This is a genomic window from Caulobacter sp. SRI_008 (genome assembly GCF_057586355.1).
This window is the reverse complement of the sequence record NZ_JBYCZS010000037.1, coordinates 1-43,221: the sequence shown is the minus strand read 5'-3', so window position 1 is coordinate 43,221 and position 43,221 is coordinate 1. Positions and strand designations below refer to the sequence as shown.

Genomic DNA, 43,221 nt, shown 5'->3' with positions numbered 1-43,221 from the left:
GGGGGGGGGTGGGGGGGGGGGGGGGGGGGGGCCCCCAGCGCCGCGCTTACCCCCTCCGGCCCTCCGGGCCACCTCCCCCTTCAGGGGGAGGGCCTGAAACATCACCCCCCAACGGCCCCCGAGCCGAAGTCGAACTGCTCGGGCTTGGGCTTGCCGCCGCCGAAGGCCCAGGTGAAGCCGAAGAACGCCGCCCGCACATTGGCGGTGCGCACGGTCACGTCCTTCAGGGTCGGGGTGTCGGTGACGACCTTGTCCTCGAAGCTGTCCAGCGCGTCCTGCACCGTCACGACCAGCGACAGCCGGTCGTTGACCTTCCGGCGGTAGCCCAGATTGACCATCTGGAACGGCTCGCGGTGGCCCTGCGGGGTCAAGCGCTTGCCCGAGCTGAAGGCGTTGATCTGGAAGAAGTCCTTGGGTGTGGCCTGCCAGTTGACGTTGGCGCGGCCCGACAGGGTGGTGGCCGAGCGCGTGCCGGTGAAGCCCAGGTTGGTCGCGTCGATCTCGTTCCAGAAGGCGTTGGCGCTGACGTTGTAGCTGATCTTCGGCGTCAGGCGGCCGTTGGCCACCAGTTCCAGCCCGCCGTTGCGGCTCTGGCTGAGGTTCTCGCGGGTGGTCAGCAGCACGCCATTGCCCAGGTCGCGGACGACGTCGGTCACGACGCCGTCGCTGGTGCGGTAATAGGCCGTGGCCAGGTAGTAGGCCGGACCCTTGCGGTACTGCCAGCCCAGCTCGAACGAGTCGGTGACCTGCGGCTTCAGGAAGGGATTGCCGGCCCGGTAGTTCTGCGGGTCCTGATAGACCGGATAGGGGTTGAGGTCCTGGACCTGCGGGCGCTGGACGCGGCGGCTGTAGCTGGCCTTGAAGCTGTTGTTCTCGTTGACCGTGTAGCCCAGGTGCAGGCTGGGATAGACCTTGAAGTAGTCGTTCGAGACCTTCTGGCCGCTGGTCACCTGGTTGGCGTCGAACTGCACCTGCTCGGCCCGCAGCCCGCCCTGGGCGGTGAAGTCTCCGAAGGCGTGCTCGTAGGTGACGTAGCCCGCATAGACGTCTTGGTCGTAGAGGAAGCGGTTGGTGCGCGCGGCGCTGACCGTCAGGGCGTTCCAGGACGGGCCGGTCTCGCCGTGATTGTCGTAGTCGTTCTTGGTCCACTCGAAATCGACGCCGGTCTTCAGCGTGCCGCCGCCGACGCCGGGCTGGGCGTAGTCGGTCTTGAAGTTGGTGCGCTTCTGCTTGGCCCCGAAGCCGAACCGCTCATAGAGGTCGCTGGCGGCGGCGTAGTCATTGACGGCGCTGGAGTCGCGCGAGAATTCGGTCTCCTCGTACTCCAGGTGGGCGGTCAGCAGGTGCTCGGCGCCCTTGAACTGGCGACGCCAGTCGGCGCTGACGCCGGCGTTGTCGCGGGTCATGGACGCGTCGGTCGAGCGCGCATAGTCGGAGGCCGCGCCGACATAGTCGTAGGTCTCCTCGCCCGTGGTGTCGAACTTCATGCGGCGATAGCGGACCTCGCCGCTCAGGCGGTCCTTGGGCGTGACGTCGTAGTCAACGCCGCCGCGCAGATTGACCATGTCGCCCTTGTTCTCGAAGGCGCCGTCCTGGCTGCTGGCGCCGGCGGCGGTCTGGCGCTGGATCGACTGCCAGGCCTCCTGCTTCTCGTGGCGCAGGCCGACATCGCCCGACAGGGTCAGCTTGTCCTTCACGTAGTTGCCGCTGACGCCGCCGTTGTAGCGGCCGTCGGTGCTAGCGTTCAGGCGCACCGTGCCCGTGCCGCCGGGCTTGCGGGTCTTCTTGGTGACCAGGTTGATGATCCCGGCCGTGCCGTCGGGACGGAAGGCGGCCGAGGGGTTGGTCATCACCTCGACGCGGTCGATCTGGTCGGCCGGCATAGCCTGCAGGGCGTCGCCGCGGCCGTCGCCGTTGAACATGCCCGAGGGCTTGCCGTCGATCAGGATGGTGACGCTGCTGTCGCCGCGCAGGCTGACATTGCCCTGCACGTCGACCTCGACCGAGGGGATGTTGCGCAGGGCGTCGGCGATCGAGCCGGTGCGGGCGGAAAGGTCGTTGGAGACGCTGTAGCTGCGGCGGTCGATCGAGCTGCGCATGGCGGTGCTGTCGCCGGTGACCGTCACGCCCTCGACGGCGGCCGGGGCCGCGCCCTTCGGGGCGGCGGGCGCGGCCGCCGGGGCTGCGGTCTGGGCCAGGGCCAGGCACGGCGCCGCGATCATGGCGGCGGCGGAAAGCAGGATGGTCTTCAGGCGCAAGGCGCGCTCCCCCGAGGTCGTCGGTCGAGGCGCCGCGAGCGGACGTTCCGCGCTGGTCTCGACCTCAAGCGGTAAAGCGCGGCCGGTTTCACGGGGCAAATTTCTTTTCGGCAATGTTGCAGTAGGGCCAGGCCGCGTGGCGCCGGCGCCACGCTTCAGTCACAGCCCGGCCCGGCGCTGGACGACCCGAAAATGACAACGTTGCCATCGCCCCTTGCGAGCGCCGTCGGACCTGACACTATCCGCTGGCGGCGCGGCGGCTTGCGAAGCGGGAATCCCGCAAAAACGGCCGCTTGCGCGCTGATACCGGTAACACTAAGGTCGCCGGCAACTAAGGTCCCTACGGGGGCGCGTTAGGGATCAAACATGGCTCCTAGAGGGAGCCAGTTCGGGGAGGACTCCAGTGGCATCAGTTTCCAGCGCCGGACCAAGCGCCGGCATGAGCGCCGACGGCGCGAAGGTGAACATGGCCTTCGTCGCCGCCATCGTGGCCGTGGCCACCATCGGCGGCTTCATGTTCGGCTACGACAGCGGCGTCATCAACGGCACCCAGGAAGGCCTGAACAGCGCCTTCAAGCTCACCGAGTTCGGCACCGGCCTGAACGTCGCCGCCATCCTGATCGGCTGCGCCGTCGGCGCCTTCGCGGCGGGCCGCCTGGCCGACGTCTGGGGCCGCCGCACGGTGATGATCATCTCGGCCCTTCTGTTCGTGATCAGCGCCCTGGGCACGGGCGCGGCCCATACCTCGACCGTCTTCGTCATCTTCCGCCTGATCGGCGGCCTGGGCGTCGGCGCGGCCAGCGTGCTGTGCCCGGTCTACATCTCGGAAGTCACGCCCGCCAACATCCGCGGCCGCCTGTCGTCGGTGCAGCAGATCATGATCATCACCGGCCTGACCGGCGCGTTCGTGGCCAACTACGTGCTGGCCCACACCGCCGGCAGCTCGACCGCCGAGTTCTGGCTGGGCCTGCCCGCCTGGCGCTGGATGTTCTGGATGCAGGTCATCCCGGCCGGCGTGTTCTTCCTGGCCCTGCTGACCATTCCGGAAAGCCCGCGCTTCCTGGTCGCCAAGGGCAAGGACGCCCAGGCCGAAGCCATCCTGTCGCGCCTGTTCGGGGCCGGCACGGGCGCGGCCAAGGTCGCCGAGATCCGCGCCTCGCTGAGCGCCGACCACAAGCCGAAGTTCTCCGACCTGCTGGACCCCACGACCCGCAAGATCCGTCCGATCCTGTGGGCCGGCCTGGTCCTGGCGATCTTCCAGCAGTTCGTCGGCATCAACATCGTCTTCTACTACGGCTCGGTGCTGTGGCAGTCGGTGGGCTTCACCGAGGACGACAGCCTGAAGATCAACATCCTGTCGGGCGCCCTGTCGATCGTGGCGTGCCTGGCCGCCATCGCCCTGATCGACCGCATCGGCCGCAAGCCGCTGCTGCTGATCGGCTCGGCCGGCATGGCCGTGACCCTGGGCGTGCTGACCTGGTGCTTCTCGACCGCCACCACGGTCAACGGCGCCCTGCACCTGGACGCCTCGGTCGGCCCGATCGCCCTGGTCGCCGCCAACCTCTACGTGATCTTCTTCAACCTCTCCTGGGGTCCGGTCATGTGGGTCATGCTCGGCGAGATGTTCCCCAACCAGATGCGCGGCTCGGCCCTGGCCGTCGCCGGCTTCGCCCAGTGGATCGCCAACTTCGCCATCTCGTTCAGCTTCCCGTCGATGGCGAAGCTGAGCCTGTCGGCGACCTACGGCTTCTACGCGGCCAGCGCCGTGGTCTCGTTCTTCCTCGTCCAGAAGCTCATCCACGAGACCCGTGGCAAGGAGCTGGAGGCGATGGAGGGTTGAGGCAAAAACCTCCCCCCGTGGGGGAGGCGACCGCGAAGCGGTCGGTGGGGGGATGAAGGCCAGCGCCTCGGCGGCTGAAAACGTCCCCCCTCCGTCGCCTTCGGCGACACCTCCCCCACAGGGGGAGGTTCCTCGACAGACAAACGCCCGGGAGCCCCGCTCCCGGGCGTTTTCTTTTGCCCTCGCCAGTGACAGCGTTATCGTCGGAAAATGGGCTATGACACCGGTAGACAAAGCGACGCCGCGCCGCTTAAGTGACCGGTAACAGGCCAGCGCGACGCAGGATGCGCGGCCCAGTCTTCGGGAAGGAAACACATGGCCGACCTCAGCCGCCGCGGAGCCTTGGGTTCCCTACTGACCGGAGCGGCGGCAGCCGCCGCCCTGCCCTCCGCGGCTTCGGCGCAAGGCGTCGGCGCCCTGCCCGCCAAGAGCGCGACCGGCCCGACCTGGACCAAGGGGATCGAAGGCCAGCGCAAGGCCGACCTCGGCGACGGGACCTTCCTCAATCCCATCCTGGCCGGCGACCATCCCGATCCGTCGATCCTCAAGGACGGCGACGACTACTACATGACCCACTCGTCGTTCGACGCCTATCCGGGCCTGCTGATCTGGCATTCGAAGGACCTGGTGAACTGGACGCCGGTGGCGCCGACCCTGAAGACCAACATCGGCTCGGTCTGGGCGCCGGAGCTGTGCAAGCACAAGGGCCGCTACTACCTCTACATCCCGGCCAAGTTCCCCAAGAACAACACCAGCTACGTGATCTGGGCCGACAAGATCGAAGGCCCGTGGTCCGAGCCTATCGACCTGAAGCTGCCCGGCTATATCGACCCCGGCCACGTGGTCGACGAGAACGGCGAGCGCTGGCTGTTCCTGTCCGGCGGCGACCGCATCAAGCTGGCCCCGGACGGCCTGTCGACCGTCGGCAAGCCCGAGCACGTCTACGATCCCTGGCGCTATCCGGACGAGTGGGACGTCGAGGGCTTCTCGCCCGAAGGCCCCAAGGTGATGAAGCGCGGCGACTGGTTCTACATGATCACCGCCGTGGGCGGCACGGCCGGCCCGCCGACCGGCCACATGGTCATCGCCGCCCGCGCCAGGTCGCTGGCCGGTCCGTGGGAGAACCATCCGAAGAACCCGCTGGTCCGCACCGTCGACAACGCCGAGAAGTGGTGGTCGCGCGGCCACGCCACCCTGGTCGAGGGCCCCACGCCCGGCGACTGGTGGACGGTCTATCACGGCTACGAGAACGGCTATTGGACGCTTGGCCGCCAGACCCTGCTGGCCCCGGTCACCTGGACCAAGGACGGCTGGTTCGAGATCGGCGGCGGGGATCTGGCCAAGCCCATCAAGAAACCCAAGGGCGGCAAGAGCGGTCCGCACGGCATGGCGCTGTCGGACGACTTCAGCGCCGACAAGTACGGCGTGCAGTGGAACTTCTTCGATCCCAAGCCGGGCGAGCAGGACCGCATCAGCCGCGCGAACGGCGTGCTGACCCTGAAGGGCGCGGGCGAGGCCCCCTCGACGGGCTCGCCGCTGATCTTCGTCAATGGCGACCAGGCCTATGAGATCGAGTGCGAGATCGAGGTCGATCCGGAGACCCGGGCGGGCCTGATCCTGTTCTACGACCGCCAGCTCTATTGCGGCCTGGGGTTCGACGCGAAGAACTTCGTCACCCACCAGTACGGCATCGAGCGCGGCCGTCCCGCCAATCCGCACGGGAGCAAGATGCTCCTGCGCCTGCGCAACACCCGCCACATCGTCGCCTTCCACACCTCGGGCGACGGCGGGGCGACCTGGAAGCGGTTCGACCGCGGCATGGAGGTCAGCGGCTACCACCACAATGTGCGCGGCGGCTTCCTGATGCTGAAGCCGGGGCTCTACGCCGCCGGCAAGGGCTCGGCGCGGTTCCGGAACTTCAAGTACCGGGCGCTGGACTGAGCGTAGATCCTCCCCCTCTGGGGGAGGTGGCCCAGAGGGCCGGAGGGGGCCAGCGCCGGCGCTAGACCCCCTCAGTCGCTCCGCGACAGCTCCCCCAGAGGGGGAGCATCTTCCATCCCAGACCTCGGAGCTGACATGCGCCTGAAGTCCCTCCTCCTCGCCGCGGCCCTGATCGCCGCGCCCCTCGCCGCCCCAATGGCCGCACACGCCCAGGAACCCGAGCCGCCCGTCTTCCGCGCGGTGAAGGTCGTGCTGGTCGGCGACTCCACCACCGCCGTGATCGGCGGCTGGGGGCCCAGCTTCTGCGGCCAGCACCTGACGTCGTTCGCCGCCTGCATCAACCTGGCGCGCGGCGGGCGCTCCAGTGGCAACTACCGCGCCGAGGGGTCCTGGCGCGTGGCGCTGAAGGAGATCGGCTCGGGCGGCTTCACCGACACCTATGTGCTGATCCAGTTCGGCCACAACGACCAGCCGGGCAAGCCGGGCCGCTCGACCGACCTCGCCACCGAGTTCCCCGCCAACCTCAAGCGCTATGTCGAGGAGGTGCGCGCGGCCGGCGGCAAGCCGGTGCTGGTCACCCCGCTGACCCGTCGCCAGTTCAAGGACGGCAAGCTGATCGACGACCTGGGTCCCTGGGCCGAAGCGACACGCAAGGTCGCCGCCGAGACCGGGACGCCGCTGGTGGACCTGCACGCCAAGTCCTACGCCGCCGTCCAGGCCATGGGCGCGGCCGAGGCCACCCGCTTCGCCCAGCAGCCGCCGCCCGCCGAAGTGCTGGCCGCCGCGCGGACCGGCACGACGATCAGCCCCCAGCCGGCGGCTCCCGCGGCGCCCGGCGCGGCGCCCGCCGCCCAGGCCCAGAACAACGCCGCCGTCGAGCCGATGGGCCAGGCCAAGCTGTCGTTCGACTACACCCACCTGGGCCGCGACGGCGCCGACTACTTCTCGAAGATCGTCACCGACGAGCTGGCCGTCGCCGTGCCGGCGCTGCGACGGTATCTGGTGCCGTAGCGACAGGGGCTGGCGCGTCAAAGCTACACGTGTAAGCTGCCAGCATGACGCGCATCGCTTCCGCCCTCGTCGCCGTCGGACTGGCGCTCGGCCTGTCCGTGCAGGCCCACGCCGCGACGGCGCCGTCGACGGCCGCCTGCGCCGCGGCCAAGGTGTTGCTGGAAGACATCTTCAGTCGCTCGCCGCCGGGCAAGACGGCCCTCGACGAAGCCGCGGCCGGCGAAGGCGCCGGGCGCCTCGTCAAGCAGTTGGCGGACCCGCGCGCCGCCAGCATCGCCGACGGCGCCTGGCGATCGCCCGAGCCTGGGCCGGTCAGCGTGAAGCCGCCGTCGACGGCGACCATCAAGGCCTTCCGGACGGCTCGCCACACGAGCGCCACGGCGTGCGAGGACATTCGCCTGGAGGCCGGCGCGCGCGGCGTCCTGCTTGGCGCCTCATACGAAACCGTCGCCCCGCCCGATCGCAAGGGGCGCTACACCCGCACGCTGCATGTGATCGGCCGGCCGGTCGTCTCGCCGGACGGAACCGAGGCCCTGGCCTACGCCTCGGAAGCCTATGGGCCGCTGGCGGCTTCCGGCGGCCTGGTGCTGCTGCGCAAGAGCCGCGACGGAACCTGGAAGATCGTCGGCCGCCTGGGCCTCTGGATCTCCTAGGTCGCCTGCGGCGGATCGACGTTCAGGCTCATTGCGTGGTCCTCGTACTTCGACAGACTCAGGACGAGATTTTCGTCTCAGATCCCCCTACCCCAGCAGGCAGGTCAGCACGGCCTTCATCGTCCGGGCGATGGCCGTGCGGTCCTGGTCGGGGTGGTTGACGCTGCGCATGACCAGGCCGTCGAACATGGCGCCGATCATCTCGGTGCGGGCGGCGAACTCCTCGTCGCTCCATTCGGGCTTACGGCTGCGCTCCAGCATGCTGCGGGCCAGCAGGCGCTCCTGCTCGTCGGCGGCGCGGACGATGGCGGCGACCTTGGGATTGCGCGAGGCCTCGGCCATCACCTCCAGCACCAGCGGCGCGCGGCGCGGGTCGTAGCACTTGCCCACGGCGTCATCGATGTGCTCGAGCATGGCGTCGAGCAGCGTGCCCGGCCGGCTTTCCAGTTCGGCGAACTTCTCGCGCATCTCGGCCAGGTCCTGGGCGACGATCGCCGCGACCATGGCTTCCTTGTTCTCGAAGTAGCGGTAGATCTGGCCCACGCTGAGGCCGGCGGCCTTGGCGATCTCGGCCATGCTGGCGCCATGGAAGCCCGAGCGACGCACGATGTCGCAGGCCGCATCCAGAATCTGCTGCCGCCGCGCCTCGGGCGTCGGCTTGGCGCTTGAACTCACGTCGACCATCGAGGGTCTCGCTCTCCATTACATTTCCGTCAGGTCAACCGAGCCGGCCTGCCGGGGTGTTGACTTCGCCTTACCCCGGGCCTATGTCCAGCGCAATTGAGAATGAACGTTCATTCTCAAATTGTTCATCATAGGCGCGTCGTCAAGGGTCCCTCCCTCCTTGCGGCGCTCTGACGCTCCGGGGATATCCATGGCTATCAAACGTCCGCTCGCCGCTTCGGCGGTTCTTCTGGCGGCTGTCTCGCTCACCCTCGTCGCCTGCGGGCAAGGCAAGGGCGGAGCCGCGGGCGGCATGGGCGCGGGCGGGCCGACGCCCGTGGGCGTGGTGGTCGTGAAGACCGAGCCGGTGACCCTGACCAGCGAACTTCAGGGCCGCACCTCGGCCTATCTGGTCTCGGAAGTGCGTCCGCAGGTCGGCGGCATCGTGAAAGCCCGCCTGTTCCAGGAAGGCGGCTACGTCCGCGCCGGCCAGCCGCTCTACCAGATCGACCCGGCCACCTTCCAGGCGGCGGTCAACAGCGCCCAGGCGGGCCTGGCCCAGGCCCAGGCGACCTACACCGCCGCCAAGCTGAAGGCCGACCGCTACAAGGAGCTGGTCGCCGTCAACGCCGTCTCCAAGCAGGACAACGACGACGCCCAGGCCAGCGCCCAGCAGGCCGCCGCCAACGTCGCCGCCCAGAAGGCCGCCGTCGACAGCGCCCGCATCAACCTGGGCTGGACCCGCGTGGTCGCCCCGATCTCGGGCCGCATCGGCAAGAGCTCGGTGACCCCCGGCGCCCTGGTCACCGCCAGCCAGACCACCGCCCTGGCGACCATCCAGAACCTCGACAAGATCTATGTCGACCTGACCCAGTCGTCGGCCGAACTGCTGCAGTTGCAGCGCGACCTGGCCGGCGGCCAGATCGGCCGCTCGGGCTCGGCCCAGGTGACCCTGAAGCTGGAAGACGGCTCGACCTACCCGGTCGCCGGCCGCCTGGAGTTCGCCGACGTCACCGTCGACCAGACCACCGGCTCGTTCGGCCTGCGCGCCACCTTCGACAACCCCAACGGCACCCTGCTGCCGGGCATGTACGTCCGCGCCACCCTGGGCAAGGGCGTGGCCTCCAACGGCGTGCTGATCCCGCAGGCCGGCGTCAGCCGCGACCCGAAGGGCGCCGCCACTGTGACCGTCGTCAACGCCAAGGGCGCGGCCGAGACCCGTCCGATCACCGTCGGCCAGACGGTCGGCGACAAGTGGCTGGTCACCTCCGGCCTGAAGGTCGGCGACCAGGTCATCGTCGAAGGCCTGCAGAAGGTCCGTCCCGGCGCGCCCGTGAAGGCCGCCGTCATCACCGCTCAACGCTAAGGCCGGACCGTCATGTTGTCCCGTTTCTTCATCGACAGGCCCATCTTCGCGTGGGTCGTCGCGATCGTGATCATGCTGGCGGGGGCGCTCGCCATCCGCACGCTGCCGATCGCCCAGTATCCCGAGATCGCCCTGCCGCAGGTCTCGGTCTCCGCCAACTATCCCGGCGCCTCGGCCAAGACGGTCGAAGACAGCGTCACCCAGGTCATCGAACAGAAGATGAAGGGCCTGGACGGGCTGGACTACATGTCGTCGACCAGCGACAGCTCCGGCTCGGCCACCACGACCCTGACCTTCAAGGCCGGCACCGACATCGACATCGCCCAGGTGCAGGTGCAGAACAAGCTGTCGAGCGCCGAGGCCCTGCTTCCCCAAGAGGTGCAGCAGCAAGGCCTGACGGTCGCCAAGTCGGCCCGTAACTTCATGATGGTCGTCGGCCTCTATTCCGAGGACGCCAGCACCACCAACACCGACCTGGCCGACTACATCGCGTCCAACATCCAGGACCCGCTGAGCCGCGTCGACGGCGTGGGCGACGTGCAGCTGTTCGGCGCCCAGTACGCCATGCGCATCTGGCTCGACCCGAACAAGCTGGCCTCCTACAGCCTGACCCCGGCCGACGTTTCGAGCGCCATCACGGCGCAGAACGCCCAGGTCTCGGCCGGTCAGCTGGGCGGCACGCCCAACGTCCAGGGCACCGCGCTGAACGCCACGATCACGGCCCAGTCGCGCCTGCAGACGCCGGAAGAGTTCGAGAACATCATCGTCAAGAACAGCACCGGCGGCGCCATCGTGCACCTGCGCGACGTCGCCCGCGTCGAGCTGGGCGCCGAAAGCTACGTCTCGAACGCCAAGTTCAACGGCAAGCCGGCCGCCGGTCTGGCCATCAAGCTGGCCCCCGGCGCCAACGCCCTCGACACCGCCAAGGCGGTGAAGGAGCGCATGTCGCAGCTCGAGAAGAGCTTCCCGACCAGCTACCGCTACGTCGTGCCCTACGACTCCACGCCGTTCGTGGAGCTGTCGATCCACGAAGTGATCAAGACGCTGATCGAAGCGATCATCCTCGTCTTCATCGTCATGTTCCTGTTCCTGCAGAACTGGCGCGCGACCCTGATCCCGACCATCGCCGTTCCGGTCGTCCTGCTGGGCACCTTCGGCATCCTCGCGGCCTTCGGCTACTCCATCAACACCCTGACCATGTTCGGCCTGGTGCTGGCCATCGGCCTGCTCGTCGACGACGCCATCGTCGTGGTCGAGAACGTCGAGCGGGTGATGAGCGAGGAAGGGCTTTCGCCCCTCGAGGCGACCCGCAAGTCGATGACCGAGATCACCGGCGCCCTGATCGGCATCGCGCTGGTGCTGTCGGCGGTGTTCGTGCCCATGGCCTTCTTCAGCGGCTCGCAGGGCGTCATCTACCGTCAGTTCTCGATCACGATCGTCTCGGCCATGGGCCTGTCGGTCATCGTCGCCCTGATCCTGACGCCGGCCCTCTGCGCCACCATGCTGAAGCCGTCGAGCCGCGGCCATGGCGAGCCGCTCCAGACCGACCACAAGGGTCCGCTGGGCGCGATCGTCAATGTCTTCAACACCTTCTTCAACTGGTTCAACCGCAGCTTCAACGACGTCTCGGGCCGCTATCAGAACAGCGTCCGCGGCATCCTGGGCAAGAGCATCCGCTGGATGGCCATCTACGGCGCGATCATCCTGGTCATGGGCCTGCTCTTCGTCCGCCTGCCCAGCGCCTTCCTGCCGGAAGAAGACCAGGGGATCATGATCACCCTCGTCCAGCTGCCGCCGGGCGCCACCGAGGAACGCACCCAGGGCGTGCTGGACCAGGTCCGCAGCCACTTCCTGGAAGGGGAGAAGGACGCCGTGCAGTCGGTGTTCACCGTCTCGGGCTTCAGCTTCAGCGGCGCGGGCCAGAACGCCGGTCTGGCCTTCGTCCGCCTGAAGGACTTCGACAAGCGCAAGGCCGCCAACCTCAAGGCCCAGGCCGTCGCCGGTCGCGCCATGGGCGCCTTCGGTCAGATCCGCGACGCGATGGTGTTCGCCGTCGTGCCGCCGGCGGTGCCGGAACTGGGCACCTCGTCGGGCTTCGACTTCCAGCTGCAGGACATCGGCGGCGTGGGCCATGACGCCCTCACCGCCGCCCGCAACCAGGTTCTGGGCATGGCCGCCCAGGATCCCAACCTGGTCGGCGTGCGTCCCAACGGCCAGGAAGACACCCCGCAACTGAAGATCGACATCGACCAGGCCAAGGCCGGGGCGATGGGCCTGACCACCTCGGACATCAACGCGGCCCTCAGCGCCGCGTGGGGCGGGTCGTACATCAACGACTTCGTCGATCGCGGCCGGGTCAAGAAGGTCTACCTGCAGGCCGACGCCCAGTACCGGATGAAGCCGGAAGACCTCAACAACTGGTACGTCCGCAACGGCACCGGCCAGATGGTGCCCTTCTCGGCCTTCGCCACGACCCACTGGATCTACGGCTCGCCGCGTCTGGAGCGCTACAACGGCCTGTCGTCGATGAACATCCAGGGCTCGCCGGCCCCGGGCAAGAGCTCGGGCGACGCGATGAACGCCATGGAGAAGATCGCCGCCACCCTGCCGGCCGGCATCAGCTTCGAATGGACCGGTCTGTCGGCCCAGGAACGCGAGGCGGGCAACCAGGCTCCGGCCTTGTACGCCATCTCGATCCTGGTGGTGTTCCTGCTGCTGGCCGCCCTCTATGAGAGCTGGGCGATCCCGCTGTCGGTGATCATGGTCATCCCGCTCGGCATCGTCGGCGCCCTGCTGGCGACCACCCTGCGCGGCCTGTCCAACGACATCTACTTCCAGGTGGGCCTGCTGACGACCATGGGCCTGGCGGCCAAGAACGCCATCCTGATCGTCGAGTTCGCCAAGGAGATCTACGAGCGCACCGGAAACCTGGTGGAAGCAACTCTGGAAGCCGTCCGCATCCGTCTGCGTCCGATCATCATGACCTCGCTGGCCTTCGTCTTCGGCGTTCTGCCCCTGGCGATCTCCAACGGGGCCGGATCGGGCAGCCAGCACGCGATCGGCACCGGCGTCATCGGCGGCATGCTGTCGGCGACCATCCTGGCGATCTTCTTCGTCCCGCTGTTCTTCGTGATCGTCGAACGGATCTTCAAGCCCAAGCCCCGTCACCACGACGAGGCCCCCGCCGCTCCGGTGGAAAGCCACTGAGATGATGCTTCGTAACCTGACCCTCACCCTGCTGGCCGCCTCCGCCCTGTCGGCCTGCACCCTGGCTCCCCCGCACGAGCGTCCGGCCCTGCCGGTCGCCACCACCTGGCCGACGGCTTCGGCCAACGGTTCGAGCGTGAGCGCCGGCGACCTGGCCTGGAAACAGGTCTTCGAAGATCCCCGCCTGGCGGGGACGATCGAACTGGCGCTGGCCAACAACCGCGACCTTCGGGTCGCGGTGCTCAACATCGACAAGGCCCGGGCGACCTACCGCGTCCAGCGCGCCGACCTGCTGCCGGGCGTCAACGCCTCGCTCAGCGAGACCCGCAGCCACACTCCGGCGGCGACCTCGCAGACCAGCGCGGCCCTCGACGTCGAGGCCTATTCGGCCGGCATCGGCGTGACCTCCTACGAGGTCGACCTGTTCGGCCGGGTCCGCAGCCTGTCGAACGTGGCCCTGCAGAGCTATCTGTCGACGGCCGAGACCGCCCGCGCGACCCAGATCAGCCTGATCGCCGAGACGGCCAACGCCTGGCTGACCCTGGCCGCTGACCAGGACCTGCTGTCCCTGGCCAAGGACACGCTGAAGAGCCGCGAGGACAGCCTGGCCCTCACCCAGCGCCAGTTCGACGCCGGCGCCGTCTCGCAGATCGACCTGCGCACCTCGCAGACCCTGGCCGAGACCGCCCGTTCGGACGTGGCGACCTACACGGCCCAGGTCGAGCAGGACAAGAACGCCCTGCGCCTGCTGGCCGGGACCGACGTGCCGGCCGACCTGCTGCCGGCCGGCGGCCTGATCACCGCGCAGATCCTCCCCGATCTGCCGGCGGGCGTGCCGTCCGACGTGCTGACCCGCCGTCCGGACGTGCTGTCGGCCGAGCACAGCCTGATGGGGGCGGAAGCCAACATCGGCGCGGCCCGCGCGGCCTTCTTCCCGCAGATCAGCCTGACGGGTTCGTACGGCAGCGCCAGCACCGACCTGGGCGACCTGTTCAAGAGCGGCGGCAAGGCCTGGAGCTTCGCGCCCAGCATCACCCTGCCGATCTTCGCCGGCGGGGCCAACAAGGCCAATCTGGACGGCGCCAAGGCCAGCCAGAAGATCGCGGTGGCGACCTACGAGAAGACCGTGCAGACGGCCTTCCGCGAGGTGGCCGACGCCCTGGCGACCCAGGCGACCATCGGCGACCGCCTGGCCGCCCAGGAACGCCTGGCCGCCGCCGCCGCCGACACCGCGCGCCTGACCAAGCTGCGCTACGACCGCGGCGTCGACAGCTCCCTGACCCTGCTGGACGCCCAGCGCACGCAGTATTCGGCCCAGCAGGGCCTGATCAACGCGCGCCTGGCCCGGGCCAGCAACCTGGTCACGCTCTACAAGGTCCTCGGCGGCGGCGCCCCCCAAAGCACCGCCCCGAAGGCCTGATCTATCGGGGAGGGTCTCGCGCCCTCCCCCACCAGACCCCCGCGCGACGGTGCGGGGTTGATCGCGGCGGCCACCCCCGGACACGTCGCGACCAGGAAGGGGCGCGTCACCCCCCCAATCCCAGATGCGCCCCTTCCACCCCTTCCCCTTCATTTCCGATCGAAGCGGCCTCCAGCCGCGCGTGCAGGTCGTCCAGCCACCGCGCGCAGGCCGCGCGGATCGCTTCGTCGACGTCGGCCCGCTTGCTCGCTCCATCGGGACGAAAGACCCGGCCGGCCGCCTTGGCGTCGATCGCCGCGGCCGCGCCGATCGCCTCGGCCTCTTCCTTGGTCGGCGTCCAGCCAAAGTGCGGCAGGATCCGCTCGCTCACCGCCGTCGGCAGCGCCTCGTAGCTGATCAGCAGTCCCGCCCCATCGCGGGCGTTCGCCGCCAGCATCGCCTGGCCGATCGCCGCCAGCACCCGCGCGCGATAGTCGGCGTCGGGAACGGCCGGCTCGTCCAGGCCGAACACCGACGGCGCCACCACCTGCGGGACCATCTGCATGCCCACGTCGCGGGCGTGCGAGACCAGCACCTCCTCCGGCGCGCGGTAAAGGTGGATCCACGGCGTTCGCGGGAAGGCCTCGCGGAACAGGTCGAAGGCCATGGCGTGCCAGCAGTCGAGCTTGAGGAAGAGGCGCGCATCGCCCGCCCCGCGCGCACGCCCAAGGGCCGCCACCACGCCGCGCAGCAGCACGACCCGCCGCGCCCACGGCAGCCCGGAACGGACCACCGCGTCGATCGGCGCGGCCTCCGACAGCATGGTCGATCCCTGAGCCGCGCCCAGCATCCGCCCCACCAGGGTCGAGCCGCAGCGCGACATGTGGAAGACGAGGCCGTCCGGCGCCGGTCCCGCCAATCCCTCCAGCGCCGCCAGCGGCGTGCGCAGGCGCAGGAAGCGGTTCAGGGGCGAGGACCGCACCGGCGGCAGGCTCTCGCCGAAGAACGACTCCGTCAGCCGCCGCGCGCCGAAGAAGGCCCAGTCGACAGCGTCCTCGCCCGAAGCGACGGCGATCGGCAGCCAGCCGGCCGGCGGGGCGACGGGGCGGTGCACGAACAGCCGCTGTTCCAGGCGCTCGCTCGCGGCGGCGGCCGGCGAGGCCAGGCCCCAGCCCTCGGCCAGCGCTTCCAGGGCGGCGATGAAATCCGCATCACGAAACAGCCCCGCCAGGTCCGCGCAGGCGCCCGGCGCGCTGAGCAGGCGCTCGATCAGGGCCTCGCCCTCTGGAAGTTGCACGCCTGGACCCGGCCCTTGTCGGTTGAGAAGCGGCACAATAGGCTCGGGCGATGAGATTGCCAGACCGCCTTCGCCTGCCGCTGACCTTCGATCCCGGCCGGCTGCGCGCGGACCTGGGGACCCTGGCCGCCTCCACCGACTGGATCGCCCACTTCGTGAAGCAGAACTACGAAGGCGACTGGAGCGTCATTCCCCTGCGCAGCAAGGCCGGCGCGACCCATCCGGTGATGATGATCTATTCGGATCCGGAGGCCACGGAGTTCGAGGACACCCCGTTCCTGGCCCCCTGCCCCTATTTCCGCGAGGTGATCGCCGCCTTCCCGATGCCGGTCACCAGCGCCCGGCTGATGAAGCTGGCGGCCGGCTCGGTGATCAAGACCCACGCCGACCTCGAGCTCGACGCCGAGTCGACCCACGTGCGCTTCCACGTGCCGGTCGTCACCAACCCCGACGTCGACTTCCGCCTCAACGACCGCCGCGTGGTCATGGAAGCCGGCAGCGCCTGGTACCTCAAGCTCTCCGACCCGCACAGCGTCGCCAACCGCGGGACGGAAGACCGCGTGCACCTGGTCATCGACGGTCGGGTCAACGACTGGGTGCGGGGGTTGTTCGCGCAACCGCTCCCCTCCCCCCTTGCGGGAGAGGGTGGCCCGCGCAGCGGGTCGGGTGAGGGGTCGAAAGCCCTCTCCGCTGCGACAGCCGACCGACCAGGCGCGGTCGTCGAGGTCTGAGAGACCCCTCATCCGTCAGCTTCGCTGACACCTTCTCCCGCAAGGGGAGAAGGATCAGGACGCCAGCAGCGTGAACTGCGCGTTCAGCCCGTCCACCGAGCTGTTGGCCACCCACAGGTCGAACAGCCCCGGCTCGGCGATCCAGCCGTTCTCGCCGTAGAAGGCCAGGCTCCCGCGCTGCAGGACGAAGGTCACCTCGCGGGTTTCGCCGGGCCTCAGGTCCACCCGCGTGAAGCGCTTGAGCTCGCGCACCGGCCGCGTGCGGCTGGCCACCCGGTCGCGGACATAGAGCTGCACCACGTGGGTTCCGGCCAGCTTGCCGGTGTTCTTGACCTTGGCGGTGATCCGCAGCGGCTCGTTCCAGGCCAGGCTGGTCGTCGACAGCTTCAGGTCCGACAGGGCGAAGGTCGTGTAGGAAAGCCCGTGGCCGAACGGATAGAGCGCCTCGTTCTTCACCGTCCGCCAGCGGGCCTTGTACTCCTGGATCTCGCTGTCGGCGGGCGCGGGGCGACCCGTGGTGCGGTGATTGTAGGCGTAGGGCTGCTGGCCGCTCTCGTACGGAAAGCTGACCGGCAGGCGGCCCGAGGGGTTCACCGTCCCGAACACCACGTCGGCCACGGCGTGGCCGGTCTCGGTGCCCAGGAACCAGGTGGCCAGGATCGCCGGGGCGTTCTTGACCGCCCCGTCCAGCACCAGGGCCCGGCCGTGGCGCAGCAGCACGACGGTGGGCTTGCCGACGGCGGCCACGGCCTCGGCCAGCAGCATCTGCGGCTTGGGAATGCCGATGTCGGTGCGCGACTGGGCCTCGCCCGACATGTTCTGGCCCTCGCCGATCGCCAGCACGACGATGTCGGCGCTCTGGGCGGCGGCCACGGCCGCCTCGATCCCGCCGCGGATCGAGGCCTCGACCTCGCAGCCCTTGGCGGTGCGCAGGAGGTTCGGATCCTCCAGCGCCTGGCGGAAGCCGGAGGCCAGATCCACGCCCAGGCTCTTGTCGCCGAAGAAGGCCCACGGCCCCAGGATGTTGTCGCGGTCCTCGGCGAAGGGGCCGATCAGGGCGATGCGCTTGCCCGATCGCGGCAGCGGCAAGAGGTTCCCGTCGTTCTTCAGCAGCACGATCGAGCGGCCGCCAGCCTCGCGGCTCAGGGCGCGCATCTGCGGCGTCGCCGTGCGGGCCGCCTGGGCCTTGGGGTCGATCGAGCGGAACGGCTGGTCGAACAGGCCGATGGCCTCCTTCAGCATCAGCACCCGGCGCACGGCCTGGTCGACCACGGCGATCGGCACCGCGCCGCTGGCCACGAGTTCCGGCAGGTAGCGGCTGTAGAGCCCGCTCTGCATGCTGATGTCGACCCCAGCCAGGATCGCCAGGCGCGCGGCGTCGCGGTCGTCGGCGGCGTAGCCGTGGGCCACCAGCTCCTGGTCGGCGGTGTAGTCGGAGATCACCACGCCGCGGAACTTCCACTCGCCGCGCAGCAGGTCGGTCAGCAGGGCCTTGTTGGCCGTGGCCGGCACGCCGTTGATGTCGTTGAAGGCCGACATGGCCGTCAGGCACCCGGCCTCGAAGGCGGCCTGGAACGGCGGCAGGTGCACCTCCCGCAGCGTCGCCTCGGAGATCTCGACGGTGTTGTAGTCCATGCCCGCGGCCACAGCGCCGTAGGCGGCGAAGTGCTTGGCGCAGGCCAGCATCGAGTCCGGCGACTTCAGGTCCGGTCCCTGGAAGCCGCGCACCCGAGCCTGGGCCAGGGCTTCACCCAGGAACACATCCTCGCCCGAACCCTCGGCCACCCGGCCCCAGCGCTCGTCGCGGGCCACGTCGACCATCGGCGCGAAGGTCCAGTGCAGGCCGTGGGCCGTGGCCTCCTGCGCGGCCGCCCGGGCGGTGCGCTCGGCCAGCGGCGGATCGAAGGACGCCGCCTCGGCCAGCGGGATCGGATAGACGGTCTTGAAGCCGTGGATGACGTCGGCCGCCAGCAGCAGCGGGATACCCAGCCGCGAATGCTCCACCGCCGCCGTCTGGGCCAGCAGGGCGCCCTCGACGCCGACGCCGTTCATCAGCGTGCCGATCTTGCCCGCCCGGGTCTCGGCCAGCAGCTGCTGGGTGTTGCGCAGGTTCACCGCCGGGTTCATGTCGCCCACCGGCGGGCGGATCATGTCGGCGTAGCAGGACAGCTGCCCGGCCTTCTCCTCGATGGTCATCTGGGCGATCAGCGCCTCGACGCGATCAGAGCCCCGGCCTTGCGCCGCCGCCTTGCCGGCCAGGGCCAGCCCCGCGATCCCGGCGCCGCCCGCCATCAGTCCGCGACGGCTGATCCCTTCAAGCCGCGCCTCACGCCGATCCATAGAATCCCTTCCGACTGACCTTTCGGCGGGCAACCTCGCCGAGGACGGCCCGCCGCGCAACGCCCCGCAACCTGCTAGGCGAGCCCATTCCGAACTTGAACCGCCCGCTTGCGTTATCAGTCTGGCTGAAGGGAGACACGACCATGACCGCCCAATGGCGCATCGAGATCCGACTGGGCGAAGGCCACGCCCCCCTGCGCAGCGTCCTGGTCGAGGCCGACACCGAGGTCGAGGCCCTGCGCCAGGTGCTCGAAGAGGCCGAACGCGACCACGTCGCCGCCGAGGAGCTGCTGCTCGACGGCCAGGAAGAGGTGTTCTCCCGCACCGAGGTCAGCGAGGGGCACGTCGAGCATCAGGGCGAGGCCTGAGGCGTCGCTCGCCCGCACGCGCCGGGTGTGCGTGAAAACACAAATTCTACCTGTCGCCGCGTGATACGAGCCGCCCGTCTTGCGGCGATCCCCGTCTCCACGCGCGAGACGCGGCTGCCGGACGGGGCGGGGCGTTCAGGGGGAATAGATGGCTTGGCCGTTGCGCGGCGCGATGGCGGCCCTGGCCGCGACCTTCGGCCTGCTGGCCATGCTTTCGCCCTTGGCCGCGGCCGCTGCTGACGAGCCCCTGACCCCCGCCGCGATCGCGAAGTTCGAAAGCAAGCTGCGGGGCGCCCGCGTCGCCCAGGCCGCCATCGCCGCCCAGGTCGCCTGTTTCGAACAGCAGGACCGAGACAGGGTCAGGGAACGCGACGCCGGCCAGCTGCGCCTGGGCGGCCTGATCACCCGCCGCGACGAGCTGAACGCCACGCTCATCCAGCGCCGCGCCGAGTCCGAAGCCTTCCTGACGCGGCAACAAGAGGCCAGCCTCGCGCTATCCCCACTACGGGCCGAGCTCACGACCCTGACCGCCTACAAGAACGCCCAGGAACAGGCCGTTCGGGGCTGCAAGAACAGATGGACCATCATGAGCTTCCTCTGCGACTCGTCGGCGGAGCTCGCCAGCATCACCAGCCGGATCAGCGACATCGACCGCGAACTCGGCCCGATCGAGCGCAGGTACAACGAGGCCGCCGCCGATCTGGCAAGCTCCACCACGCGCTACAACGACAGCAAGGGCCTGCTCGACGCCACCGAGGCCGATATCACCTCGACCACCAACGAGATCACCGCCGCCGAAGCCGACATCGGCCGCCTGCAGGCCGTCCTGTCCAGCCTGAGGCCGGCGGTGCGCGACAGCGGGCTGCTGCTCGACAGCTTCTCGGATACGCTGGACGACGCCAGGCGGGCGCGCACCGCCGACGGCCAAAGGCGCGCGGCCCTGGCCGTACGCGACCTGGCTGCGCGGGTCGACGGCGCCCGCAGTCAGTCCGACGGCCTCCATGATCAGGCCAGAACGACCCTGGCCCAGCACGACCTCGCCGCCTGCCCGGCCTGAGGCCGCCGCCGCCAGGGAGACGGTCGAAAGACCCAGCGACAGCGCCGACCTCAAGCGCGCGCCGATGGAACCGAGGGCTCGCCTCAACCTTCGCGTTGACAACGTTGTCAAGTCGTGGCGCTCTCCACCCCAACGACCGCATTCGACGATCGAAGGGAGACCCCATGGGCGAAGGACCGCGCCTCGACCGCCGCGCGCTGCTGGCCGCCGGCGCCGCGCTGGGCTTGATGCCCACGCTCCCCGCCCTCGCCGCCGACCAGGAGGCCCGCGTCCGGTCGCTGCTGAAGCAGATGACCCTGAACGAGAAGATCGGCCAGACCCACCAGCCGGCCGGCGGGCGGCAGAAGGCGCTCAATTCCAAGATCGACGCGACGGCCCTGGAGCTGGTCCGCAAGGGCGGGGTCGGCTCGTACCTGCACGTGGCGGGGGCGGCGTTCCTGCGCGAGCTGCAACGCACGGCGGTCGAGGAGTCGCGGCTGAAGATCCCGCTGCTGTTCGCCATCGACGTGGTGCACGGCTTTCGCACCCTCTACCCCGTGCCGCTGGCCATGGCGGCGACGTTCGATCCGGAGATCGTGCGGGCCACCGCGCGGATGGCGGCGGTGGAGACGGCGGTCAGCGGCCTGCACTGGACCTTCGCCCCGATGGTCGACATCGCCCGCGACCCGCGCTGGGGCCGCATCGTCGAGGGGGCCGGCGAGGACCCCTATCTCGGCTCGGTGATGGCCGCGGCCCAGGTGCGCGGCTTCCAGGGCGAGGGTCTGTCGAGCAAGGACTCGATCCTGGCCTGCGCCAAGCATTTTGGAGCCTATGGCGCGGCGGCCGGCGGGCGCGACTACGACGCCGCCGAGCTTTCGGACCGCACGCTGAACGAGGTCTATCTTCCGCCCTTCCACGCCGCCGCGACAGCCGGCGCGGGCACGATGATGACCGCCTTCAACGACCTGAACGGCGCGCCGACCACCGCCAATGCCGCCCTGGTGCGCGGCGTGCTGAAGACCCAGTGGACCTGGCCGGGCCTGGTGGTCAGCGACTGGAACGCCATCCTCGAACTGATCAATCACGGCATCGCCGAAACGCCGGTCCAGGCCGCCGCCCTGGCCCTGAAGGCCGGGGTAGACATGGACATGGCCAGCGGCGTCTACGCCGCCCACCTGCAGACCGCGATCGCCGCCGATCCGTCGCTTGCGCCCCTGCTCGACCAGGCCGTGACCCGGATCCTGGCCGCCAAGATGCGGCTCGGTTTGTTCGACGATCCCTACCGCTTCGGCGATCCGGAACGGGAGAAGACGGTGTTCCTCAGCCCGCCGCACCGCGCCATCGCCCGCGAGGCGGCGCGCAAGGCCGTAGTGCTGCTGAAGAACGACGGCGGCCTGCTGCCCATCGCGCCCGCCACGAAGAAGATCGCCGTCATCGGCGCCCTGGCGACCGACAACCTCTCGCAGCTCGGCTCATGGAAGGCGCGCGGCCAGGCCGCCGACGTCGCCCCGCTGCTGCCCGCGTTGCAGGCCGCCGCGCCGGCGGGAACCGAGATCGTCCACGTCGCCGGCGCTTCGCCGCGCAGCCTTGATGAAAGCGGCATCCCCGCCGCCGTCGAGGCCGCCAGAGCCGCCGACCTCGTGCTGCTGATGGTCGGCGAGGACTTCGACCACAGCGGCGAGTCCCGCAGCCGCTCGGACCTGGCGCTCCCCGGCGCCCAAAGCGCCCTGGCTCGCGCCGTGCTGGCGACCGGCAAGCCCGTCGTCGTGCTGCTGCCGTCGGGCCGGCCGCTGGTCGCGCCCGAGGTGCTGGAGAAGGCCCCGGCGGTGCTGGCGACCTGGTTCCTCGGCGTCGAGGCCGGACCGGCCCTGGCCGACATCCTGTTCGGCAAGGCAGCCCCCGGCGGCCGCCTGCCCGTCGGCTTCCCGCGCGCCACGGGCCAGTCGCCAACCTTCTACGCCCACACGCCCAGCGGCCGCCCGGCCGATCCGGACCTGGCCAAGGACACCGCCCGCTACCACGACGTCGACATCGGCCCGCTGTTCCCGTTCGGCCATGGCCTGAGCTACGCGCCCTTCGCCTATTCCGACCTGGCGCTCGACCGCGAGACCGTCGCCCCCGGCGGGGCGGTGAGGATCGCCCTGACCGTGGCCAATACCGGCCAGGTCGCCGCCGACGAGGTAGTGCAGCTCTATGTGCGCGACCCGGTCGCCAGCGTCGCCCGGCCGGTCCAGGAACTGCGCGGCTTCATCCGTGTGACCCTCGCGCCCGGCGAAAAGAAGCGCGTCGCCTTCACCCTGACGCCCGCCCAGCTGGCGATCTGGAGCCCGGCGGGCTGGGTGATCGAGGCCGGCAAGGTCGAGGTGATGATCGGTTCGTCCTCGGCCGACATCCGCCTGCGCGGCGCCTTCACCATCACCGCGCCCGGCAAGGGCCGCGATCCGGCGACCGCCATCCTGACACCCGTGAGCGTAGCGTGAGCGGGCCGCTCTGGACCCTGCTGGTCGTCGCCGCGGGGGTGGCCCTGGTGGTCTTCGCCACGCTGAAGCTGCGCCTGCCGGCCTTCTTCGCCCTGCTGCTGACCGCCATCGCCGCCGGGATCGCCTTCGGGGCCGAGCCGGTCAGCGTGCTGGCCTCGGTGAAGAAGGGCGCGGGCGAGGCCCTGGGCTTCGTGGCGGTGATCCTGGGCCTGGGCTCGATCTTCGGGGCCCTGCTGGAGGCCGGCGGCGGAGTGGGCGTCATGGCCCGCGCCCTGCTCGACCGTTTCGGCGTGCGCCGCGCGCCCTGGGCCCTGGCGACGATCGGGGTGCTGGTGGGCATCCCGCTCTTTTTCGACGTCGCCCTGATCATCCTGGCCCCGCTGATGCTGGGCGTGGCCCAGCGCTCGGGCAAGGCCGTGGCCTTCGTCGCCCTGCCGGTGCTGGCGGGCCTGGCGGTGATGCACGGCCTGCTGCCGCCGCATCCCGGCCCGGTCGCCGCCGCCGAGCTGCTGCACGCCGACTATGGCCGCATCGCCCTGTGGGGCCTGGCCTGCGGGATCCCGGCCGTGCTGGTCGCAGGCCCGCTCTACGCCCTAGCCGCGTTTCGCAAGGGATCCTACGTCGCGCCGGAGACCTCACCCGTCGCCGACGACGGCGCCGCCGACGCCCTGATCGGCCTGTGGCCGGCCCTGGTCGGCATGCTGGCCCCGCTCGTCTTGATCGTCGCCGGCGCCGTGGCTCACGCCGCCTTGCCGGAGGGGCCGGTGCGCACTGGGCTTGAGTTCTTCGGCCACCCGTTCGTGGCCCTGGCTGTCGCCTGCGGCTACGCCTGGGTGCTGCTGCGCCGGCGCGGCGTCGAGCGCCAGCGGCTGCTGGTCATCGCCGGCAGGGCGCTGGAGCCTGCCGGGGCCATCGCCCTGGTCATCGGGGCGGGCGCGGCCTTCAAGCAGGTGCTGATCGACAGCGGCGCCGGCGCCCACCTGACCGCCGCCGTCGAAGGCGCGCGGCTCTCGCCGCTGGTCTTCGGCTTTCTGATCGCCGCGATCATGCGCATCGCCCAGGGCTCGGCGACCGTGGCCATGGTCGCCGCCGCCGGCCTGGCCGCCCCGCTGGCGATCGCGGCCGGGCTCGACGCCAACCAGGTCGCCCTGGTGGTGATCGGCATCGGCGCGGGGGCGACCGTCGTCAGCCACGTCAACGACGCGGGCTTCTGGCTGGTCGGGCAGTATCTGGGCCTGTCGGAGACCGAGACGTTCAGGAGCTGGACGGTGGCCTCAACGATGGCGGGGCTGGTCGCGTTCGCCGCGGCGGCCTTGGCGTCGGCGCTGGTCTAAATCAGTTTTTCAAACGCTCCCTAGCTCGTCATCCCGGCCGCAGCGAAGCGGAGAGCCGGGACCCAGGGGCCGCCGCACTGCGCTTGGCCCCTGGGTCCCGGATAAGCGCTGCGCGCTTTCCGGGATGACGAAATTGGTGCGAAGCGTAACCCCTACCGCAGCACGCCGCGCTTCGCCTGCCACCAGGCGTAGAGCATGAACAGCGCCAGCAGCACGGCGATCACCGCGCTGGTGACGGCCATCTGCTGACCCATCACCTTGCCGCCGTCGCTGAGGACGTAGGTGTAGACGAGGCTCAGCAGGAAGGCCGCCAGCGACACGGCGAACACCGGCGCCGAGAGCCTGTTACGCAGCAGGATCAGCACCGAGGCGGCGAAGGCCCCGAACACGCCGATCGCCCAGACCGCCGTCATCCAGCCCGGCATCCGCTGGTAGTGATCGATCTGGGCCTGGGTCATGCCGGCGCTGGCCATGTAGGCCGGCCCCTGGGCCATGCTCATCACGAAGTCGAAGACGCCGACGGAATTGAACAGCACGGCGACCGCGCCCACCAGCCACAGGTGCCAAGGCGTCTTGCTCTTGGTGTCGCTCATCATGCCCTCCCCAGGTCATGGTTTTCTTCTGGGGACGAGACTGCCTCAGGCGGCCCGGCGGCGATAGAGATAGTCGTCCGGCAGGCCCATGCGGCGCGAGGACTCCACGGCCGGCGAACCCTTGATCGGCACCTTGTCGGCGCTGGCCCCGGCCAGGCGCACCAGGCGGCGCTCGACGCCGTTCAGCTGCCAGGCCTCGCCCAGGCCCAGCCGCGCCCGCACCTCGACAGGGGTGATCGCCACGGCCGCCCGCACCAGCGGCTTCTGGATCAGCCGCAGCGGCCCCGGCAGCAGCGGAGTCGAGGTCATGATGTGGAGGAACTCGAAGACGATGTCCGAGGGCTCCAGGCTGGGCAGCATCAGGGCCATCTGCCGCTTCCACTCGGCCTCGCTGGTCGGGGCCCCGGTCGCGCCGTAGAGCCGCGCGCCGGGCGCGGCCTCGGCGAAGGCGGCGTCGCGCTCAGCCGGGGTCAGGGCGTGGGCGTAGGCGTGATAGGCCTCGATGAAGCCGAAGCTGGCCGTGGCCTGCACCCAATCCAGCAGCACCGGGTCGTTGGCCTGGTAGGCCACGCCGCCGGGCGTCTGGCCCGTCACATGGCCATGCATGCGCACCACGCCGGCGATCATCTTCTCGGCCGTCTCGCGCGGACCATAGACCGTGACCATGGCCGCCAGACCCGTGCGCTTCAGGCGCTTCAGCGGCTCGGCCTTGAAGCTGGAATGGTCCCAGACGCCCGAGCGCACGCGCGGCTCGGCCAGTTCCAGCAGCACCGCGGTGATGCCGCCGACGAACAGCGACACCGGGTTCTTGAACACCCGCCACGACACCGAGTCCGGCGCGATCAGCGCGGCCGCGCCCGGCGGGGCGGAGAAGTCGATCGCCGGTCCCCCGTCCGGCGTCAGCAGTCGCGCGGCGGCCCGCGAGAGGGGATCGGCCATCAGTTCACCCGTCGTTCGCGCCCGACCCAGTAGGGCTCGCGCAGTTGGCGGCGCAGGATCTTGCCCGAGGCGTTGCGCGGCAAGGCCTCGACGAAGTCCACGCTCTTGGGGGCCTTGAAGTGCGCGATCCGCGTGCGGGCGAAGGCGATGATGTCCTCGGCGTCGGGCGTGATCCCGGGCTTGGGCGCGACCACCGCCTTGACCGCCTCGCCCCACTTGTCGTCGGGCACGCCGATCACCGCCACCTCGGCCACATGCGGATGGCCGTAGACGGCGCTTTCCACCTCGGCCGGATAGATGTTCTCGCCGCCGGAGACGATCATGTCCTTCACCCGGTCGTGGATGAAGAGATAGCCGTCGTCGTCCAGGTAGCCGGCGTCGCCGGTGCGCAGCCAGCCGTCGGCGTCGATGGTCGCGGCGGTGGCCGCGTCCAGCTTCCAGTAGCCGGCCATGTTCGAGGCGCTGCGCACGGCGATCTCTCCGACGGTGTTCGCAGGCAGAACGCCGCCGGCCTCGTCGAGGATGCGCAGTTCGACGCCCGGCATCGGCAGGCCGGCCGAACGCATGCGGGTGTTGCCGGCCGGGTCGTGGTCTTCCGGCGGCAGATAGACCACCGTGCCGGTGGTCTCGGTCATGCCGTACTGCTGGACGAAGCCGCAGCCGAACACCTCGATGCTCTCGCGCAGCAAATCGAGCGGGATCGGCGCGGCGCCATAGAGGATGTAGCTCAGCCGCGAATAGTCGATCTGGCGGGCGCGGGGCAGGCGCACTACGATCTGCAGGGCGGCCGGCACCAGGAACATCTTCGACACCCGGTCGTGCTCGATGAAGTCGAGCACCTTGAAGGGATCGAACTCCCGCGCCACCACGCCCTTGGCCCCGTTGAATAGGCCCACCAGCCCCCAGCCCGTGCCGCCGATATGGGCCACCGGCATGGCCACCAGGCTGACGTCGTCGGGACCCCAGACGTTCCAGGGCATCGCCGTCTGCTCGGCGGCGGCCTTGCGCATGGCCAGCAGGTTGTCATGGGTCAGCATCGCGCCCTTGGGCTTGCCCGTCGTGCCCGAGGTGTAGAGCTGCAGCACCACGTCGGAGGGGCGCAGCGGCACGGCGGGATCGGCGTCGTCCTGGGCGTCGCGCCAGGCGGGGAAGGCCGCAAGATCGCCGCCGCCCTCCATCGCCACCACGGGCGGCTGGGGTCCGGCCAGCAGCTTGGCCACCTCGCCCACGTGCTCCACCAGTTCGGGGCCGACGAAGACCATCTTCGCCTCGGTGTCGGCGACGATGTAGGCGATCTCGGCCGGGGCCAGCCGCCAGCCGACCGGGGCCATCACCACCCCGGCCTTGGCCGCGCCGAGCAGCAGTTCGAAATAGCTGTCGCTGTTCTTGCCGACATAGGCGATGCGGTCGCCGGGCTTCAGCCCCTCGGCGAGCAGGGCGCGGGCCACCTGGTTGGTGCGGCGGTCGAGCTGCGCGAAACTGGTTTCGCGGCCCTCGAAGGCGAAGGCCACGGCGTCGGGCCGCACCTGGGCGTGATAGCGGGGCACGTCGCCCAGCGTCGGCATGCGGGCGAAATCGACGGCGTCCTGGATCATCGCTGCTCTCCCGGTGAAGCCGTCTGACGCGGCCGTTCGAAGAACATGGTTTTCGGCGTGACCCCGGGTAAGTCAACGTCGGGTGGAGGGGCCGAGTCGAAGACCGGTGGAATGGCGCGTTGAGTCGTCCCCGCGACCGGCCGTAAGCTGTGACTCGAAAGCCGCGAGGAAAAGCACACCCATGACCAGCTTCCTCCTGCGCCGCGAGCAGCGCGGCCTGCTGATCTCGGTCATACTGGGCCTGGTGGTTGCGCCGCTGCTGCTGCTGCTGACCACCTGGGAAATCCAGCGCGAGTTCACCCGCGGCCGCATGCTGCGCGACGCGGTCGACCACTCCTACGAACAGCGCATGCAGCTGCAGACGGTGTTCTCGCTGATGCAGGACGCCGAGACCGGCCAGCGCGGCTTCGTCATCACCGGCCAGGACCGGTTCCTGGAGCCCTACGACGCCGCCCAGCGCCGCCTGCCCAGCCAGCTGGCCTCGCTGCGCGCTCTTCGCCAGCGCGACGTCGGCGACCTGATCGCAAACGACGATCCGGTCTTCGATCGCCTCGAAGCCCTGATCGAGCAGAAGCAAAAGACGATGGCCGAGGGCATCCGCCTGCGCCGCGAACAGGGACACGACGCGGCCCGCACCCTGATCTCCAGCGGCAAGGGCAAGGTGATCATGGACGAGATCCGCCTCGTCACCCGCGAGCTCCAGGCCTCTGACAAGGCCGCCCTCGACCGCCGCATCGCCGCCAACGACGCCCTGACCCTGCGCACCGAACGCCTGACCCAGACCCTGTTCGCGGTGCTGGTGGTGTTCCTGCTGGCGGCCTTCATCCTGCTGTCGCGCCAGATCCGCGCCCGCCAGCAGCTGTTCACCGTGGCCCAGGCCACGGCCGGGCGGCTGGACGCCATCCTCGACAACGCCCAGGACGCCGTCATCACCCTCAATCCCAGCGGCACCATCGAAACGGTCAACAAGGCGGCCGAGACCATGTTCGGCCTGCCGCGCGAAACCTTGGTCCGCCGGGCGCTGTCGCAGTTCGTGGACCTGCCCGACCGCGGCCAGCTGTTCGTCCAGCACCTGGCCGGCGGCGACGACCTGTCCAAAGGCGTGCTGCGCGAGTTCGTCGCTTACCGCACCGATGGGAGCACCTTCCCCGTCGAAGCCTCGATCGGCCTCGTCCGCCTGCCCGAGGGCGAGCGCATCACCGCCTCGGTGCGCGACATCTCCGAGCGCCGCCGGGTGGAGAAGCTGAAGGCCGAGTTCGTCTCGACCGTCAGCCACGAGCTGCGCACGCCCCTGACCTCGATCGCCGGGTCGCTGGGCCTGCTGGTCGGCGGGGCGGCCGGCGCCCTGCCCGAGCGCGCCGCGCGCCTGCTGGGCATCGCCCACAGCAACTGCCAGCGGCTGGTGCGGCTGATCAACGACATCCTCGACATCGAGAAGATCGAATCCGGCCAGATGGAGTTCGACCTCCGCCCCCTCGACCTCGGCGACCTGGCCCAGCGGGCGGTGGACGGCATGGGCGGGCTCGGCGGCCAGATGGGCGTGACCTTCAAGCTCGACGTGGCGCCGAACCTGCCGCCGGTGCGCGGCGACGCCGACCGCCTGACCCAGGTGGCCGCCAACCTGCTGTCGAACGCCGCCAAGTTCTCACCGCCCGACGGGGTGGTCGAGGTCAGGGTCTACGCCCCGCGCCCCGACCTGTTGCGCTTCTGCGTCCGCGACCACGGGGCCGGCGTGCCCGAGGCCTTCCGCGACCGCATCTTCTCGAAGTTCGCCCAGGCCGACGCCTCAGACACCCGCGCCAAGGGCGGCACGGGCCTGGGCCTGGCCATCTCGCGCGAGATCGTTCAGCGCCACGGCGGCCGGCTGTGGTTCGAGTCCGAGCCCGGCCAGGGCGCGACCTTCCAGTTCGAGCTGGCGACCGTCGAGACCCGCCCCAGGACGATCGAGGCCGGCGACGGCGGGGCCCGCGTCCTGCTGTGCGAGGACGATCCCGACATCGCCGAGATCCTGTCCCAGGCCCTGCGCGAGGCCGGGGTGCGCGTGCACACCGTCGGCGACGTGGCCTCGGCCCGGGCGGTGCTGGAGATCGGCGGCTTCGACGCCTTCGTCACCGACGTGCGCCTGCCCGACGGCAGCGGCCTCGACTTGCTGCGCCGCCTGCGCGCCGACGCCAACACCCGCGACATCCCCGCCCTGGTGATTTCGGCCGAGGCCGCCGAGGGCCGGGGCGAGGCGCTGGACGTGGTCGACTGGCTGCAGAAGCCGATCGACCTGGAGCGCCTGCGCACCGCGGTCCATCGGGCCGTCAACGGCCACGCCGACACCCGCCGCATCGACGTGCTGCACGTCGAGGACGACCGCGACGTCCACGCCGTGGTCCGCGACGCCCTGCTGGACCGCTGCACCGTCCGCCACGCCGACAGCGTGCGGACCGGCCGCGCCGCCCTGTCGCTGGCCAGGCCCGACGTCGTGATCCTCGATCTCGGCCTCGGCGACGGCAACGGCGTGGAGCTGCTGGGCGACCTGCACGACGGCGACGACCCGGTTCCGGTCATCGTGTTCTCGGCCCAGCCCATCGAGGACAAGGCCCTGGCGGCCTCGGTCGACGCGGTGCTGACCAAGTCCAAGACCACTCTGGACCAGCTGGCCCGAACTGTGCGCAAGCTCGCCGCGGACGCCGATTCCAAGAGACGCCGATGACCGACCTGAAGCTCCTTTACGTCGACGACGAGGCCGACATCCGCGAGGTGGCGACCTTCTCGCTGGAGCTGGATCCGGGCATCGAGGTGCGGGCCGCCGACGGCGGCGCCGAGGCCTTCGCCATGCTCGACCGCGACGCCTGGCGCCCCGACGTGGTGCTGCTGGACGTGATGATGCCCGACATGGACGGCCCGGCCGTGCTGGCGCGCTTACGCGAGCGCGGCGACCTCGACGGCGCGCCGGTGATCTTCATCACTGCCCGCGCCCAGGCCGAGGAGCGCGCCCGCCTGCTGGGCTTCGGCGCGGCCGACGTCATCACCAAGCCGTTCGACCCGATGACCTTGGCCCAGGACGTGCGGGCGATCCTGGCGCGATGAACGACCCCCTCGCCCCGCTGCGCGCCAAGTTCCTCGCCCGCGCGGCGCAGGACCTGGCGCTGCTGCGCTCGGACGAGGCCTCGATCAAGGACCGCCACTACGTCGTCCACCGCCTGGCCGGCGCGGCCGGCGTGTTCGGCTACGCCGAGGTCACCGAGCTGGCCCGCGATCTCGACGACCTGCTCCTGGCCCAGGGCGACGCCCCACCGGAGGCGTTTTCCGCGCTGATTTCGGCGCTGGAAGGCCTGGAAGCCTAGGCGCCTCGCCCATTTTCATCGAAATCGGCGGCGCCTTAACGGAATAGGCGGGGTTGCGCCCGATTTTGCCCTCGAGTTCGAACGGGACGAGCGGGTACGGCGTCATGTTTGCAGTAAAGCGTTTCGAGGGCGAGGCGAGCCAGACCCGCCTGCTGCTGTCGCTGATCGCCGCCTACGCCGTCGCCATCGCCTATTGCGACCTGCTGACCCGGGGCCCGTCGGGCATGGCCTCGATGTGGCCGTGCAACGGCCTGCTGGCCGCCGGGCTGATGCTGCTGACGCCCGGCCGCAGCGCGATCCTGCTGGTGCTCAGCGCCGCCAGCCACCTGCTGCTCGACGGCCTGGGCGGCACGCCGCCGGCCATGACCGTGCTGTTCACGACGCTGGACTCGACCGAGGCGGTGCTGATCGCCCTGGTGCTGTCCAAGGCCTTCGGCGGGCCGCCGCGGCTGAAGAACCTGGGCCGCGCCGCGCGGGCGGTCGGCCTGGCCCTGCCGGTGACGGTGACCCTGGCCGTGGTCGGCGCCTTCGCGACCGCGCCGATGCTGCACGTGCCCCTGCCCGTGCTGATCAAGAACTGGCTGTTCATCAACATCCTGGGCATGAGCGTCGGCCTGCCCGCCGCCCTGATCCTGTTCGATCCCCGGATGAAGCGCGGCTTCGAGCGCTCGCCCTGGGAGAAGGCCGCCTGCTACGCGGCGGTCGGCGTCGCCGCCCTGGCGGCGTTCGGCCGTCCGGGCCACACCCTGCCGTTCCTGGTGTTCCCGGCCGGAGTGCTGGTGGCCTTCCGGCTGGGCCCCAAGGGCGCGGCCTGGTCGACCCTGATCACCGCCGCCATCGCCACGCCGCTCAGCGTGCTGGGCATCGTCGCCGAGGCCGCGACGAGAGCCCAGGCGTCCGAGCGCGCCCACGCCCTGCAGCTGCTGGTCAGCGCCCTCTTCTTCACCTGCCTGGCCGCCGCCCTGGTGCTGGCCAACCAGCAGCGCCTCAAGCAGTTGCTGGTGCGCCGTCAGGCCCTGGCGCGGCAGGCCCAGGCCCGCGCCCAGGCCGCGAGCCTGGCCAAGACCGAGTTCCTGGCCACCATGAGCCACGAGATCCGCACGCCGCTGAACAGCGTGCTGGGCTTCACCCGCCTGCTGGCCGACCGCGACGACCTGGCCCCCGAGGCCCGCCGCCACGTGGCGCTGATCGACGGCTCCGGCGGCGCCCTGCTGACCCTGGTCAATGACGTGCTCGACTTCTCGCGGGTCGAGGCCGGCCGGGTCGAGCTGGAGATCGCGCCGGCCCGGGCCGAGACCGTGCTGCGCGACGCCGCCGCCATCGTCGCCCAGGACGCCCAGGCCAAGGGCCTGGCGCTGGAGATCGAGGTCGTCGGCGACGCCGATCGCCACCACGGCCTGGACGCCGCCCGCCTGCGTCAGGTGCTGCTCAACCTGCTCAACAACGCCGTCAAGTTCACCCCGGCCGGCAAGGTGACCGCCCGCCTGATCGTCACGCCCGGTCCCGACGGCGACCACCTTCGGATCGAGGTCAGCGACACCGGCATCGGCGTGCCGCCGCAGCTGCGCGACCGGCTGTTCCAGCGCTTCTCGCAGGGCGACAGCTCGGTCACCCGCGCCTTCGGCGGCGCGGGTCTGGGCTTGGCGATCAGCAAGGCGCTGGTCGAGTTGATGGACGGGCGGATCGGCATGGAGGCCAACCCCGACCAGGGCTCGACCTTCTGGATCGAGCTGTCGGCCGAGGCGTGCGACGCGCCCCGCCACACGCCGCTGGCCGCCGCCGGCCGGATCGCCGGAACCCGCGTCCTGCTGGTCGACGACCACCCGATGAACCGCGAGATCGGCGGCGCCTTCCTGACCCTGGCCGGCTGCGAGGTGACCACCGCCGACAACGGCCGGCAGGCGGTCGAGATGGCCCAGGCCGGCGGCTTCGACGTCGTGCTGATGGACATCCACATGCCCGGCATGGACGGTCTGACCGCCACCCGCGCCATCCGCGCCCTGCCCGGCCCTGCGGCGAGCGTGCCGATCATCGCCATGAGCGCCGACGCCCTGCCCCAGCAGGTCGCCCAGTGCCGCGAGGCCGGCATGGTCGACCACGTCGCCAAGCCGATCCAGAAGGAGCTGCTCTACGCGACGATCGAGACCTGGGCGGGGGAACGCGAGGCGGCCTGAGGCCTGTCCCTCGCTCGTCATGGATCTGGGGTCGAAAAACCCAAGTTCAAGAATTGCCGGCCGGCGAATTATGCGCAGGTTGTAGCGCCTTCGACGCGGGGCCGCGGCCCCATCGACAAGGGCCCCGACCATGACCTCCACGACCGCGTTCTATCACGGCACGAAGGCTGACCTGCGAACCGGCGACCTGATCGGCGCCGGCTACGCCTCCAACTACGGCCAGGGCCGGACGGCGGCCTATGTCTATTTCAGCGCCACCCTCGACGCGGCGACCTGGGGCGCGGAACTTGCGCGGGGCGAGGGCCCTGGCCGGATCTACATCGTCGAGCCGACGGGTCCGTTCGAGGACGACCCCAACCTCACCGACAAGAAGTTCCCCGGCAATCCGACCCTGTCGTACCGCACCAAGGATCCGCTGCGGGTGGTCGGCGAGGTGACCGACTGGACGGGGCATCCCCCCGAGCAGCTCCAGGCCATGCGCGACCACCTGGCCCGGCTTGATGCTGAGGGGGTCGAGGCGATCGAGGACTGAGGCCTCCTGGCCCCGGCCCTTTTTTTCTCCGAGCATCCCCGCGAAGGCGGGGATCCAAGCCGAGTTTGCGGATAGCCCACGGCCGCGCCACATCCTGAAAGCCAGCTTGGATCCCCGCCTTCGCGGGGAAAGACGGAGTTGGGGTGGCATGAGGGGCGTAACCTCACCCCCAACCGCCGCAACCCGCCCCAGGCCGCTGTCGCAGCCCCCGCCAGCCGGCCATCACGGCGGCCATGGACAGCCTCTTCTCCCCCACCCTCGCCCTGCACATCGCCTGCGGCTTCATCGCCGTGGCCGCCGGCCTCATTCCGCTGCTGGCCCGCAAGGGCTCGCGCCTGCACCGGCTGTCGGGACGGGTCTATGTGGCGGTGATGGGCACGCTGCTGGCGGCGGCCTGGGTGATGACGGTCCTGCACTTCAACGCCTATTTCGCCGCCCTGTCGGCGACGGCCAGCATCGGCCTGTTCTCCGGCTTCCGGGTGCTGGGCCGCAAGCGCCCCGACCTCGATCCGCGCCAGCGCGCCCGGCCCCTGGACTGGGCGGCGGCCCTGGCCGTGGTCGCCATCGGCGCCTGGGTGGTGGTCCTGCTGCTGACCGGCGCCTCGAAGAGCCCGCGCCTGCCGACCCTTGGCCTGGCCTACGCCGCCTTCGCCTTCGGCGGCTGGGACCTCTGGCGGTTCGCGCGGCCCGCCGGCTGGCCGTTCAGCCCCGACCTCTGGACCTACGAGCATCTAGCGAAGATGCTGTCCGCCTACGGGGCGGTGATCAGCGCCTTCTCGGGCAACTTCCTGACCTTCCTGCCGACGCCATGGAGCCAGCTCTGGCCGACCCTGCTGTTCCAACCGCTGGCCATGGGCTGGATCGCGGTGCTGATCATCCGGCGGCGGCGAACCCCATTGCCCGCTTGATGGGCGCCCGCTTGATGGTCGCCCCGACCAGCGCCTGGGTCTGGGCCTTCACCGCCTACAGCTGGACCATGACCACGGTCAGCGCCGCCTGGTTCGCCCGCCGGTTCGCCGCCGATCGCGGCGAGGCGCTGGACGTCTTCGCGTCGCTGCTCTGGCAAGGCTCGATCTACGCCGCCTGGCTGCCGGCGGCGGCGATCGTCTGGCTGATCCTGCGCCGGTTCGGGGCCGGGGCGCGCGGCGTGGCGGCGAGCTTCGTCGCGGGGATCGCCGTGGTTCCGGCGCAGGCGGCGATCTCCAGCCTGGTCGACGCCGGCTTTCTCGGCGCGGGCGATTTCGGGGCGCGGATGCTGGGGCGGACACCGGTCTGCCTGCTGCTCTATTCGGCCATCGTCGCGGTCGGACTGGCGGCCGTCCACCACCGCCGCGCCGCCGAGGCCCGGGCCCGCAACGCCCTGCTGGAGACCGCCCTGGCCGAAGCTCGCGCCGTCGCTCCCGCGCCCGAGACCGAGCGGCTGATGGTGATGTCGGGCGCCCGGCGCATCCCGGTCGATATCTCGACCGTCGAGTGGTTCGGCGCGGCCGACAACTATGTCGTCGTCCACTGGGCCGATCGCGAGGGGGCCGGCCGCGAGGGCCTGCTGCGCGCCACGCTCCAGGGACTGGAGACGCGGCTGGACCCCCGCCTCTTCGCCCGCGCCCACCGCTCGAGCCTGGTCAACCTCGCCCACGTACGCGAGGCCCAGCCGCTGTCGGACGGCTCCTGGCGGCTGACCCTGGCCAGCGGCGGCGAGGTGGTGACCAGCCGGACCTATCGGGACGCGCTGCTGGAGCGGCTGGGCGGTCGGGGCGGCTGAGGGGTTTCAGCGCCCTCCCCCTTTCTCCCGTCATTCCCGCCCTTGTGGCGGGAAACCCTCTGTCAGCCGCAAGGGCAGTTGGGGCGACGTGCTCAGCACGTCGCTTGCGCCTCACTTGCGAGCGGAACCAGGGGTTCCCGCCACAAGGGCGGGAATGACGGGAGGATAAGGATCAGGTCGCCCCCCTCAGCTCCCCGGGCACGCCACATGCGCGTCGGTCGGCTCCAGGCGGATCTCGCGGAAGGCCAGCTTGAAGCCGGCCTGCGCCGACAGCACCACCGGCGAGGAGATGCGGCTCATGTCCGCCCCCGCCGCCTTGAGGCACGAGAGCTTGATCTGGGTCTTGCGCCACTCGCCCACCGGGGCCTCGGCGAAGATCTTCGTGACGTCCACCCCGCCGGCGCAGCCCTCGCCGCACGACACCGAGAAACCCACCGGTCCCGGCGCCTTGGCCTCGACGCGGTAGGTCAGGGCGATCGACAGGTCGCCGGTGGTCTGGCGGGTGAGGTCGGCCGGCGGGCCGTTGACCAGCAGCGCGCCGGGACCGGTCCAGGCCGCGAGGCGGGCGTCCTCCTGGGCGGCGGCGTCGATGGCGGTCAGGGTCACCCCGCCGGCGGTCGACAGCAGCCACGGCGCCGGCGCGCGGCCAGCGACGAAGTACTTGTCGACATTGGCGCTGGCGCCGCTGACGCCCGACACCTCGGACAGCTGCGCCACCTTGCCGGGCTTGGCGTAGGACAGGCCGTAGCCATAGGCGAACTGCGGGTCGTAACCGGCGTCGCCCTGGTTCAAAGGCCCCTGATCAGCGCGCTTGGGCCAACTGAACGACAGCTTGCCGGTGAAGTCGCGCCTGGTCTTGCCGCTCTTACCCGCCACCAGCACATCGGCCACCCCGCCGCCTTCCGAGCCCGGCAGCCAGGCCGCGACGAAGGCGTCCGAGGCGTTGATCTCCGGGTTCGCCCACAGCGGCCGGCCGCTGAGGAACACCGCCACCACCGGCACGCCCTGAGCTTTCAGCTTCTTGAGCAGGGCCAGATCGGTCTTGTCGCCCGGCTGGTATTCCAAGTGCTGCAGGTCGCCCTGGAACTCGGCGTAGGGCGTCTCGCCGAACACCACCACGGCGACATCCGGCTTGTCGGCGAACGAGCCGTCCTTCGACAGGGTCGCCTTGCCGCCCGAGGCCTCGACGGCTTCCTTCAGGCCGCTCCAGATCGACTGCGCATTGGGGAAGTCGGCGTTGGTGTTGCCCGTGCCCTGCCAAGACAGGGTCCAGCCGCCGGCCGCCTTGCCGATGTCGTCGGCGTCGCCGGCCACCAGCACCTTCGCCCCGGCCTTGATCGGCAGCACGCCGTCGTTCTTCAGCAGCACCAGGGATTTCGCCACCGCCTCGCGGGCCAGGGCGCGATGGTCGGGCGCGCCGACGCGCTCGAAGCGGCCCTGCACGGGCGGGGCAACGCGGTCGAACAGCCCGGCCTTGACCTTCACCCGCAGGATCCGCCGCACGGCGTCGTCCAGCCGCGCCATCGGGATCTCGCCGGCCTCGACCTGCTTCAGCGTATTGTCGAACAGGCCCTGCCAGCTGTCGGGGGCCATGTACATGTCGAGGCCCGCGTTCAGGGCCTGCGGGCACGAGACGTTGGAGCAGCCGTCGACCTGGCCGTGGGCGTTCCAGTCGCCGACCACGAAGCCGGTGAAGCCCAGGCGGTCCTTCAGCACGTCGGTCAGCAGGGTCTTGTTGCCGGTATGCTTGACGCCGTTCCAGCTGGAGAACGAGGCCATCACCGTCAGGATGCCGGCGTCGATGCTGGGCGGATAGCCCTGGGCGTGCAGGCGGACGAGGTCGGCTTCCGACACCACCGCGTCGCCCTGGTCCTTGCCGCCCGTGGTGCCGCCATCCGCCAGGAAGTGCTTGGCGCTGCCGGCAATGTGGCCGGCCTCCAGCGCCTTGCCGGCGACGAGCTTGCCCTGCAGGCCCAGCGTCATGCGGCCGGCGTAGCTTTTGACGATCTCCGGATCTTCGCCATAACCCTCGTAGCTGCGGCCCCAGCGGTCGTCGCGCGGCACGGCCACCGTCGGACCGAAGGTCCAGTCGCCGCCGCTGACCGCCACCTCCTCGGCCGTGGCCTTGCCGATGCGCTCGATCAGGTCGGGGTCGCGGGTCGCGCCCAGGCCGATGTTGTGCGGAAAGAGGGTCGCGCCGACGAGGTTGTTGTGGCCGTGCACGGCGTCGATGCCGAACATGATCGGGATGGCCACGTGGCCGTCGCGCGGTTCGAGAGAGACGGCGCGGAACAGGTCGACGAAATCGGCCCATTCCTTGGCCATCGCCTTGTCGGCGCCATTCGGGCCCGAGCTGCCGCCGGCCAGGATCGAGCCCAGCGGATAGTCGCGCAGCTGTTCGGGACGGATCGAGCCGATGTCGGCCTGGATCGTCTGGCCGACCTTCTCGCGCACCGACATCTTGGCCACCAGCGCCGTGATCTTCGCTTCCGTCGCCGCATCGGTCAGGGCGGCGGGGCTCCTGGCGGCGGGCCAAGCGGCGACGTGGGCCGCGGCCTCGCCCGCCGGTGCGAGCGTCTGCGCGCCGGCGAGACCGGTCAGGCTGGTGGCGGCCAGCAGGGCCAGGGCGGAAACACGGAACGGCGTCACGGCGACCTCGATCGAAAAAGAGGCGCGGCGGCAAAGGGGAAGGAGCCGCCGCGCCCAAAGCACGCCGCGGGAGCAGCGTCATGGGATGAGACGTCGAGGGCGGACGCCGCGCGCGGAAGTCCGCACGCGCGATCGCGCATGGCCTTGGCCTCCCGTCGCGGGGTCGTCTGCTCGCGACCGCCTCACATCGATACGAGACAACGTTGTCTTACTTGATGTCAACACGATTCAATTTGTCCACTTGAGGACAAATTGGCCGATATCCTTTCCAGAAAAGGCGAATACGCAGAAGAGAATTTTTCTGACAACGATGTCTTACTGAGACTTTCGCACACTCTATTGAAGGCCGAAGACCGCGAACCGGCTCGACTCGGCCGCCGGGGCCGGGCTATCGCTAGGCCAGCGCGCCGATAGCCGGCGACGGGGGGCCGATGCGCAACGTCACCATCGTCCATGTGGCCGAAAAGGCCCGGGTCTCGGTCAAGACCGTCTCGCGCGTGGTCAACAACGAGCCGACCGTCACCCCCGACCTGCGCGCCCGCGTCGAGGCGGCCATCGAGCAGCTGGGCTACAGCCCCAACATCGCCGCCCGGCGGATGGGCGGCGGCCGCTCGTTCCTGATCGTCGCCTTCAACGACCGCACCCTGACCCTGGAGAACTGGCGCAGCGACCGCGGCAACAACTGGATCGACCGCATGCAGTACGGGGCCATGCTCCGCTGCGACGTCCACGGCTACCACCTGCTGTGCGAACTGATCGACCTGGAGTCCGACCAGCTGGCCCGGCGCGTGCAGCACGTGCTGTCCACCCTGCGGCCCGACGGCGTGATCCTGACGCCGCCCAACTGCGAGGACCCGACGGTGCTGGCCGCGCTGAAGAAGGCCCAGATCCCGTTCGTGCGCCTGGGCTCGGCCCAGGCCGGCCCCGGCGCGCGGGTGCGGATGGACGACGCCGCCGCCGCCCGCCAACTGACGGAGCACCTGCTCACGCTCGGCCACCGCCGCGTCGGCTTCGTCACCGGCAGCCCGCGCTTCCTGGCCAGCCGCGCCCGCGAGGACGGCTATCGCGACGCCCTCGCCAAGGCCGGCCTGCCCGTCGACGAGACCCTGCTGGTTCCGGGCGACTTCACCTTCGAGGGCGGGGTCGCCGCCGCCGAGGCCCTGCTGAGCCGCGCCGACCGGCCCACCGCCATCCTGGCCGGCAACGACGAGACCGCTCTGGCGGTGATGCACGTCGCCCGGCGGCTGTCGGTCTCCATCCCCGGCGAGCTGTCGCTGGCCACCTTCGACGACACCCCCAGCGTGCGCCTGTCGCTGCCGCCCTTGACCACGGTGCGCCAGCCGGTGGCCGAGATGGCGGCCGAGGCCGTCGATATCCTGGTGGCCTGCGCCGCCGCCAAGGACGGCAAGCCGCCGCGCGGCGACCGTCTGCTGCCGTTCGAACTGGCCCTGCGCGCCTCGACGGCGCCGCCGCCTGCGGGCTGACCAAGCCCCGCGACGGGATGTCGCGGGGAACTTGACCGACAAGGCCGCTCACCCTCTTGTCTTGCGACTTCAAGTTGGAGCCGCTCGCGTTTGGCCAGAGATATGACCCAGGTCGACGCCGCAACCGCCGCAGCCGGGCCGCCCACCGTAAGGCGGCGCCTGCTGATCATGGCGCTGTGTCTCGTCGCGCCCGCCATCGTGTTCATGGCCCTGCTGGCCCGCGCCGAATACGGCCAAAGCCGGGGCCGTTACGAGCAGCAGCTGGTGGCCACCACCCGGGCGCTGGGCCTGGCCGTCGATCGCCAGCTGGCCCAGGGCCAGAGCACCCTGCAGGCCCTCTCGGTCTCGCCCGCTCTCGCTTCCGGCGACCTTGAGAGTTTCGAGCGCCAGGCCCGCGCCGCCATCGGCGCCGACGCGGCCTGGATCGTGCTGATCTCGCCCCGAGGCCAGGTGGTCAACACCCGCCTGCCGCCCGGCCAGGCCCCGCCCCGCAGCGCCGGCCTGCCGCCCGAACGCTGGGCCGCCGTACGCTCGGGCCGCACCACCGTCTCGAACCTGACCTTCGGCAAGGTGGTCAAGCAGCCGATCGTGGCCATCGACATGCCGGTGATCGTCGCCGGCGAGCTCTACGACCTGGCCTATATCCAGACCCCCGCGGCCTTCGCCCCGCTGTTCGCCGCCCAGGGCGTGCCGCACAGCTGGACGGCCAGCATCGTCGATCGCAACGCCAAGCTGGTGGCGCGCTCGCGCGACCAGGAAAAGATGCTGGGCCGCTCGGCCAGCCGGCCGATGCTGGACGCCATGGCGCGCGACAACGACGGCGTGCTCGAGACCTACACCCTCGACGGCACCCCCACCCTGTCGGCCTTCAGCCGCTCGGCCGCCTATGGCTGGACCTTCATCGTCGGCGTGCCGCGCGCCGAGCTGGAGCGCGCCAACCTGTCGTCCCTGGCCCTGCTGGTCACGGCCGGCCTGGCCCTGCTGGCCATCGGGGCCACGGCCGCCCTGCTATTCTCGCGCGGCATCTCGGGCGAGGTGCGGGCCCTGGTGGCCGACGCCCGGATCATGGCCGCCGGCGGCGAGATGCCGGCCCAGACCAGCGGCGGCCTGCGCGAGATCGGCGAGGTGCGCGAGGCCCTGCACGCGGCCTCCAGCCAGTTGCGGGCCCGCGAGGCCGGCGAAAAACGCGCCGCCGCCCGCCAGCAGCTGATGATCAACGAGCTGAACCACCGGGTGAAGAACACCCTGGCGACGGTGCAGTCCCTGGCCCTGCAGAGCCTGGGCCGCGGCGAGGCCGCCCCCGGCTTCAACGCCTTCAACGAGCGGCTCTACGCCCTGGCCCGCGCCCACGACCTCCTGACCCGCACCGTGTGGGAGAGCGCCGACCTGACCGACGTCGTGCGCCAGACGCTGGAGCCCTATGGCGACCGCGCCCGCTGCGAGGGGCCGCCGGCCGCCCTGCCGCCCAGCGCCGCGCTGGCCCTGTCGATGGTCTTCCACGAGCTGGCCACCAACGCCAGCAAGTACGGCGGCCTTTCCACCCCCAACGGCCGGGTGGAGGTGACCTGGCGTCGCGATCCGCTGGATCCGCAGCGCCTGGCCCTGCGCTGGGTCGAGAGCGGCGGACCCAAGCTGGACGGCCCGCCGCAGCGCAAGGGCTTCGGCTCGCGCCTGATCGCCGCCAGCCTGCGCAATGAACTGAAGGGCGAGGCCGTGTTCGAATACCTGCCCACGGGCCTGGTCTGCGCCCTGTCGGTGCGTCTGCCCGATCCGTCCGGCGCCCAAGCTTTGGGCGACGAGCCCTCGCTGTCCGACGCCTGAACAGGCAGCCGCGGGCGCGGGCGCGAAGCGCCGGCCCGGCGCTTGACCGCCGTTCTTCGGCTCATGGTGATGGTCGATCCGCTCTGCACCCATCCTGGGGCGCCGTCGGATCGATCGTATTGCTTCGCCGCGTAGATTGATCTTCCATGACGCTCAGGATGCACGCCGCAGAGCCGCACCTGAGGGAAGAGCGTTCATGATCGCCACAGATGACTCCGTGATGCTGCCGGCCCGGCCCGAGCCGATCCCGCTGGCGCCCGAGCGCACGGCCGTCATCGTCATCGACATGCAGAACGCCTACGCCTCGCCGGGCGGCTATCTGGATCTGGCCGGCTTCGACATCAGCGGCGCGGCCGCCTGCATCCAGCAGATCAAGGGCGTGCTCGAAACGGCCCGCGCGGCCGGCATGCAGGTGATCTATTTCCAGAACGGCTGGGACGACCAGTATGTCGAGGCCGGCGGTCCCGGCTCGCCCAACTGGTGGAAGTCCAACGCCCTGAAGACCATGCGCGCCAAGCCCGAGCTGCAAGGCAAGCTTTTGGCGCGCGGCCAGTGGGACTACGAGCTGGTCGACGAGCTCGCGCCCCAGCCCGGCGACATCCAGCTGCACAAGACCCGCTATTCCGGCTTCTTCAACAGCCAACTCGACAGCGTGCTGCGCAGCCGCAACATCAAGAACCTGGTCTTCGTCGGCATCGCCACCAACGTCTGCGTGGAGTCGACCCTGCGCGACGGCTTCTTCCTCGAATATTTCGGCACGGTGCTGGAGGACGCCACCCACCAGGCCGGTCCCGAGTTCGTGCAGAAGGCCACGCTCTACAACATCGAGACCTTCTTCGGCTGGGTCTCGACCGTGGCCGACTTCAAGGGCGCGTTCGGCCAGATCGCGCCGAAGTAGGCGTGTCGAGCGCTTGGCCAGCAAGGTTTTCCGTCTTCGGACGGAATGAAGAACTTAATTATCAGAAGGACAGGACCCGATGCCCAAGACCGTCATCACCCCGCCCGGCACGGGCACGCCGATCGCCCCGTTCTCGCCGGGCACGCTGGCCGACGGGATCGTCTACGTCTCGGGCACCCTGGCCTTCGACAAGGACAACAACGTCGCCCATGTCGGCGACGCCGAGGGCCAGACGCGGCAGGTGCTGGAGACCATCAAGTCGGTCATCGAGACGGCCGGCGGCACGATGGAGGACGTGACCATGAACCACATCTTCCTGACCGACTGGGCCAACTACCAGACCATCAACAAGGTCTATGCCGAGTACTTCCCGGGCGACAAGCCGGCCCGCTACTGCATCCAGTGCGGCCTGGTGCGCCCCGATTTCCTGGTCGAGATCGCCACCGTCGCCCACATCGGCAAACGCTGATCCGTATGATCCTGGCCCCGTCACTTTTCCTCCGAGCCTCCCCGCGAAGGCTGGGACCCAAGCCGAGTCTACGGATCTTGGCTCGGCCGCGCCTGCCCCCGAGAGTCAGCTTGGGTCCCCGCCTTCGCGGGGATGAGCGGATTGGGGTGCGGACATGACGTCGGGCACAGTCGACGGCCTGTACTACGAACTCCACGGCGGTCCGGTGGCCGGCCGCGAGGTCGTGCTGCTGTCGTCGGGCCTGGGCGGTTCGGGCAGCTTCTGGGGGCCGCAGATGGCGGCGCTGACGGCGCGCTGGCCGGTCGTGCTGTACGACCACCGCGGCACCGGCCGCAGCGTTCGCGAACTGCCGACCGACGAGCCCTACGCCGTCGCCGACATGGCCGACGACATCGTCAAGGTGCTGGACGCCCTGGGGATCGCCAAGGCCCATGTCGTCGGCCACGCGGCCGGCGGCAACGCGGGCCTGGCGCTGGCGCTGGCGCACCCCGATCGCCTCGGCAAGCTGGCGGTCGTCAACGGCTGGTCGCGGCCCGATCCGCACATCAGGCGCTGCTTCGACACCCGCCTGCATCTGCTGAACGACACCGGCCCGGCGGCCTATGTGCACGCCCAGGCCCTGTTCCTCTATCCGGCGACCTGGATCTCGGAAAACAGCGAGCGCCTTGCCGCCGAGGAGCCGCACCACGTGGTCGGCTTCCCGCCCAAGGCGGTGATGCTGGCCCGCATCGGCGCCCTGCTGGCCTTCGACGTCGACGCCGACCTGCCGCGCATCACCCACCCGGTGCTGGTCAGCGCCACCGCCGACGACATGCTGGTGCCCGTCACCTGCGCCCATCGCCTCGCCGAACGCCTGCCCAACGCGACGCTCGACGTGCTGCCCTGGGGCGGCCATGCCTCGACGGTGACGGATGCGGAGAGGTTCAACGCTTCGCTCGTGCGGTTCCTGGAGGGGGACGGATGAGCGGGGATCACGAACCAGATCCTCCCCCTCTGGGGGAGGTGGCCCAGAGGGCCGGAGGGGGCCAGCGCGGCGCTGGGGGGAG

31 protein-coding genes and 3 pseudogenes are annotated in these 43,221 nt (G+C 70.3%); 25 read left to right on the top strand and 9 right to left on the bottom strand.

Features of this window, described 5'->3' with window-relative positions; all coding sequences use genetic code 11:
* Positions 1-101: 101 nt before the first annotated feature.
* Positions 102-2,258 carry a TonB-dependent receptor domain-containing protein gene (locus AC2YHT_RS24070; protein ID WP_487292355.1) on the bottom strand — a complete coding sequence of 719 codons (2,157 nt, stop codon included), beginning with the start codon at positions 2,256-2,258 and terminating at the stop codon, positions 102-104.
* Between the two features lie 403 nt (positions 2,259-2,661).
* On the opposite strand from AC2YHT_RS24070, the gene AC2YHT_RS24065 reads away from it, so the two are divergent.
* From AC2YHT_RS24065 to AC2YHT_RS24050, 4 genes are all read left to right on the top strand, one after another.
* The gene (locus tag AC2YHT_RS24065; protein ID WP_487292354.1) at positions 2,662-4,098 is read left to right on the top strand and encodes a sugar porter family MFS transporter; all 1,437 of its coding nucleotides are present in this window, start codon (positions 2,662-2,664) and stop codon (positions 4,096-4,098) included.
* Between the two features lie 315 nt (positions 4,099-4,413).
* Positions 4,414-6,039: a family 43 glycosylhydrolase gene (locus AC2YHT_RS24060; RefSeq protein WP_487292353.1), complete on the top strand. Its 1,626-nt coding sequence runs from the start codon at positions 4,414-4,416 to the stop codon at positions 6,037-6,039.
* A gap of 135 nt (positions 6,040-6,174) precedes the next feature.
* Positions 6,175-7,050 carry a rhamnogalacturonan acetylesterase gene (locus AC2YHT_RS24055; RefSeq protein ID WP_487292352.1) on the top strand — a complete coding sequence of 292 codons (876 nt, stop codon included), beginning with the start codon at positions 6,175-6,177 and terminating at the stop codon, positions 7,048-7,050.
* Positions 7,051-7,094: 44 nt separating this feature from the next.
* Entirely contained in the window at positions 7,095-7,703 is a 609-nt protein-coding gene (locus AC2YHT_RS24050; RefSeq protein WP_487292351.1) for a hypothetical protein, read from the top strand.
* Between the two features lie 87 nt (positions 7,704-7,790).
* On the opposite strand, the gene AC2YHT_RS24045 is transcribed toward AC2YHT_RS24050, so the two are convergent.
* Positions 7,791-8,387 (bottom strand): TetR/AcrR family transcriptional regulator, encoded by a 597-nt coding sequence (locus AC2YHT_RS24045; RefSeq protein ID WP_487292350.1) that lies wholly within the window; start codon positions 8,385-8,387, stop codon positions 7,791-7,793.
* A 190-nt stretch (positions 8,388-8,577) separates the two neighbouring features.
* On the opposite strand from AC2YHT_RS24045, the gene AC2YHT_RS24040 reads away from it, so the two are divergent.
* The 3 genes from AC2YHT_RS24040 to AC2YHT_RS24030 are packed head-to-tail and all read left to right on the top strand — an operon-like array spanning position 8,578 to position 14,359.
* Complete coding sequence (locus AC2YHT_RS24040) at positions 8,578-9,732, top strand: efflux RND transporter periplasmic adaptor subunit (protein ID WP_487292349.1); 1,155 nt, start codon at positions 8,578-8,580, stop codon at positions 9,730-9,732.
* Positions 9,733-9,744: 12 nt separating this feature from the next.
* A complete protein-coding gene (locus AC2YHT_RS24035; RefSeq protein WP_487292348.1) occupies positions 9,745-12,939 on the top strand; it encodes an efflux RND transporter permease subunit in 3,195 nt (1,064 codons plus the stop codon).
* A 4-nt stretch (positions 12,940-12,943) separates the two neighbouring features.
* Positions 12,944-14,359 (top strand): efflux transporter outer membrane subunit, encoded by a 1,416-nt coding sequence (locus AC2YHT_RS24030; protein WP_487292357.1) that lies wholly within the window; start codon positions 12,944-12,946, stop codon positions 14,357-14,359.
* 106 nt (positions 14,360-14,465) lie between these two features.
* On the opposite strand, the gene AC2YHT_RS24025 is transcribed toward AC2YHT_RS24030, so the two are convergent.
* Positions 14,466-15,635 carry an aspartyl beta-hydroxylase gene (locus tag AC2YHT_RS24025; RefSeq protein ID WP_487292347.1) on the bottom strand — a complete coding sequence of 390 codons (1,170 nt, stop codon included), beginning with the start codon at positions 15,633-15,635 and terminating at the stop codon, positions 14,466-14,468.
* 50 nt (positions 15,636-15,685) lie between these two features.
* On the opposite strand from AC2YHT_RS24025, the pseudogene AC2YHT_RS24020 reads away from it, so the two are divergent.
* Positions 15,686-16,201 (top strand): annotated as a pseudogene (locus AC2YHT_RS24020) (aspartyl/asparaginyl beta-hydroxylase domain-containing protein); the annotation flags it as partial.
* A 56-nt stretch (positions 16,202-16,257) separates the two neighbouring features.
* On the opposite strand, the pseudogene AC2YHT_RS24015 reads toward AC2YHT_RS24020, so the two are convergent.
* Positions 16,258-16,424, bottom strand: a pseudogene (locus AC2YHT_RS24015) (hypothetical protein); the annotation flags it as partial.
* Complete coding sequence (locus AC2YHT_RS24010) at positions 16,421-18,706, bottom strand: glycoside hydrolase family 3 N-terminal domain-containing protein (RefSeq protein ID WP_487292346.1); 2,286 nt, start codon at positions 18,704-18,706, stop codon at positions 16,421-16,423. The gene AC2YHT_RS24010 and the pseudogene AC2YHT_RS24015, both read right to left, overlap by 4 nt.
* A 143-nt stretch (positions 18,707-18,849) precedes the next feature.
* Here AC2YHT_RS24010 and AC2YHT_RS24005 point away from each other — a divergent pair, with 143 nt between their 5' ends.
* From AC2YHT_RS24005 to AC2YHT_RS23985, 5 genes and pseudogenes are all read left to right on the top strand, one after another.
* A complete protein-coding gene (locus AC2YHT_RS24005) occupies positions 18,850-19,074 on the top strand; it encodes a hypothetical protein (protein ID WP_487292345.1) in 225 nt (74 codons plus the stop codon).
* Positions 19,075-19,222: 148 nt separating this feature from the next.
* Positions 19,223-20,131, top strand: coding sequence for a hypothetical protein (locus AC2YHT_RS24000; RefSeq protein WP_487292344.1), 909 nt, complete (start codon positions 19,223-19,225; stop codon positions 20,129-20,131).
* 164 nt (positions 20,132-20,295) lie between these two features.
* Complete coding sequence (locus tag AC2YHT_RS23995) at positions 20,296-22,590, top strand: glycoside hydrolase family 3 N-terminal domain-containing protein (protein ID WP_487292343.1); 2,295 nt, start codon at positions 20,296-20,298, stop codon at positions 22,588-22,590.
* A complete protein-coding gene (locus tag AC2YHT_RS23990; RefSeq protein ID WP_487292342.1) occupies positions 22,587-23,924 on the top strand; it encodes a GntP family permease in 1,338 nt (445 codons plus the stop codon). The genes AC2YHT_RS23995 and AC2YHT_RS23990 overlap by 4 nt, the downstream gene beginning before the upstream one ends.
* Before the next feature lie 2 nt (positions 23,925-23,926).
* Positions 23,927-24,026, top strand: a pseudogene (locus AC2YHT_RS23985) (hypothetical protein); the annotation flags it as partial.
* A 50-nt stretch (positions 24,027-24,076) separates the two neighbouring features.
* Here the strand turns inward: AC2YHT_RS23985 and AC2YHT_RS23980 are convergent.
* The 3 genes from AC2YHT_RS23980 to AC2YHT_RS23970 are packed head-to-tail and all read right to left on the bottom strand — an operon-like array spanning position 24,077 to position 27,048.
* Entirely contained in the window at positions 24,077-24,517 is a 441-nt protein-coding gene (locus tag AC2YHT_RS23980; protein WP_487292341.1) for a hypothetical protein, read from the bottom strand.
* Positions 24,518-24,562: 45 nt separating this feature from the next.
* Positions 24,563-25,456: an oxygenase MpaB family protein gene (locus AC2YHT_RS23975; RefSeq protein ID WP_487292340.1), complete on the bottom strand. Its 894-nt coding sequence runs from the start codon at positions 25,454-25,456 to the stop codon at positions 24,563-24,565.
* Positions 25,456-27,048 (bottom strand): fatty acid--CoA ligase, encoded by a 1,593-nt coding sequence (locus AC2YHT_RS23970; protein WP_487292356.1) that lies wholly within the window; start codon positions 27,046-27,048, stop codon positions 25,456-25,458. Before AC2YHT_RS23970 ends, AC2YHT_RS23975 begins: the two co-directional genes overlap by 1 nt.
* 184 nt (positions 27,049-27,232) lie before the next feature.
* Between AC2YHT_RS23970 and AC2YHT_RS23965 the strand changes: the two genes are divergently transcribed.
* The 7 genes from AC2YHT_RS23965 to AC2YHT_RS23935 all read left to right on the top strand — a co-directional run bounded on the left by AC2YHT_RS23965 (position 27,233) and on the right by AC2YHT_RS23935 (position 34,854).
* A complete protein-coding gene (locus AC2YHT_RS23965) occupies positions 27,233-29,752 on the top strand; it encodes a CHASE3 domain-containing protein (protein WP_487292339.1) in 2,520 nt (839 codons plus the stop codon).
* Positions 29,749-30,129 (top strand): response regulator, encoded by a 381-nt coding sequence (locus AC2YHT_RS23960; protein ID WP_110119282.1) that lies wholly within the window; start codon positions 29,749-29,751, stop codon positions 30,127-30,129. The genes AC2YHT_RS23965 and AC2YHT_RS23960 overlap by 4 nt, the downstream gene beginning before the upstream one ends.
* Positions 30,126-30,386: an Hpt domain-containing protein gene (locus AC2YHT_RS23955; RefSeq protein WP_487292338.1), complete on the top strand. Its 261-nt coding sequence runs from the start codon at positions 30,126-30,128 to the stop codon at positions 30,384-30,386. The genes AC2YHT_RS23960 and AC2YHT_RS23955 overlap by 4 nt, the downstream gene beginning before the upstream one ends.
* 104 nt (positions 30,387-30,490) lie before the next feature.
* A complete protein-coding gene (locus AC2YHT_RS23950) occupies positions 30,491-32,560 on the top strand; it encodes an ATP-binding protein (RefSeq protein ID WP_487292337.1) in 2,070 nt (689 codons plus the stop codon).
* 130 nt (positions 32,561-32,690) lie between these two features.
* On the top strand, positions 32,691-33,092 hold the full coding sequence (arr, locus tag AC2YHT_RS23945; RefSeq protein ID WP_487292336.1) for an NAD(+)--rifampin ADP-ribosyltransferase: 402 nt from the start codon (positions 32,691-32,693) through the stop codon (positions 33,090-33,092).
* A gap of 233 nt (positions 33,093-33,325) precedes the next feature.
* Positions 33,326-34,000, top strand: a complete 675-nt coding sequence (locus AC2YHT_RS23940) for a DUF2306 domain-containing protein (RefSeq protein WP_487292335.1) — start codon at positions 33,326-33,328, stop codon at positions 33,998-34,000.
* A 14-nt stretch (positions 34,001-34,014) separates the two neighbouring features.
* Positions 34,015-34,854, top strand: coding sequence for a LytTR family DNA-binding domain-containing protein (locus AC2YHT_RS23935; RefSeq protein ID WP_487292334.1), 840 nt, complete (start codon positions 34,015-34,017; stop codon positions 34,852-34,854).
* Positions 34,855-35,040: 186 nt separating this feature from the next.
* Here AC2YHT_RS23935 and AC2YHT_RS23930 read toward each other — a convergent pair whose 3' ends face one another.
* Positions 35,041-37,503 (bottom strand): glycoside hydrolase family 3 protein, encoded by a 2,463-nt coding sequence (locus AC2YHT_RS23930; protein ID WP_487292333.1) that lies wholly within the window; start codon positions 37,501-37,503, stop codon positions 35,041-35,043.
* A gap of 431 nt (positions 37,504-37,934) precedes the next feature.
* On the opposite strand from AC2YHT_RS23930, the gene AC2YHT_RS23925 reads away from it, so the two are divergent.
* From AC2YHT_RS23925 to rutD, 5 genes are all read left to right on the top strand, one after another.
* The gene (locus AC2YHT_RS23925) at positions 37,935-38,987 is read left to right on the top strand and encodes a LacI family DNA-binding transcriptional regulator (RefSeq protein ID WP_487292332.1); all 1,053 of its coding nucleotides are present in this window, start codon (positions 37,935-37,937) and stop codon (positions 38,985-38,987) included.
* A 102-nt stretch (positions 38,988-39,089) separates the two neighbouring features.
* Positions 39,090-40,808 carry a sensor histidine kinase gene (locus AC2YHT_RS23920; RefSeq protein WP_487292331.1) on the top strand — a complete coding sequence of 573 codons (1,719 nt, stop codon included), beginning with the start codon at positions 39,090-39,092 and terminating at the stop codon, positions 40,806-40,808.
* Between the two features lie 196 nt (positions 40,809-41,004).
* The gene (gene rutB, locus AC2YHT_RS23915; RefSeq protein ID WP_487292330.1) at positions 41,005-41,706 is read left to right on the top strand and encodes a pyrimidine utilization protein B; all 702 of its coding nucleotides are present in this window, start codon (positions 41,005-41,007) and stop codon (positions 41,704-41,706) included.
* Between the two features lie 79 nt (positions 41,707-41,785).
* The gene (gene rutC / locus AC2YHT_RS23910; protein ID WP_198578727.1) at positions 41,786-42,175 is read left to right on the top strand and encodes a pyrimidine utilization protein C; all 390 of its coding nucleotides are present in this window, start codon (positions 41,786-41,788) and stop codon (positions 42,173-42,175) included.
* Between the two features lie 154 nt (positions 42,176-42,329).
* Entirely contained in the window at positions 42,330-43,139 is an 810-nt protein-coding gene (gene rutD, locus AC2YHT_RS23905; RefSeq protein ID WP_487292329.1) for a pyrimidine utilization protein D, read from the top strand.
* Positions 43,140-43,221 lie beyond the last annotated feature (82 nt).

Excerpts from the sequence above, each read along its gene's own strand:
- AC2YHT_RS24060 (WP_487292353.1), top strand. The coding sequence starts at position 4,414 with ATGGCCGACCTCAGCCGCCGCGGAGCCTTGGGTTCCCTACTGACCGGA.
- rutB (WP_487292330.1), top strand. The coding sequence starts at position 41,005 with ATGATCGCCACAGATGACTCCGTGATGCTGCCGGCCCGGCCCGAGCCG.
- AC2YHT_RS24050 (WP_487292351.1), top strand. The coding sequence starts at position 7,095 with ATGACGCGCATCGCTTCCGCCCTCGTCGCCGTCGGACTGGCGCTCGGC.
- AC2YHT_RS23975 (WP_487292340.1), bottom strand. The coding sequence starts at position 25,456 with ATGGCCGATCCCCTCTCGCGGGCCGCCGCGCGACTGCTGACGCCGGAC.
- AC2YHT_RS23920 (WP_487292331.1), top strand. The coding sequence starts at position 39,090 with ATGACCCAGGTCGACGCCGCAACCGCCGCAGCCGGGCCGCCCACCGTA.
- AC2YHT_RS24030 (WP_487292357.1), top strand. The coding sequence starts at position 12,944 with ATGCTTCGTAACCTGACCCTCACCCTGCTGGCCGCCTCCGCCCTGTCG.
- rutD (WP_487292329.1), top strand. The coding sequence starts at position 42,330 with ATGACGTCGGGCACAGTCGACGGCCTGTACTACGAACTCCACGGCGGT.
- AC2YHT_RS23940 (WP_487292335.1), top strand. The coding sequence starts at position 33,326 with ATGGACAGCCTCTTCTCCCCCACCCTCGCCCTGCACATCGCCTGCGGC.
- AC2YHT_RS23965 (WP_487292339.1), top strand. The coding sequence starts at position 27,233 with ATGACCAGCTTCCTCCTGCGCCGCGAGCAGCGCGGCCTGCTGATCTCG.
- rutC (WP_198578727.1), top strand. The coding sequence starts at position 41,786 with ATGCCCAAGACCGTCATCACCCCGCCCGGCACGGGCACGCCGATCGCC.
- AC2YHT_RS24055 (WP_487292352.1), top strand. The coding sequence starts at position 6,175 with ATGCGCCTGAAGTCCCTCCTCCTCGCCGCGGCCCTGATCGCCGCGCCC.
- AC2YHT_RS24040 (WP_487292349.1), top strand. The coding sequence starts at position 8,578 with ATGGCTATCAAACGTCCGCTCGCCGCTTCGGCGGTTCTTCTGGCGGCT.
- AC2YHT_RS23955 (WP_487292338.1), top strand. The coding sequence starts at position 30,126 with ATGAACGACCCCCTCGCCCCGCTGCGCGCCAAGTTCCTCGCCCGCGCG.
- AC2YHT_RS24005 (WP_487292345.1), top strand. The coding sequence starts at position 18,850 with ATGACCGCCCAATGGCGCATCGAGATCCGACTGGGCGAAGGCCACGCC.
- AC2YHT_RS23925 (WP_487292332.1), top strand. The coding sequence starts at position 37,935 with ATGCGCAACGTCACCATCGTCCATGTGGCCGAAAAGGCCCGGGTCTCG.
- AC2YHT_RS24000 (WP_487292344.1), top strand. The coding sequence starts at position 19,223 with ATGGCTTGGCCGTTGCGCGGCGCGATGGCGGCCCTGGCCGCGACCTTC.
- AC2YHT_RS23995 (WP_487292343.1), top strand. The coding sequence starts at position 20,296 with ATGGGCGAAGGACCGCGCCTCGACCGCCGCGCGCTGCTGGCCGCCGGC.
- AC2YHT_RS23950 (WP_487292337.1), top strand. The coding sequence starts at position 30,491 with ATGTTTGCAGTAAAGCGTTTCGAGGGCGAGGCGAGCCAGACCCGCCTG.
- AC2YHT_RS24035 (WP_487292348.1), top strand. The coding sequence starts at position 9,745 with ATGTTGTCCCGTTTCTTCATCGACAGGCCCATCTTCGCGTGGGTCGTC.
- AC2YHT_RS23960 (WP_110119282.1), top strand. The coding sequence starts at position 29,749 with ATGACCGACCTGAAGCTCCTTTACGTCGACGACGAGGCCGACATCCGC.
- AC2YHT_RS23935 (WP_487292334.1), top strand. The coding sequence starts at position 34,015 with ATGGTCGCCCCGACCAGCGCCTGGGTCTGGGCCTTCACCGCCTACAGC.
- arr (WP_487292336.1), top strand. The coding sequence starts at position 32,691 with ATGACCTCCACGACCGCGTTCTATCACGGCACGAAGGCTGACCTGCGA.
- AC2YHT_RS23980 (WP_487292341.1), bottom strand. The coding sequence starts at position 24,517 with ATGAGCGACACCAAGAGCAAGACGCCTTGGCACCTGTGGCTGGTGGGC.
- AC2YHT_RS24010 (WP_487292346.1), bottom strand. The coding sequence starts at position 18,706 with ATGGATCGGCGTGAGGCGCGGCTTGAAGGGATCAGCCGTCGCGGACTG.
- AC2YHT_RS24045 (WP_487292350.1), bottom strand. The coding sequence starts at position 8,387 with ATGGTCGACGTGAGTTCAAGCGCCAAGCCGACGCCCGAGGCGCGGCGG.